At 70.8% G+C, this 55,632-nt stretch carries 49 protein-coding genes, 2 tRNA genes and 1 riboswitch; of the genes, 28 read left to right on the top strand and 23 right to left on the bottom strand.

From position 1 onward, the window contains the following. Positions 1-61: 61 nt before the first annotated feature. Entirely contained in the window at positions 62-604 is a 543-nt protein-coding gene (locus tag IPZ69_RS25370; protein ID WP_235456749.1) for a PPA1309 family protein, read from the bottom strand. A 164-nt stretch (positions 605-768) separates the two neighbouring features. On the opposite strand from IPZ69_RS25370, the gene IPZ69_RS25365 reads away from it, so the two are divergent. The 4 genes from IPZ69_RS25365 to IPZ69_RS25350 all read left to right on the top strand — a co-directional run bounded on the left by IPZ69_RS25365 (position 769) and on the right by IPZ69_RS25350 (position 6,276). Then, positions 769-3,768 (top strand): UPF0182 family membrane protein, encoded by a 3,000-nt coding sequence (locus tag IPZ69_RS25365; protein WP_235456765.1) that lies wholly within the window; start codon positions 769-771, stop codon positions 3,766-3,768. A 69-nt stretch (positions 3,769-3,837) separates the two neighbouring features. Next, positions 3,838-3,911 (top strand) — tRNA-Met (locus IPZ69_RS25360). 204 nt (positions 3,912-4,115) lie between these two features. Further along, on the top strand, positions 4,116-6,113 hold the full coding sequence (locus IPZ69_RS25355; RefSeq protein WP_235456746.1) for a tetratricopeptide repeat protein: 1,998 nt from the start codon (positions 4,116-4,118) through the stop codon (positions 6,111-6,113). A gap of 89 nt (positions 6,114-6,202) precedes the next feature. Further along, positions 6,203-6,276 (top strand) — tRNA-Met (locus IPZ69_RS25350). Between the two features lie 143 nt (positions 6,277-6,419). Here IPZ69_RS25350 and IPZ69_RS25345 read toward each other — a convergent pair. Then, on the bottom strand, positions 6,420-6,836 hold the full coding sequence (locus IPZ69_RS25345) for a Fur family transcriptional regulator (protein WP_235456744.1): 417 nt from the start codon (positions 6,834-6,836) through the stop codon (positions 6,420-6,422). 126 nt (positions 6,837-6,962) lie between these two features. Here IPZ69_RS25345 and IPZ69_RS25340 point away from each other — a divergent pair, with 126 nt between their 5' ends. Further along, positions 6,963-8,432, top strand: a complete 1,470-nt coding sequence (locus IPZ69_RS25340; RefSeq protein ID WP_235456743.1) for a catalase — start codon at positions 6,963-6,965, stop codon at positions 8,430-8,432. A 69-nt stretch (positions 8,433-8,501) separates the two neighbouring features. On the opposite strand, the gene IPZ69_RS25335 is transcribed toward IPZ69_RS25340, so the two are convergent. After that, on the bottom strand, positions 8,502-8,894 hold the full coding sequence (locus IPZ69_RS25335) for a CBS domain-containing protein (RefSeq protein WP_235456742.1): 393 nt from the start codon (positions 8,892-8,894) through the stop codon (positions 8,502-8,504). A 322-nt stretch (positions 8,895-9,216) separates the two neighbouring features. Between IPZ69_RS25335 and IPZ69_RS25330 the strand changes: the two genes are divergently transcribed. Continuing rightward, positions 9,217-9,756, top strand: a complete 540-nt coding sequence (locus IPZ69_RS25330) for a hypothetical protein (RefSeq protein ID WP_235456740.1) — start codon at positions 9,217-9,219, stop codon at positions 9,754-9,756. 506 nt (positions 9,757-10,262) lie between these two features. Continuing rightward, positions 10,263-11,153 (top strand): snapalysin, encoded by an 891-nt coding sequence (gene snpA / locus IPZ69_RS25325; protein WP_308407543.1) that lies wholly within the window; start codon positions 10,263-10,265, stop codon positions 11,151-11,153. A gap of 60 nt (positions 11,154-11,213) precedes the next feature. Here the strand turns inward: snpA and hisN are convergent, their stop codons facing one another. Then, positions 11,214-12,014: a histidinol-phosphatase gene (hisN, locus tag IPZ69_RS25320; protein WP_235456739.1), complete on the bottom strand. Its 801-nt coding sequence runs from the start codon at positions 12,012-12,014 to the stop codon at positions 11,214-11,216. A 209-nt stretch (positions 12,015-12,223) separates the two neighbouring features. Between hisN and IPZ69_RS25315 the strand changes: the two genes are divergently transcribed. Beyond that, positions 12,224-12,832: a TetR/AcrR family transcriptional regulator gene (locus IPZ69_RS25315; protein ID WP_235456738.1), complete on the top strand. Its 609-nt coding sequence runs from the start codon at positions 12,224-12,226 to the stop codon at positions 12,830-12,832. 95 nt (positions 12,833-12,927) lie between these two features. Here the strand turns inward: IPZ69_RS25315 and IPZ69_RS25310 are convergent, their stop codons facing one another. The 4 genes from IPZ69_RS25310 to IPZ69_RS25295 form a co-directional block, all read right to left on the bottom strand. Beyond that, entirely contained in the window at positions 12,928-13,251 is a 324-nt protein-coding gene (locus IPZ69_RS25310) for a DMT family transporter (RefSeq protein WP_235456735.1), read from the bottom strand. A 102-nt stretch (positions 13,252-13,353) separates the two neighbouring features. Then, positions 13,354-14,370 (bottom strand): ribosome small subunit-dependent GTPase A, encoded by a 1,017-nt coding sequence (gene rsgA, locus IPZ69_RS25305; RefSeq protein WP_235456733.1) that lies wholly within the window; start codon positions 14,368-14,370, stop codon positions 13,354-13,356. Between the two features lie 11 nt (positions 14,371-14,381). After that, the gene (gene aroA / locus IPZ69_RS25300; protein WP_235456731.1) at positions 14,382-15,722 is read right to left on the bottom strand and encodes a 3-phosphoshikimate 1-carboxyvinyltransferase; all 1,341 of its coding nucleotides are present in this window, start codon (positions 15,720-15,722) and stop codon (positions 14,382-14,384) included. Between the two features lie 95 nt (positions 15,723-15,817). After that, a complete protein-coding gene (locus tag IPZ69_RS25295) occupies positions 15,818-16,540 on the bottom strand; it encodes a M50 family metallopeptidase (RefSeq protein ID WP_235456729.1) in 723 nt (240 codons plus the stop codon). 103 nt (positions 16,541-16,643) lie between these two features. Here IPZ69_RS25295 and IPZ69_RS25290 point away from each other — a divergent pair, with 103 nt between their 5' ends. The 10 genes from IPZ69_RS25290 to IPZ69_RS25245 all read left to right on the top strand — a co-directional run bounded on the left by IPZ69_RS25290 (position 16,644) and on the right by IPZ69_RS25245 (position 26,919). Continuing rightward, positions 16,644-17,459, top strand: coding sequence for an SOS response-associated peptidase (locus IPZ69_RS25290; protein WP_235456727.1), 816 nt, complete (start codon positions 16,644-16,646; stop codon positions 17,457-17,459). Between the two features lie 16 nt (positions 17,460-17,475). Beyond that, positions 17,476-18,117 (top strand): alpha/beta hydrolase family protein, encoded by a 642-nt coding sequence (locus IPZ69_RS25285; RefSeq protein WP_235456762.1) that lies wholly within the window; start codon positions 17,476-17,478, stop codon positions 18,115-18,117. A 256-nt stretch (positions 18,118-18,373) separates the two neighbouring features. Next, complete coding sequence (sigR, locus tag IPZ69_RS25280) at positions 18,374-19,057, top strand: RNA polymerase sigma factor SigR (RefSeq protein WP_235456725.1); 684 nt, start codon at positions 18,374-18,376, stop codon at positions 19,055-19,057. Beyond that, complete coding sequence (rsrA, locus tag IPZ69_RS25275; RefSeq protein ID WP_235456723.1) at positions 19,054-19,368, top strand: mycothiol system anti-sigma-R factor; 315 nt, start codon at positions 19,054-19,056, stop codon at positions 19,366-19,368. Before sigR ends, rsrA begins: the two co-directional genes overlap by 4 nt. 112 nt (positions 19,369-19,480) lie before the next feature. Next, on the top strand, positions 19,481-20,878 hold the full coding sequence (locus IPZ69_RS25270) for an HD-GYP domain-containing protein (protein WP_235456720.1): 1,398 nt from the start codon (positions 19,481-19,483) through the stop codon (positions 20,876-20,878). 32 nt (positions 20,879-20,910) lie between these two features. Continuing rightward, complete coding sequence (locus IPZ69_RS25265; protein ID WP_235456719.1) at positions 20,911-22,257, top strand: HD-GYP domain-containing protein; 1,347 nt, start codon at positions 20,911-20,913, stop codon at positions 22,255-22,257. Positions 22,258-22,388: 131 nt separating this feature from the next. Next, positions 22,389-23,369: a hypothetical protein gene (locus IPZ69_RS25260; protein ID WP_235456718.1), complete on the top strand. Its 981-nt coding sequence runs from the start codon at positions 22,389-22,391 to the stop codon at positions 23,367-23,369. 124 nt (positions 23,370-23,493) lie between these two features. Further along, positions 23,494-24,144, top strand: coding sequence for a peptide deformylase (gene def / locus IPZ69_RS25255; RefSeq protein WP_235456717.1), 651 nt, complete (start codon positions 23,494-23,496; stop codon positions 24,142-24,144). A 322-nt stretch (positions 24,145-24,466) separates the two neighbouring features. Next, positions 24,467-25,552 carry an epi-isozizaene synthase gene (gene cyc1 / locus IPZ69_RS25250; RefSeq protein WP_235456716.1) on the top strand — a complete coding sequence of 362 codons (1,086 nt, stop codon included), beginning with the start codon at positions 24,467-24,469 and terminating at the stop codon, positions 25,550-25,552. Further along, a complete protein-coding gene (locus IPZ69_RS25245) occupies positions 25,549-26,919 on the top strand; it encodes a bifunctional albaflavenone monooxygenase/terpene synthase (RefSeq protein ID WP_235456715.1) in 1,371 nt (456 codons plus the stop codon). Before cyc1 ends, IPZ69_RS25245 begins: the two co-directional genes overlap by 4 nt. Positions 26,920-26,952: 33 nt before the next feature. On the opposite strand, the gene IPZ69_RS25240 is transcribed toward IPZ69_RS25245, so the two are convergent. The 7 genes from IPZ69_RS25240 to IPZ69_RS25205 all read right to left on the bottom strand — a co-directional run bounded on the left by IPZ69_RS25240 (position 26,953) and on the right by IPZ69_RS25205 (position 35,305). Beyond that, entirely contained in the window at positions 26,953-27,918 is a 966-nt protein-coding gene (locus tag IPZ69_RS25240; protein WP_235456714.1) for a helix-turn-helix domain-containing protein, read from the bottom strand. Positions 27,919-28,165: 247 nt separating this feature from the next. After that, complete coding sequence (locus IPZ69_RS25230; RefSeq protein WP_235456711.1) at positions 28,166-29,179, bottom strand: ribonucleotide-diphosphate reductase subunit beta; 1,014 nt, start codon at positions 29,177-29,179, stop codon at positions 28,166-28,168. Beyond that, positions 29,179-31,560 carry a ribonucleoside-diphosphate reductase subunit alpha gene (locus tag IPZ69_RS25225; protein WP_235456708.1) on the bottom strand — a complete coding sequence of 794 codons (2,382 nt, stop codon included), beginning with the start codon at positions 31,558-31,560 and terminating at the stop codon, positions 29,179-29,181. Before IPZ69_RS25225 ends, IPZ69_RS25230 begins: the two co-directional genes overlap by 1 nt. Before the next feature lie 125 nt (positions 31,561-31,685). Continuing rightward, positions 31,686-31,809: riboswitch (cobalamin riboswitch) on the bottom strand. A 62-nt stretch (positions 31,810-31,871) separates the two neighbouring features. After that, a complete protein-coding gene (locus IPZ69_RS25220; protein ID WP_235456706.1) occupies positions 31,872-32,378 on the bottom strand; it encodes a GNAT family N-acetyltransferase in 507 nt (168 codons plus the stop codon). A 78-nt stretch (positions 32,379-32,456) separates the two neighbouring features. Then, positions 32,457-34,085, bottom strand: a complete 1,629-nt coding sequence (mctP, locus tag IPZ69_RS25215; protein WP_235456704.1) for a monocarboxylate uptake permease MctP — start codon at positions 34,083-34,085, stop codon at positions 32,457-32,459. After that, on the bottom strand, positions 34,082-34,351 hold the full coding sequence (locus IPZ69_RS25210) for a DUF3311 domain-containing protein (protein ID WP_235456702.1): 270 nt from the start codon (positions 34,349-34,351) through the stop codon (positions 34,082-34,084). Before IPZ69_RS25210 ends, mctP begins: the two co-directional genes overlap by 4 nt. A gap of 189 nt (positions 34,352-34,540) precedes the next feature. Beyond that, positions 34,541-35,305 carry a GntR family transcriptional regulator gene (locus IPZ69_RS25205; protein ID WP_235456701.1) on the bottom strand — a complete coding sequence of 255 codons (765 nt, stop codon included), beginning with the start codon at positions 35,303-35,305 and terminating at the stop codon, positions 34,541-34,543. Between the two features lie 410 nt (positions 35,306-35,715). On the opposite strand from IPZ69_RS25205, the gene IPZ69_RS25200 reads away from it, so the two are divergent. The 4 genes from IPZ69_RS25200 to IPZ69_RS25185 all read left to right on the top strand — a co-directional run bounded on the left by IPZ69_RS25200 (position 35,716) and on the right by IPZ69_RS25185 (position 40,465). After that, positions 35,716-37,002 carry an extracellular solute-binding protein gene (locus IPZ69_RS25200; protein ID WP_235456700.1) on the top strand — a complete coding sequence of 429 codons (1,287 nt, stop codon included), beginning with the start codon at positions 35,716-35,718 and terminating at the stop codon, positions 37,000-37,002. A 74-nt stretch (positions 37,003-37,076) separates the two neighbouring features. Then, on the top strand, positions 37,077-38,063 hold the full coding sequence (locus IPZ69_RS25195; RefSeq protein ID WP_235456699.1) for a carbohydrate ABC transporter permease: 987 nt from the start codon (positions 37,077-37,079) through the stop codon (positions 38,061-38,063). Then, the gene (locus IPZ69_RS25190; RefSeq protein WP_235456697.1) at positions 38,060-38,902 is read left to right on the top strand and encodes a carbohydrate ABC transporter permease; all 843 of its coding nucleotides are present in this window, start codon (positions 38,060-38,062) and stop codon (positions 38,900-38,902) included. Before IPZ69_RS25195 ends, IPZ69_RS25190 begins: the two co-directional genes overlap by 4 nt. 9 nt (positions 38,903-38,911) lie before the next feature. Further along, positions 38,912-40,465 carry a glycoside hydrolase family 3 protein gene (locus IPZ69_RS25185; protein ID WP_235456696.1) on the top strand — a complete coding sequence of 518 codons (1,554 nt, stop codon included), beginning with the start codon at positions 38,912-38,914 and terminating at the stop codon, positions 40,463-40,465. A gap of 69 nt (positions 40,466-40,534) precedes the next feature. Here the strand turns inward: IPZ69_RS25185 and nagB are convergent, their stop codons facing one another. Next, on the bottom strand, positions 40,535-41,320 hold the full coding sequence (gene nagB, locus IPZ69_RS25180) for a glucosamine-6-phosphate deaminase (RefSeq protein WP_235456694.1): 786 nt from the start codon (positions 41,318-41,320) through the stop codon (positions 40,535-40,537). A gap of 236 nt (positions 41,321-41,556) precedes the next feature. On the opposite strand from nagB, the gene IPZ69_RS25175 reads away from it, so the two are divergent. Continuing rightward, positions 41,557-42,627, top strand: a complete 1,071-nt coding sequence (locus tag IPZ69_RS25175) for an SIS domain-containing protein (protein ID WP_235456692.1) — start codon at positions 41,557-41,559, stop codon at positions 42,625-42,627. A 388-nt stretch (positions 42,628-43,015) separates the two neighbouring features. Continuing rightward, on the top strand, positions 43,016-44,482 hold the full coding sequence (locus IPZ69_RS25170) for a sensor histidine kinase (RefSeq protein WP_235456760.1): 1,467 nt from the start codon (positions 43,016-43,018) through the stop codon (positions 44,480-44,482). A gap of 222 nt (positions 44,483-44,704) precedes the next feature. Here the strand turns inward: IPZ69_RS25170 and IPZ69_RS25165 are convergent, their stop codons facing one another. Both IPZ69_RS25165 and IPZ69_RS25160 read right to left on the bottom strand, forming a co-directional pair. After that, entirely contained in the window at positions 44,705-44,962 is a 258-nt protein-coding gene (locus IPZ69_RS25165; protein WP_016639615.1) for a WhiB family transcriptional regulator, read from the bottom strand. A gap of 318 nt (positions 44,963-45,280) precedes the next feature. Continuing rightward, a complete protein-coding gene (locus tag IPZ69_RS25160) occupies positions 45,281-46,249 on the bottom strand; it encodes a diacylglycerol/lipid kinase family protein (RefSeq protein WP_235456690.1) in 969 nt (322 codons plus the stop codon). Between the two features lie 116 nt (positions 46,250-46,365). Between IPZ69_RS25160 and IPZ69_RS25155 the strand changes: the two genes are divergently transcribed. Beyond that, positions 46,366-46,827: a hypothetical protein gene (locus IPZ69_RS25155; protein WP_235456687.1), complete on the top strand. Its 462-nt coding sequence runs from the start codon at positions 46,366-46,368 to the stop codon at positions 46,825-46,827. A gap of 48 nt (positions 46,828-46,875) precedes the next feature. Here IPZ69_RS25155 and IPZ69_RS25150 read toward each other — a convergent pair whose 3' ends face one another. The 3 genes from IPZ69_RS25150 to IPZ69_RS25140 form a co-directional block, all read right to left on the bottom strand. Next, positions 46,876-48,012: an RNA polymerase sigma factor SigF gene (locus IPZ69_RS25150; RefSeq protein ID WP_235456685.1), complete on the bottom strand. Its 1,137-nt coding sequence runs from the start codon at positions 48,010-48,012 to the stop codon at positions 46,876-46,878. A gap of 17 nt (positions 48,013-48,029) precedes the next feature. Next, positions 48,030-48,443 (bottom strand): anti-sigma regulatory factor, encoded by a 414-nt coding sequence (locus tag IPZ69_RS25145; protein WP_161069408.1) that lies wholly within the window; start codon positions 48,441-48,443, stop codon positions 48,030-48,032. Between the two features lie 261 nt (positions 48,444-48,704). Then, a complete protein-coding gene (locus IPZ69_RS25140; protein WP_235456682.1) occupies positions 48,705-48,965 on the bottom strand; it encodes a UBP-type zinc finger domain-containing protein in 261 nt (86 codons plus the stop codon). A 65-nt stretch (positions 48,966-49,030) separates the two neighbouring features. Between IPZ69_RS25140 and IPZ69_RS25135 the strand changes: the two genes are divergently transcribed. Further along, positions 49,031-50,626 (top strand): Na+/H+ antiporter, encoded by a 1,596-nt coding sequence (locus tag IPZ69_RS25135; protein WP_235456681.1) that lies wholly within the window; start codon positions 49,031-49,033, stop codon positions 50,624-50,626. Between the two features lie 18 nt (positions 50,627-50,644). Here the strand turns inward: IPZ69_RS25135 and IPZ69_RS25130 are convergent, their stop codons facing one another. After that, on the bottom strand, positions 50,645-51,544 hold the full coding sequence (locus IPZ69_RS25130; protein WP_235456680.1) for a 1-aminocyclopropane-1-carboxylate deaminase/D-cysteine desulfhydrase: 900 nt from the start codon (positions 51,542-51,544) through the stop codon (positions 50,645-50,647). A gap of 13 nt (positions 51,545-51,557) precedes the next feature. Next, the gene (locus IPZ69_RS25125) at positions 51,558-52,148 is read right to left on the bottom strand and encodes an N-acetylmuramoyl-L-alanine amidase (protein ID WP_235456679.1); all 591 of its coding nucleotides are present in this window, start codon (positions 52,146-52,148) and stop codon (positions 51,558-51,560) included. Positions 52,149-52,453: 305 nt separating this feature from the next. Between IPZ69_RS25125 and IPZ69_RS25120 the strand changes: the two genes are divergently transcribed. Further along, on the top strand, positions 52,454-53,860 hold the full coding sequence (locus tag IPZ69_RS25120; protein ID WP_235456678.1) for a family 2B encapsulin nanocompartment shell protein: 1,407 nt from the start codon (positions 52,454-52,456) through the stop codon (positions 53,858-53,860). Positions 53,861-54,227: 367 nt separating this feature from the next. Next, positions 54,228-55,424 carry a family 2 encapsulin nanocompartment cargo protein polyprenyl transferase gene (locus tag IPZ69_RS25115; protein WP_374293867.1) on the top strand — a complete coding sequence of 399 codons (1,197 nt, stop codon included), beginning with the start codon at positions 54,228-54,230 and terminating at the stop codon, positions 55,422-55,424. Positions 55,425-55,632 lie beyond the last annotated feature (208 nt).

Genomic DNA, 55,632 nt, shown 5'->3' with positions numbered 1-55,632 from the left:
GTAAACGGCTGGGGGCGCCCCCCGATGCAGGGGGGCGCCCCCAGTGCCGTACCGGAAAGGGTCAGTCCTCGAAGGTCGCCTTCAGCGCCTCCGCCAGGCCCGGCACCAGGTCGGGGCCCGTGAGGACCTCCGTCGGGGTGTCCTTCTCGCGCAGGCGCAGGGCCGAGTCCCGGGTGCCGTCGCGCAGGACCGCGACCGTCATACGGACCTCCTGGCGCTCGGGGTGGTTCGCCACCCACTTCGCCAGCTCCGCCTCGCCGAGACCCTGCGGGACCTGGGCCTCGGCGGACGGGGGAAGCATCAGGCGCTCCACGGTGAGCGCGCATCCGGCCACCGCGTCGGGCCAGGCGATGGTGCCGAGGAACTCGTCGAGCGGCCTGTCCGTTGGAACCTCGTCCTGCTCGATCGGGGTGAGACCGGTGGTCTCGGGCTCGTCCTGCAGGCCGAGCTGGGCCGCGAGGGCAGGTTCCTGGGCCCGCAGCCGCGCGGTGTCTACAAGGGCGAAGAGGCGAGCGGGCTGGTCCCAGCCGAGGCCGGAGGCGTACTCGTCGATTTCGAGTACGGCCCGGGTGAGCGGGTTCGCTGCCATGGGAGTGTTGGACATGGTCACAATCCTGCCTCGTTCCCCACCTGAATCGGGAACCGAGTAAACCGTGAGTAAGTTGCATAGGTGTGGGCCCACGATCACGGGGGGCCACGGACGGTCCACGAAAACGAGGGCCTGACGGAACAACAGCGAACTTCGAGGGGCGCACCTTGGCTTTCCAGATGCCGGACCGCGGCGGAGGCCCGACGGGGCCGCGTATCAGAGCGGGCCGCCCGTCCCGACGTGTCCGGACCCTGCTCATGACACTGGGCGTCCTTGCCGTCCTCGGCATGGTGTTCACCATGTTCGCGGGGTTCTGGACGGACTGGCTGTGGTACCGGTCGGTGCACTACTCGTCCGTGTTCACCACCACGCTGTGGACCAAGATCGGGCTGTTCTTCGTCTTCGGTCTGCTGATGGCGGCCGCGGTCGGCTTCAACATCTGGCTCGCCCATCGGATGCGGCCCCCGCTGAGCGCCATGTCCGTGGAGCAGCAGAGCCTCGACCGCTACCGCATGGGCATCGCGCCGTACAAGAAGTGGCTGCTGCTCGGTGTCACCGCCCTGGTGGGCCTGATCGCCGGCGCGTCCGCGGCGGGCCAGTGGCGGACCTGGCTGATGTGGGTCAACGGCGTGCCCTTCCACCAGAAGGACCCGCAGTTCCACCTCGACGTCTCCTTCTACGCCTTCGACCTGCCCTGGTACCGGTTCCTGCTCGGCTTCGGCTTCGCCACCGCGATCCTGTCCCTGATCGCCGCCGCGCTCACCCACTACCTGTACGGCGGGCTGCGCGTCACCAGCCCCGGCGCGCGCGCCACCGCCGCGGCCACCGGGCACCTGTCCGTGCTGCTCGGCGTCTTCGTCGCCCTGAAGGCGGTGGCCTACTGGCTCGACCGGTACGGACTCGCCGTCAAGTCCAGCGACTTCAAGGCGACGGGCAACTGGACCGGCCTCAGGTACGTCGACGCCAACGCCTATCTGCCGGCCAAGACGATCCTGTTCTGCATCGCCGTGATCTGCGCGCTGCTGTTCTTCGCCACCCTGTGGCGGCGCACCTGGCAGCTGCCCGTCATCGGCTTCGGCCTGATGGTCCTGTCCGCCATCCTGATCGGCGGTCTGTACCCGGCCATCGTGCAGAAGTTCCAGGTCCAGCCGAACGAGCAGGCCAAGGAAGCGCCGTACGTCGCGAAGAACATCAAGGCGACGCGTGAGGCCTACGGCATCGACGACGCCAACGTCAGCGAGTACGCGGGCAAGAGCAGCACCAAGGACAGGACCAAGCTCCGCGACACCGTCGACGACGCCGCGAGCATCCGCATCCTGGACCCGAACATCGTCTCGCCGACGTTCCAGCAGCTCCAGCAGATGCGCAACTACTACGCCTTCCCGAACAACCTTGACGTCGACCGGTACGGCAAGGGCGGCAAGGAGCAGGACACGGTCGTCGGCCTGCGCGAGCTGAACCTCAACGGCATCCCGAAGAACAACTGGATCAACGACCACTTCCGCTACACCCACGGTTACGGCGTGGTCGCCGCCAAGGGCACCGAGGCCGACGACGAGGGCCGCCCGGTCTTCTCCGAGTACGACCTGCCGTCCTCCGGTGACCTCGGGACGTACCAGCAGCGGATCTACTACGGCGAGAAGACGTCCACGTACTCGATCGTCGGCGGTCCCCAGAAGGAGATCGACTACTCCGACGACACGGGTGAGAAGACCACCAGCTACAAGGCGAAGAGCGGCGTCAACCTCTCCAACCCGATCAACCGGGCCGCGTACGCGGTGGCGTTCAACGAGCCGCAGATCCTGTACTCCGGCGCGATCGGCGAGGGCTCGCGGATCCTGTACAACCGCACGCCCAAGGAGCGCGTCGAGGCGGTCGCGCCCTGGCTGACCATCGACGGCGACGCCTACCCGGCGGTCGTGGACGGCCACATCCAGTGGATCATCGACGCCTACACGACGACGAACGGGTACCCGTACGCCTCCCGTACGACCCTCGGCGACACGACGGCCGACTCGCTGACCGCGGCGAACAACTCCCGCGCGGTGGTGGCCCAGCAGAACCAGGTCAACTACATCCGCAACTCGGTGAAGGCGACGGTCGACGCGTACACCGGTGAGGTCAAGCTGTACCAGTGGGACACGCAGGACCCGGTCCTGAAGACCTGGATGAAGGCGTTCCCGGGCACGGTGGAGCCGAGGGCGGACATCTCGCCCGCGCTGCTGGCCCATCTGCGGTATCCGCAGGACCTGTTCAAGGTTCAGCGCGAGCTGCTCACCCGCTACCACGTGACGGACGCGCAGACCTTCCTCAGCGGCAGCGAGGTGTGGCAGGTGCCGGACGACCCGACCAACAAGTCGGGCAACGCGGTGCCGCCGTACTACCTGAGCATGAAGATGCCCGACCAGCAGGGGCAGGCGTTCTCCCTCACCTCGACGTTCACGCCGAACGGCAGGGACAACCTCAGCGCCTTCATGGCGGTCGACTCCGAGGCCGGCACGAGCGACTACGGCAAGATCAGAGTCCTGAAACTGCCGACGAGCACGACGGTCGACGGGCCCAAGCAGGTGCAGAGCCAGTTCAACTCCAACTCCCAGCAGAACATCGCCGAGTTCGTCCGGCTCAACAGCGGTGGCGACTCGGAGATCGAGTACGGCAACCTGCTGACCGTGCCGCTCGACGGCGGACTGCTCTACGTGGAGCCGGTGTACGTGCGCGGTGGCGGGCTCAAGTACCCGCTGCTGCGGAAGGTGTTGGTGACCTACGGCGGCACCACCGCCTTCGAGAACACCCTCGGCCAGGCGCTCGACAAGATCTTCGGAACGTCGACCACCGCGCCACCGGACACCGGTACGAGCAACCCGCCGACGTCCGGCAACGCCACGGTCCGTGACGCGCTGAGCGACGCCCAGAAGGCCTTCGAGGACGGGCAGAAGGCCCTGAAGGAGAGCGACTGGGGGGCGTACGGCCAGGCGCAGAAGGACCTGCAGAGCGCGCTGAAGCGGGCCGAGGAGGCGCAGGCGAAGGCCGACAAGGCCGGCGGCAGCGGCCAGAACGCCGGCCGGAACACGGGCGGCGACTCGGCCACGGGCAGAGGCGGGAAGACGAGCAGCAGTCCCAGCCCGAGCGGCAGTCCGAGTGGCGGCCCGAGTCCGAGCGGAAGTCCCGGCAGTGGTTGATCGACAGCGCTGAGCAACAGGGGCTGATCAAGAGCCACTCCGTGCCGTGATACGGTTGCACAACAACGGCGCGGGGTGGAGCAGCTCGGTAGCTCGCTGGGCTCATAACCCAGAGGTCGCAGGTTCAAATCCTGTCCCCGCTACTGCAATCGAAGGCCCGGATCCTCAGGGATCCGGGCCTTCGTGGTGTGCGAACGCATGTGCCGGTGTGCGGTCCCGCCGTGCCGCCGTGGGGAGTTGGGGGATGTGTGTTTGACTTGTCTCTCTGTGGGCATGTCGACAAAACGCTGAAGTGACCTCCCGGGCTGCGGTATACCGGGTGTACCGAGGTTGCAGGTGGTGCGACGATGGACGTTATGGGGGACAAGGCAACTCTGTTGGAGACAGGGCGTTTTGCGCAGCATGCCGACTTTGTGCAGTCGGCCGAACTCGTGCAGGCCGCTGAGCTCGTGCAGTCCGCGGACCTTGTACAGACCGCCGGACTCGTGCGGTCCACAGACCTTGAGCAGACAGGGGACTTCGGGCCGGGCGTCGACCTCGCGCGGACCGGGGACTTCGAGCGGGGCACCGACCTCGCGCAGTCCGCGGACCTGGTGCCGGCCTCCGGCCGGGACGAGGCCGGCGAGGCGGCCGAGGAGGCGCGTCAGCGGCTCGCCGCGGAAACCGGCGACGTCGAGGCGATGAGCGTCCTCGGGGCCATGCTGCTGCGCCGCGGCGACCTCGACGGAGCCGAGCCCCCGCTGCGCGGAGCCACGGCCGCCGGTGACCGTGCGGCCGCCAACAACCTCGGCGTCCTCCTGCACCAGCGCGGCTACCCGGAGGAGGCCGCCGGATGGTGGCGGATCGCCGCGGTCGCCGGTTCCGCGGCCGCCGCGCACGCGCTGGGCCGCCACCACCGCGAGCGTGGGGACGAGCCCGCCGCCGAGTACTGGCTGCGCCAGTCCGCCGAACAGGGACACGTGCTGGGTGCCTACGCGCTCGCCGACCTGCTGGAGCACCGCGGGGAGGTCGGCGCCGGCCAGTGGATGCGGGCCGCCGCCGAGCGGGGGCACCGGGAGGCGGCGTACCGGCTGGCGCGCGCGCTCGACCGCAAGGCCGCGTGCGAGGACGAGGCCGGGTCTGACAACGCTGTCGAAGAGGCCGAGCAGTGGTACCGGCAGGCCGCCGCGCGCGGACACCGGCGGGCCGCGCTGCACCTCGGGGCGATCCTGGAGAAGCGCGGTGAGCTCAAGGAGGCCGGGCGCTGGTACCTGACCTCCGCCAAGGACGGGGAGGCCCGGGCCGCCTGCGCGCTCGGCTTCCTGCTGCGCGACGCCGGGGACACCGAGAGCGCCGCCGTGTGGTGGCTGCGGGCCGCCCAGGACGGCGACGGCAACGCGGCCAACGCGCTCGGCGCGCTGCACGCCGAGCGCGGGGAGACGCAGACCGCCGAGCGGTGGTACCGGGCGGCGATGGACGCCGGGGACGACAACGGCGCGTACAACCTCGGGCTGCTCTGCGCCGAGCAGGGGCGGACCGGGCCGGCCGAGCAGTGGTACCGGCGCGCGGCCTACGCCGGGCACCGCGAGGCCGCGAACGCGCTCGCGATCCTGCTGCTGCAGGGCGGCGACACGACCGGGGCCGAGCCGTGGTTCTCCAAGGCGGCGGAGGCGGGCAGCGTGGACGCGGCCTTCAACCTGGGGATCCTGTACGCCGGACGGGACACCGACGAGGACGCCACGGCCGCGCTGCGGTGGTACGAGCGGGCGGCCTCCGCCGGTCACACGGAGGCGGCGCTGCAGGTCGGCATCGCGCGGCTGCGCGAGGGCGACGAGCAGGAGGCCGAACGGCATCTGCGGTGTGCAGCGGGCGGCGGCAGCGCCGAGGCCGCGTACCGGCTGGCCGCCGTGCTGGACGCGCGGCGCCCCGCCGTCTCCGAGCACGAGCTGGGCGAGTCGGCGCACGAGAAGACCGAGTGCGAGGAGTGGTACGAGCGGGCCGCGTCCCAGGGGCATCGCCGGGCGCAGGTCCGGGTCGGGATGCTGGCCGCCGCGCGCGGCGACGTGGTGGAGGCGGCGCGGTGGTACCGGGCTGCCGCCGAGGCCGGGTCGCGCAACGGCGCGTTCAACCTCGGACTGCTGCTGGCCCGGGAGGGGAGCGAGCCGGAGGCGGCCGTGTGGTGGACGCGGGCGGCCGACGCGGGGCATGGACGGGCGGCGCTCCGGCTGGCTCTCGTCTACGCGCGTCGTGGCGAGCTGGCGGAGGGCAAGCGCTGGGCCGACCGCGCGGTGTCCCTGGGGCCGGCGGAGGTCTCGGAGCGGGCGGCGCGGCTGCGGGACGCGCTGCGGGAGGAGCTGTCCGCCTAGGCGGACCCCCGGCCGGGAGGCCTGCCGGGGGCGCTCCCACAAGCGATTTGCTTCCCCGCGCGTCCTTCACGTAATGTTGCGTTCACCGACGCGGGGTGGAGCAGCTCGGTAGCTCGCTGGGCTCATAACCCAGAGGTCGCAGGTTCAAATCCTGTCCCCGCTACTGAAGACCAGGGCCGGAATCCAGAAATGGGTTCCGGCCCTGGTCGTTGTGCGCCCCGTGCGTCGTGCGTTCTGCGCGGATGGCCGTACGCAGCACAAAGCCCCGGCGCCGTGTCCGGCGGCCGGGGCTGAGCAGGCTTTCCGCTACGCGCTCGCGCAGTCCGGGCAGAGCCCGCGGTACGTCATCTCCACGTCCGAGACCGTGAAGCCGAAGCGCTCCGAGTCGGGCAGGTCGGCGAGCGGGTTGCCGATCGGGCGGACGTCGCGGATCGCGCCGCACCGGGCGCACACCAGGTGGTGGTGCGGGCGGTGGGCGTTCGGGTCGTACCGCTTGGCGCGTTTGTCCGTGCTGACTTCGAGCACCTCGCCGAGGGAGACCAGCTCACCGAGCGTGTTGTAGACGGTCGCCCGGGAGATCTCGGGCAGCTTGGCGACGGCCCGCGCGTGGACCTCGTCGGCCGTCAGGTGGACGTGCTCGCCGTCGAGGACCTCGGCCACGACGCGCCGCTGCGCGGTCATCCGCCATCCACGTCCGCGCAGCCGTTCCAGAAGGTCACTCATGCGGTCAAGCCTAACAGCAAGGAGACCATTTTCCGAATGGGTGTGACTTTAGATCTCTGCTTGACTTGGACTAAGTCCAATATAGGATCGAGGCTGACTTTGGCGTAGCGACAGGAGTGCTCGGAAATGCCCCAGGAGGCGCACGTGACGCAGGGACCGCTCACCACGGAGGCCGGTGCTCCGGTGGCCGACAACCAGAACAGCGAGACCGCGGGCGTCGGCGGGCCGGTGCTCGTCCAGGACCAGCTGCTGCTGGAGAAGCTCGCCCACTTCAACCGCGAGCGCATCCCGGAGCGCGTGGTGCACGCGCGCGGCGCCGGCGCCTACGGCACCTTCACGGTCACCGCGGACGTCACTCCGTACACCCGCGCGGCGTTCCTCTCCGAGGTCGGCAAGCAGACGGAGACGTTTCTGCGCTTCTCGACCGTGGCCGGCAACCTGGGTGCCGCGGACGCCGTCCGCGACCCGCGCGGCTTCGCGCTGAAGTTCTACACCGAGGAGGGCAATTACGACCTCGTCGGCAACAACACCCCGGTGTTCTTCATCAAGGACGCCATCAAGTTCCCGGACTTCATCCACACCCAGAAGCGCGACCCGTACACGGGCTCGCAGGAGGCGGACAACGTCTGGGACTTCTGGGGGCTGTCGCCCGAGGCCACGCACCAGGTGACCTGGCTGTTCGGCGACCGCGGCATCCCGGCGTCGTACCGCCACATGAACGGCTACGGCTCGCACACCTACCAGTGGAGCAACGAGGTCGGCGAGCTCTTCTGGGTGAAGTACCACTTCAAGACCGACCAGAGCATCAAGAACCTCACCCAGGAGGAGGCCGGCAGGCTCGCCGGTGAGGACCCCGACTCGCACCAGCGTGACCTGCGCGAGGCGATCGAGCGCGGTGAGTTCCCGACCTGGACCGTGCAGGTGCAGATCATGCCGGCGGCGGACGCGGCGACGTACCGCTTCAACCCGTTCGACCTCACCAAGGTGTGGCCGCACGAGGACTACCCGCCGATCGAGATCGGCAGGCTGGAGCTCAACCGCAACCCGCGGAACATCTTCGCCGAGGTCGAGCAGTCGATCTTCTCCCCGGCGCACTTCGTGCCCGGCATCGGCCCCTCGCCCGACAAGATGCTCCAGGGCCGCTTGTTCGCCTACGGCGACGCCCACCGCTACCGGGTCGGCATCAACGCCGACCACCTGCCGGTGAACCGGCCGCACGCCACCGAGGCGCGCACCAACTCGCGGGACGGCTTCCTGTACGACGGCCGCCACGAGGGCGCGAAGAACTACGAACCGAACAGCTTCGGCGGCCCGTTCCAGACGGACCGTCCGCTGTGGCAGTCGACCGCGGTGACCGGTGACACGGGCAACCACCCGGCGCCGGTGCACGCCGAGGACGACGACTTCGTGCAGGCTGGCAACCTCTACCGGCTGATGTCCGAGGACGAGAAGGAGCGGCTGATCGCCAACCTGGCGGGCTTCATCGCCAAGGTCTCGCGCGACGACATCGCCGAGCGCGCGATCGCCAACTTCCGTCAGGCGGACGGTGACTTCGGCAAGCGGCTGGAGGCCTCGGTCCAGGCCCTGCGCGGCTGACAGGCTGGCAGTGGACCGCTTGCCGCGGTCGGGGGGCCGGTCCCTTCGGGGGCCGGCCCGTCGGCATGCTCAGGCGGGTACCTGCTGCCGGGCCGGTGCCCAGCAGCGGATGATGTCGCGCACCGAGACGATCCCTACGGGCTCGCCGCGGTCGAGAACGATCAGATGCCGGAAGCCGCCGTGCGCCATGGCGCGGGCCGCCTCCTCCAGGGTCCAGGTCGGGGCGGCGAACACGACGTCGTTGGTGGTGTGGGCGTGGGTGCGTTCCGTGTCCGGACTCTGGCCGAGCCCAACGGAGTTGAGGATGTCGCGTTCGGTGAGGATGCCGATGCCGCCGGCGTCCGGGTCGAGAACGACCGCGGCGCCGACACGGCGGGCGGACATCAGGGCGGCGGCTTGGCGGAGGGTGTGTGCGGGGCCGATGGTGAGGACCACCGTGCTCATGGCGTCGCGGACGAGCATGGGACGGGCCACCTCCTCTTGAATCCGTGGGGCTAGTTCACGGATTCACAAATTCACAAGTGGGGGTCCTTTTAGAGTGGCAGGTAAAGCACAGGTCAACAAGAGGGCGCGCGTGGCCGACTGAGGGCGTACGCGATCACCCCGTGCTGCTCAGTGGCGCTGGTATGGAACCGGCGCACCAGGGGGTGCGGTGTTGTTCCGCGTCCCACTGGGCTCGCCCGGCTTCCAGGAGCAGGTGGATGGACAGCATCTCCCTGCTCCGCCATGCTGCCTTGGCGGTGACGGGCCGGCGCCGGCCGCGTCGTGGGAGGGGCGGGGATCGATGGAGCAGTCGCGGGTCGAGGCCGGGCCGCCGGAGAGCGTCCGTTACCGGTTGACGCGCCGCCAAGGCCTGCTGTCCGTGTTGCCCGCCGCCGTCGTCATGCCCTTCCAGGTCTTGCTCTGGCTGGACGGCGGACCGATCGGTCCCCTGTGCGTCTCGCTGCTCACGTGGGGTGTGCTGGTGCCCATGGGGCTGATCGTCTCGCGGCCCTTCGGGGTCACTCTCACGCCGTCGGCGGCCGTCGTGCACAACCTCCGCCGCAGGACCATCCCGTGGTCGAACGTCCAGGGCATCCGGATCGAGTCTCTCTTCGGAAGCCGGACTGTCGCGATCTACGAGGCGGGCGGCCGCCGTACCCGCCTGCGGGCGCCGATCACCGGGTTCCTCACCTGGGACCGCGGCTTTGAGGAGAAGTTCCACACCATCGGCAGGTGGTGGCTGGATCACCGGGGCCCGGACTGGGCTCCTGTGCCGCCGCCGGGGGCGTGGTGGGGCGGCCCACTGGCGCCCGACGGGAACCCTTACGCCCCTCCCGCGTAGTCGGCAGCTGATCTACGCACCCACCGGGCGGCGGAGTTCCGATGACCGGGGCGGCCGCGGGGGTTCTGGACGCTGGGCGCGAAAGGGGCGGAAGCTCACGTTCTATGACGTCGGTCACAGCACTTCACCAAATAACCGGCGCACTTAGTAGACGCGGCATGGCAGACATCTAAGGATATGTCCGTCTTGGCCCGGATGTGGATCCCGGCGTGCGTCCCGGGATTCCGCCCGGCCGGCCCGCACGCCCTTTGCCCCGTGGGGCAAGGCTTCTGACGCCGCGACAGATTTCCCTCCTGTCGCCACGTGCGGACCGGAGACCCGTGTACCGCCCCGGCGAGGTCCCGGGACCTACGAGGCGACGTAGTGGCGGGACCCCTTTGCGCTCCCTGTCGAGCCGTTCTAAGAATGTCGACCCACAGGACGTCGCCGCAGTTCGGAACCGGTGTTCAAGCGGATTCGACCCCACACCGGGCCTGGCGTCACCGAGTGAGTAGGAGCCCCCCCACATGAAGTCGTCCCGAACGTCCGCGAGACTCCTCGCCCTCGCCCTCGGTCTGACCTCCGGCGCGCTGGGCGCGGCGGTGCCGGCGAGCGCCCAGCCGGCCGCCCAGGCGGCCGCCACCCCGTCCGCTGCCGCCGGTACCTCCGTGGCACGGTACGGCGGGTCGGCCGAGGAGGCCGCGAACAACAAGGCGTTCTTCGAGGCCGTGCTCAAGTCGGTCGCCGCGAAGCGCGCCGCCCAGCCGAACGCGCAGGCGGTGACCATCCACTACAACGCCTCCCGGGCGCCGAGCTTCCGTTCGCAGATAGCGAGCGCGGCCTCGATCTGGAACAGCTCCGAGACCAACGTCAAGCTCCAGGAGGCGTCGAGCGGTGCCGACTTCTCCTACGTCGAGGGCAATGACTCGCGCGGGTCCTACGCCTCCACCAACGGCCACGGAAGCGGCTACGTCTTCATCGACTACAGCCAGAGCCGGCAGTACGACTCGATCCGCGTCGTCACCCACGAGACCGGGCACGTGCTGGGCCTGTCGGACGACTACAGCGGGCCGTGCAGTGAGCTGATGTCGGGCGGCGGCGCCGGCCCGTCCTGCACCAACCGCTACCCGAACGCCGCCGAGCGCTCGCGTGTCGACCAGCTGTGGGCCGGCGGATCCGCGCAGGCCCCGGGCACGGCGAACCAGCCCGCCGGCCGGCCGAGCTCCACACCGTCGATACCGACCGGGGGTCCGGGCACGGTGAATCAGCCCGCCGGCGACCCGAACGCCGCACCGCGGGTACGGATCGTGGTGCCGGGCCAGGGTCCGTGGAATCCGCTCCACAGCACGCCCTGGAGCAGACTGCGTTCCCAGGCGGGAAGCGGCTTGCTGTCGGGGATGGCCTCAGCCACAGGCTGATGACGGTCGTCCGAGCACTCTCGCGGGCGGGCCGACCCGTGGGTCGGCCCGCCTGTTGCGTCAGTAGCGCTGGTTGAGATACCCCAGCAGCTCGTCGTGCAGCAGGCCGTTCGAGGCTGCCGCGTTGCCGCTGTGCGGGCCCGGGCGGCCGTCGAGGCCGGTGAAGGTGCCGCCGGCCTCCGTGACGATGATGGCGGTCGCGGCCATGTCCCACAGGGACAGCTCGGGTTCGGCGCAGAGATCCACCGAGCCCTCGGCGACCATCATGTACGGCCAGAAGTCGCCGTACGCGCGCGTGCGCCACACCTCGCGGGTCAGGTCGAGGAAGCCGTTCAGGCGGCCCTGCTCCTCCCAGCCGGACAGCGAGGAGTACGCGAACGAGGCGTCCGACAGCCGGGAGACGCGGGAGGCGTGGATACGGGTCGCGGAGGTCAGGCTGCGGCCCGTGAACGCGCCGTGTCCCTTCGCGGCCCACCAACGGCGGCTCAGCGCCGGGGCCGAGACCACGCCCACGACGGGCTGGTAGCCGCCCTCGCCCGCCTCCATCAGGGAGATGAGGGTCGCCCACACGGGGACGCCGCGTACGTAGTTCTTGGTGCCGTCGATCGGGTCGATCACCCAGCGGCGCGGGCCCGTGCCCTGGATGCCGAACTCCTCGCCCAGGACCGCGTCCCGGGGCCGGGCGCGCTGGAGCTGGCCGCGGATGAGTTCCTCGGCGGCCTTGTCCGCTTCGCTCACCGGGGTCATGTCCGGCTTCGTCTCGACCTTCAGGTCGAGCGCCTTGAAGCGGGCCGTCGTGGCGGCGTCGGCCGCGTCCGCGAGGACGTGGGCGAGGCGGAGGTCGTCGAGGTAGTCGGCCATGCAACGAACGGTATCCGGCGAGGTCGGTACGGGGCTACAGGGGGCCGAGGGGTGGAAACACCGGCGGCGCCCCGTGTCGTGGGGGCGTGGCCCCCCGGGGTCGTCGGCTCGTGGCGGCCGAAAGGCGCCCCCGCGTGCCTTCGCGAACCCTTGACAGTGCATTCATGCGCGTCAAATCTGGGCGCAGAGCCGCTCGCCCGAGGGAGGCGATGATGCCTGCAGCGCGGGAATCCCTATTGGACGCCGCCTTTACGGCGCTCGCGCGTCGGCCGTGGTCCACCGTGCGGATGGTGGACGTGGCCGCGGCGGCCGGGGTGTCCCGGCAGACGTTGTACAACGAGTTCGGCAGCAAGGAGGGCCTGGCCAGGGCGCTGGTCAGGAGGGAGGCCGACAGGTATCTCGCCGGCGTGGAGAGGGCGCTGACCGCCCATGCCGAGCCGCGCGACCGGCTCACGGCCACCGCCGAGTGGACCACTTCGGCCGCCCGCGAGAACGACCTGGTCCGCGCCATGCTCACCGGCTGCTGGAGCGAGCGCCTGCCCTCGCCGACGCTCGCCGCCGTGCCCTCCTCCTCCGCCGTACCGGCACAGCGCCGGGCGGACGGCCCGCTGCCGTCGCCCGGCGACTTCGTGCAGATCGTGCGGGACCGGGCGGTGATCGCCCTCGGCGGGCCCGGCGTCTCCCACGCCGACGGCACTGAGCTCGCCCGGTCCTGCGAACTCGCCGTACGGCTGGCCCTGTCCTGCGTGGCCGCCCCGCCGGCGGAGGGCGGGGTCGCCGAGCTGGTGCGCTGCGCCCTGTACCGGCAGCTGGTCTGAACGGGCTTCAGGTCGCGCGCGATGCTCGAAGTGGCCGATCCGGGCGCCGACTTCGGACGGCGGCGGGCGTCGACGGATGCCGGCGGCAAGGCGCGCTACTGCGACGACCCCGACAACTGCAGCCCGATGATCCCCACGATCACCAAGCTGATCGAGACGATCTTCAGCGTGGACACCACGTCGCCGAGGAAGGCCATGCCGTAGATCGCGGTGCCCGTCGCGCCGATGCCGGTCCACACCGCGTAGGCGGGGCCGACGTCGAGCTTGCGCAGGGAGAGGGTCAGCAGACCGAAGCTGCCCAGGGCGAACGCGCAGAAGGCGACGGTCGGCCAGAGCCGGGTGAAGCCGTGCGACAGTTTCAGGGAGACGGCGAAGCCGGTTTCGAGCAACCCGGCCACGATCACCAGCAGCCACGCCATGTGCTGTCCTCCCGTAAGTCTGGCTGGGTGCGATTATGCACTTACCGGACTCACGTGAACACAAACAACGCGGTGGTCACAGGCGTACGAACAGTGCGGTGCTCAGTCGCCGTCCTTGCGTTCCCGCGTCGCCAGCAGCCGGCGCAGCGAGTGCAGCCGCGCCGGGTCCGCGTGCCCCTCGGCCACCCATGCGTCCAGCGCGCAGTCCGGCTCGTCGTGGCTGCACGCGCGCGGGCAGCCCTCCGTGCCGGGCTCCAGGTCGGGGAAGGCGTGGATGACCCGGGACGGGTCGACGTGCGCGAGGCCGAAGGACCGTACACCCGGGGTGTCGACGACCCAGCCGTCCCCGTCCCCGTCGCCGAGCGGCAGCGCGAGCGCGGACGTGGTCGTGTGGCGGCCGCGGCCCGTCACCGCGTTGACGTGTCCCGTCGTACGCCGCCGGTCCTTCGGGACCAGCGCGTTGACCAGCGTCGTCTTGCCCACGCCCGAGTGGCCCACGAAGGCGGTGACCCGGCCGTCGAGGTGGTCGCGCACCCGGTCGGCCGCGCCGCCGTTCTCCAGCTCCTCACGGCTGGTGACGACGTACGGGATGTCGAGGTCGCCGTACAGCTCCAGCAGCTTGTCCGGCGGGGCCAGGTCCGACTTGGTCATGACCAGGAGCGGGTCCAGGCCGCCGTCGTACGCCGCGACCAGACAGCGGTCGATCAGCCGGGGGCGGGGCTCCGGGTCGGCCAGGGCGGTGACGATGGCCAGCTGGTCGGCGTTGGCGACGACCACGCGCTCGAACGGATCGTCGTCGTCGGCGGTCCGGCGCAGCACCGAGGTGCGCTGCTCGATGCGCACGATGCGGGCGAGGGTGTCCTTCTTGCCGGACAGATCGCCGACGAGGGCGACCCGGTCGCCGACCACCGCCGCCTTGCGGCCCAGCTCGCGGGCCTTCATCGCCAGGATCGTGCGGTCCTCGACGAGGCAGGTCAGACGGCCCCGGTCGACGGTGAGGACCATGCCCTCGGCGGCGTCCTCGTGCTTGGGCCGGATGTTCGTCCGCGGCCGGTTGCCCTTGCGGTTGGGACGGGTGCGGATGTCGTCCTCGTCGGTGTGCTTGCCGTAGCGGCGCATGGCGGAAGTCCCTACGCCCCGAGCATCCCGGTCCACAGCTCGGGGAAGTCCGGCAGGGTCTTCGCCGTCGTCGCCACGTTCTCGATCAGTACTCCCTCGACCGCCAGGCCGATGATCGCTCCGGCCGTCGCCATGCGGTGGTCCTCGTAGGTGTGGAAGGTCCCGCCGTGCAGCGGGCGCGGGCGGATGTGCAGGCCGTCGGCGGTCTCGGTGACGTCGCCGCCCAGCTCGTTGATCTCCTTGGTGAGCGCGGCCAGCCGGTCCGTCTCGTGCAGCCGCAGATGGGCCACGCCCCGCAGGGTCGAGGGGGAGTCCGCGAGGGCGGCGACCGCCGCGATGCCCGGGGTCAGCTCGCCGACGTCACCGAGGTCCACGTCGATGCCGTGCACGGCGCCGGAGCCGGTGAACACCAGGCCGTAATCGGTCAGTTCGCAGGAACCGCCCATCTCGGTGAAGATCTCGCGCAGCCGGTCACCCGGCTGGGTGGTCCTGGCCGGCCAGTCCGGGATCAGCACCTTGCCGCCGGTCACCAGGGCCGCCGCCAGGAACGGCTGGGCGTTCGACAGGTCCGGCTCGACGGTCAGGTCGCGGCCGAGCAGGGCGCCCGGCGTGACCCGCCAGACGTTCGGCTCGCCGCCCGACTCCGGGGTGTCGACCTGGGCGCCGACCGCGCGCAGCATGTCCACCGTCATCCGGATGTGCGGCATCGAGGGCAGCGAGGCGCCGATGTGACGGACCTCGACGCCCTGGTTGAAGCGCGGGCCGGACAGCAGCAGCGCCGACACGAACTGGGACGAGGACGAGGCGTCGATCGACACCGGGCCGCCGTCCAGCGCACCGCCGCCGTGCACGGTCAGCGGCAGCGCGCCCCGGCCGTCGTCGTCGATCCGGGCGCCGAGCACGCGCAGCGCGTCGATCACGCCGTTCAGGGGACGCTCGTACGACCTGGGGTCGCCGTCGAAGCGGACCGGGCCGTCGGCCAGCGCGGCGACCGGCGGCAGGAAGCGCATGACCGTGCCGGCGTTGCCGACGTCGACCGTGGCCGGGCCCTGCAGGCCCGCGGGGAGGATGCGCCAGGCCTCGCCCGAGCCGTTCGGGGCGCTCGCGGCGGAAGAGCTGGAGGACACGGTCTCCTCGATGCCGACACCCATGGCACGCAGGGCGCCCGCCATCAGCAGCGTGTCGCGGGAGCGCAGCGGGCGGCGCAGCCAGCCGGGCTCGGAGGCGAGGGCGGCGAGCACCAGCGCGCGGTTGGTGACCGACTTGGACCCGGGCACGTGGACCGTCGCGTCGACGGCTCCGCTCGCGTGCGGGGCGGGCCAAAGGGCGGTGTGTGCATCGTTCGGGGCCATGGCCCCACTTTAGTGGGCGGCCGTCCCCCGGGTGCTGCTGCGTCGTGGCTGGTCGCGCCCGCACGGCGGAGCCGCGGAGAGCGACTGCCGCGTCCTCACACGCCCAGCAGCCAGCTGCCCCCGCCCATCAGGGCGCACAGCGACACCGTGTGGAACAGGAACAGCCACAGGCCCGCCGGGACATGGGTGAGGCGGGACAGCTGGTCCGCGTCCGAGTCGCCGGCGCCGCCGCGGGCCCGCTTCGCCTGGAGTTCGAAGGCCGGGCGCACGCCGCCGAGCAGCAGGAACCACACCACCGCGTAGGCGAAGGCGGCCTGCACCTGGGATCCGGCCAGCCAGGACACCAGCAGGAAGGTGCCGCCGGAGACGATCACGGTCAGCGCCCCGTAGGCGTTGCGGATCATGACGAGCATCGCGACCAGCAGCGCCGTCGCCGCCCACAGGAGCAGGGTGATGTGCCCGGCGGCCAGCAGCGCGGCACCGCCCAGGCCCAGCAGCGGGGGAGCGGTGTAGCCGGCGGCCGCCGTGAGGATCATGCCCAGGCCGGTCGGCTTGCCCCGGCTGACCGTGAGGCCGCTGGTGTCGGAGTGCAGGCGTATGCCCGTCAGCTGCCGGCCGGTGAGCAGCGCCACCAGTCCGTGGCCGCCCTCGTGGGCGATGGTGATGGCGTTGCGGGAGACGCGCCACGCGCTGTAGGGGACGACCACGGCGAGCGCGGCGGCGAAGGTGGCGATCACGACCCACAGGTCGGGGTCGGACTGGGTGCCGACGAGCCGGTCCCAGAGGTCGGGCAGCGCGGTGGCGGCGGTGCTGTCCATGTGTGCTGTGGCTCCCTCTGGTGGGTTTGAACGGGGCCGGCGCGGAGGGCCGTCGTTGAGGGGTGGTGGTCGGGCGACGGGTGAGCCTGGCAGTGTGGCACGTATGTGCGGACGGTATGCATCGAGTCGTAGGCCCGAGGATCTCGCAGGAGTCTTCGAGATCGAGAAGTGGGAACCCGAAGAGACCTTGGAGCCCGACTACAACGTGGCTCCGACCAAGGAGGTCTACGCGGTCCTCGACCGTGCTGTGAAGGACGCCGACGATCCCCGGCCGGTTCGTCAGCTGCGCAGGCTCAAGTGGGGGCTGGTCCCCTCCTGGGCCAAGACCCCCGAGGGCGGCGCCCGGATGATCAACGCGCGCGCGGAGACCGTGCACGAGAAGCCGTCCTACCGCCGCGCCTTCGCCGCTCGGCGCTGCATCGTCCCCGCCGACGGCTACTACGAGTGGGTCACCGGCACCCAGGAGCGGGAGCTGGAGGTCGAGGGCAAGAAGAAGCGGCCGCGCAAGCAGCCGTACTTCGTGCTGCCGGCGGACGGCTCGGTCTTCGCGATGGCCGGTCTGTACGAGTTCTGGCGGGACCGGACCCTGCCCGACGAGCACCCGCAGGCCTGGTGGGTGACCTGCTCGGTGATCACCACGGAGGCGGAGCAGACCCCGCTGGCCGTGTCGCCCGCCGAGGGCCCGCACACCCTCGCCGAGATCCACCCCCGCATGCCCCTGATGCTCACCCCGGACCGCTGGGACGCCTGGCTGGACCCGGCCCGCACGGACGTCGAGGACCTGCGGTCGCTGCTGGCACCGCCGCCGCCCGGTCTCCTGCGCGCCTACCCGGTCTCCACGTCCGTCAGCAACGTCCGCAACAACGGCCCGGAGCTGCTGAAGGAGCTGGAGGCACCGGAAGCGGGCACACTCTTCTGACGTGACGAACGAGATCATGGGCTCCGACGGGACCACCGAGACCATCGCGACGGACGCGGGGGAGGCCCGCGTCACCTGGCACCCGGCGGAGCGGGCGCGGCTCGTGCTGGCCGTGAGCCACGGCGCCGGGGGCGGCATCGAGGCGCGGGACCTCCAGGCGCTCGCCCGGGTCCTTCCGGGCCGGGGAGTGACCGTCGCCCTCGTGGAGCAGCCCTGGCGGGTGGCCGGGAAGAAGGTCGCGCCTGCCCCGAAGACCCTAGACGTCGGCTGGCGCGGGATCTGGCCGGCGCTCGCCGGGCCCGGGCTGCCGGTGATCTCCGGGGGGCGCAGTGCCGGCGCCCGGGTCGCCTGTCGTACGGCGACCGGGCTCCGCGCGCACGCCGTACTCGCCCTGAGCTTCCCCCTGCACCCGCCGGGCCGGCCCGAGAAGTCCCGCGCCGAGGAACTGCTCGGCGCCGGGGTGCCCACGCTCGTCGTCCAGGGCGCGAACGATCCGTTCGGCAAGCCGGAGGAGTTCCCCGTGGGCGCGTACGAGCTGGTCGAGGTGCCGTACGGCGATCACGGCCTCGCGGTGCCCAAGCGCGCGGAGATCACCCAGGAGCAGGCGCTGGAGGTCGTGACCGACGCGGTCGTGAAGTGGTGCGCGTCACTCGGGTGACCCTCGGGAATGAGACGACCCGCACCACTGTTGTGGCGGACAGAAGTGCTGAACCACCAGCACCGACGTCGTAGGAGAGGGAGTCCGCCGCATGGGTTCGACCATCTGCCCGAGCCACGGCAGCCGCACCGACCTGGACTGGACGGTGCTGCACGCGGCCAAGACCGCTCCTATTCGAGCGGCGGCAGGCACGGGTCGTGTTCTATCCTCCGAAACGAGTGGGACCGGTTTCGGTCCTGCCCGGGATCTTGAGGAGGTGGGTCCGGTCACTGGGACCGACGCAGGGACCGACAACGGCCAGGCGGAGCAGCCCGAGGGCCAGGGCGTGAGTGCGGAGTCGTCGTCGGAGCGCAGTGCGCGCTTCGAGCGGGACGCGCTCGAATTCCTCGACCAGATGTACTCGGCCGCGCTGCGCATGACGCGCAATCCGGCCGATGCCGAGGATCTGGTGCAGGAGACGTACGCCAAGGCGTACGCGTCCTTCCACCAGTTCCGCGAGGGCACGAATCTCAAGGCGTGGCTGTACCGGATCCTCACGAACACGTTCATCAACTCGTACCGCAAGAAGCAGCGCGAACCCCAGCGCAGCGCGGCCGAGGAGATCGAGGACTGGCAGCTCGCCCGTGCCGAGTCGCACATGTCGACTGGTCTGCGCTCCGCCGAGTCGCAGGCGCTCGACCACCTGCCCGACTCGGACGTGAAGGAAGCGCTGCAGGCGATCCCCGAGGAATTCCGCATCGCCGTCTATCTCGCCGACGTAGAGGGCTTTGCGTACAAGGAGATCGCGGACATCATGGGGACACCCATCGGTACGGTGATGTCCCGGCTGCACCGGGGCCGCCGTCAACTGCGCGGCATGCTGGAGGACTACGCGCGTGAGCGCGGCCTGGTCCCGGCGGGCGCCGGAGAGTCGAACGAAGCGAAAGGCTCGGGCTCATGAGCTGCGGAGAGCCGCACGAGACGGACTGCAGTGAGGTCCTCGATCATCTCTACGAGTTCCTCGACAGTGAGATGCCGGACGTCGATCGCGACAAGTTCAAGCAGCACTTCCAGGAGTGCTCGCCGTGCCTGGAGAAGTACGGCCTGGAAGAGGCCGTGAAGAAGCTGGTCAAGCGGTGCTGCGGTCATGACGACGTACCGACCGACCTGCGTGCCAAGGTCCTGGGGCGGCTCGACCTGATCCGCTCCGGGCAGGCCGTGCCCGACCACGACGTGACGGCCGCGGCGCCGGTCACGCCGCAGGAGTCCTGACTCCCGGGTCATCACCCGAACGTGCTAATCCGCGGGTCATAAGCCCGCGGACCCCCCGATTCCCGCCCTAGGCTCCGGAGGCCTGGACAGGCATGGTCGGGGGAGGGGCGTCATGGAGGCGGTACCGACACGGGCACGCGTCTACGTGGCTTGTGTCGCCCTCCTCGCGCTGCTCTGTCTGCTGCCGCTGCCCCGCACCCACGTGCCCTGGTGGGCCGTCGCGCTGCTCGCCGTGCTGTACGCGGCCTGCGAGTACGTCGCCCGGCGCCGTTTCGCGGGCACCTTCTACCCCGTCCTGCTCGCCGGGGCGTTTCTGCTGCCCCCGCCCGCCGCCGCGCTCGTCCCGCTGTCGGCCGCCCTGCTGCCCGGCGGCGCCGGATCCGCGCCCACCCCGCTGCGCCGGGTGTGGCGGGCCGCCCAGCCGGCGCTCGCGGTGTGGGCCGCCTCCCGGGTGCACTGGATGCTGGGCGGCCGGGACGCGGTCGTCGGCGCCGACTTCCCGTACGCGCTCGTGCCCGCCGGGGCGGCCGTCCTCGCCTTCTGCCTGGTACTGGCCGTGCTCGACGGCGGGATCCTCGCCCTGGCCGAGCGGGTGCCCGCGCGGCGGGCCTGGCGTGGGCTGCTCGCCCGGTCGCTGGCGCCGATCGCGGTGCACGGCCTCGCCGGGCTGATGATGGCCGTGCTGTGGCGCAGTCCGTACGGGCCCGTCGCCGCGCTGCTGGTGCTGCTGCCGATGTGCGTGTCCTGGTGGGTGTTCGCCCAGTACCACCGGGAGCGGGCCGCCCACCAGGCGACCATCCGCGCCCTGGTGCAGGCCGTCGACATCAAGGACGGGTACACGCGCGGGCACAGTGAGCGCGTCGGGCAGGCGTCCGTGATGATCGCCCGCGAGCTCGACATGGACGACGAGCGCGTCGAGGTGCTGCGGTTCGCCGGGATCCTGCATGACGTGGGCAAGCTGGGCGTGCCGACCCGGCTGCTCAGGAAGGACGGTCCGCTCACCCCCGAGGAGCGGCGGGTCATCGAGCTGCACCCCGAGTACGGCCACGAGATGGTGCGCGGGATCTCCTTCCTCGGCGAGGCCCGGGCGGCGATCCTGCACCACCACGAACGGCTGGACGGCAGCGGGTACCCCTACGGGCTCATGGGCGGCCAGATCCCGGAGTGCGCGCGGGTGGTGGCCGTCGCCGACGCCTTCGACGCGATGACGTCCACGCGCTCCTACCGCCGGGCCCGGCCGGTCCAGGCCGCGCTGGAGGAGCTGGAGCGGTGCGCGGGCGCCCAGTTCGACCCGCGGATGGTCACCGCGCTGGCCCAGGCGCTCGGGCGGTACGGCTGGCACCCCACCGTCACCGCCGACGAGACCCCGCTGCCCACCTCGCCGCCGGCCCCGCCGCCGTCCCGGGACGCCGTCGACCGCGCCGAAGAGAACCGCACCGAAGGGAACCGCGCCGAGGCGGATCGCGCCGAAGGGGACCGCGACCGCGTGGGACGGGGCGCCGCCTCATGACCTCCATGGCCTCGCCGACCCCCATGGCTCCCATGGCCCCCACGACCTCGGGCGCCGCCACGACCTCGTGCGCTCCCCTGCTGCTCCTGCGGCTCATACGCGGCTGCGCCGCGCTCCTCGCCGTCGTCTCCCTGGCCCTCACCCTCTGGTACGGCATACAGGAGCGCGGCGTCGCCCTGGCCTTCGGCACGCTCATAGCCGTCGGTGAGCTGAGCCGGTGGACCGGCGCCCCCGCCCGGCAGGCCGCGCCCCTGGGCGCCGCCGGAGCGCTGTCGTACGCCCTGCTCGGCGAGGTCGCCGGCCGGCCGGCCGTCCCCCGGGCCGTCGACTCCGCCGTCGTCGGGGGCACCGCCGTCGCCACCGCGCAGGTCGTCACCGTCGTCCTCGTCGCCTCCCTGCTGGGCAGCGTGCCCCACATCTGGCGCGGCCGGACCCCGACCCTCGACCACCTCGCCCGCCGCGTCCTGACCGTCGGCTTCGCGGCCGTCTGCTTCCAACCCCTCGACCACCGGGGCGTGTTCCAGACCTGGACCGGCCCTTCCCACGCCCTGCTGGTGCTCGCGCTCCTCGTCCTCACCTCACTGTGCGATGCCGTCCTGGCCGCCGCGCTGGCCCACTCCCGCACCCGGTGGCCCTTCGCTCCACTGCTGCGGGACGAGCTGCGGGGGCTGCGCGGGATCGGGTCCGCGGTGTGCGCGACCGGCGCGGTGATGGCGCTGGCGGTCGCCGTCGCCGGGCTGTGGGCGCTGCCCGTGTTCTGTCTGCCGCTGCTGCTCACCCAGCTGTCCATCCGCCGGTATGCCGCCGTGCGCGCCACCTACCGGCAGACCATCGCCTCCCTCGCCCGCGCCACCGAGATAGCCGGGTACACCCCGGCCGGGCACGCCCGGCGGGTCGCCGCGCTCAGCCGGGCCGTCGGCCGGGACCTGGGGCTGTCCGGGCCCGAGCTGACCGTCCTGGAGTACGCGGCGCTCATGCACGACATCGGCCAGCTCAGCCTCGTCGACCCGGTGCCGGCCGGGGCCACCGCCGCGCTGCCCGCCGAGGAGCAGCGGCGCATAGCGCTGCTCGGCGGCGCCGTAGTACGGCAGACCGGGGTGGACGCGGCGGTCGCCGTGGTGGTGGAGCGGCAGGCCGACCCCTACCGCGAACAGCCGGTGGCCGCGCGGATCGTCCGGGCGGTGAACGCGTACGAGGAGAAGGTGCGCGACGCCGGGCCCGGCGGCCCGCTCAAGGCCCTTGAGGAGCTGCGGCTGGGCACCGCCGGGGACTACGCGCCCGAGGTCGTCGAGTCGCTCGCCCGCGTGCTGTGGAATCAAAGGTGTGGCGCGGAGCGTCTCGGGCAGGGGTGGTGGCGGGTTACGGGCGGGACTGTCTGACCCTGCCCCTCGCTGGGTAACCCATGGGTAATGAGCGCCCCTCCATCCGTACGTGGTTGGATGCGAGGGAGAGGGTGTCCGGGGGCACAAGCCAGCCCACTGAGCGGAACTGGAACTGGCAGGCGGGAATCGTGAGGATCTTCGGCAAGGGACGGCACCGGCCCTCCGCCTCCTGGCGGCAGGCCACCGACCGTGCGTTCACGCTTATCGGCGACGGCCGGTACGAGGACGCGGGCGAGCTGTTGACACGTGCCGCCGACCTGGAGCCGTGGCTGTCGGAGTCCTGGTTCAACCTCGCCCTGCTGCACAAGTTCCGGCACGACTGGGAGCAGGCACGGGCGGCCGGGCTGCGCGCCGTGGCGCTGCTCGACCGGGAGACCGGCGCGCCGGACTGGTGGAACGTCGGCATCGCCGCCACCGCTTTGCAGGACTGGCCGCTGGCCCGGCGGGCCTGGCAGGCCTACGGGCTGCGGGTGCCGGGCGGGGCCGCCGTCGCCGGTGAGCCGGCCGGTATGGAGCTGGGCAGCGCGGCTGTGCGGCTGTCGCCGGAGGGCGAGGCCGAGGTCGTGTGGGGACGCAGGCTCGATCCGGCGCGGATCGAGGTGCTGTCCATTCCGCTTCCCTCGTCCGGGCGACGCTGGGGCGAGGTCGTGCTGCACGACGGCGTGCCCCACGGCGAGCGCACCACGGCCTCCGGGCACGCCTATCCGGTCTTCGACGAGATCGAGCTGTGGGCCCCGTCCCCGGTGCCGACCTGGGTGGTCCTGCTGGAGGCCGCCACCGAGGCCGACCGGGACGCCCTGGAGCAGCTGGCCGCGGACGCGGGGTTCGCGGCGGAGGACTGGTCGTCGTCCGTGCGGCTGCTGTGCCGCATGTGCTCGGAGTCGCGCATGCCCTCCGACGAGGGCGACGGGGTCCATCTCGACCCGCACGACCACAGCGAGCCGGGTCATCCCGGGCCCCTGGGACACCGGACCGACGGGCAGCTGTGGGTACCGGAGCGCGAGTGCGGGGTGGCCGCGCCGGCTTCCCTGGTGCGGGGGCTGCTGGACGGCTGGGTCGCGGACAGCCCGGACTCAAGAGACTGGCGGGACCTGGAAGAGGTCTGCTGAGACCGCGGTCGAGCACGGTCCGGGATGGCCGGTCGCACGGTTCCCCGCGCCCCCACGGGGGCGCTGCACGTACCCTGTACCAGCAACTTCACCCCTTGTTTTCCGAGGAAGGCGTACGTCGGTCATGGCTCAGCAGGACACCGATCAGCAGCACGCGGGCGTGCTCCCCGTCGACGACGAGGGTTATGTCGTCGACACGGAGGACTCCGAGGAGCGCGAGAACGCCTGGCGTGAGCGCGGTACCTCGCGGCCGATCACGGTCGTCGGCAACCCGGTGCTGCACAAGGAGTGCGAGGACGTCACCGAGTTCGGCGCGGAGCTCGACCAGCTGGTCGCGGACATGTTCGCCTCGCAGCGCACCGCCGAGGGCGTCGGCCTCGCCGCCAACCAGATCGGCGTGGACCTGAAGGTCTTCGTGTACGACTGCATGGACGACGAGGGCCTGCGGCACGTCGGCGTGGTCTGCAACCCGAAGCTGGTCGACCTGCCCGCGGACGAGCGCCGCCTGGACGACAGCAACGAGGGCTGCCTCTCCGTGCCGACCGCGTACGCGCCCCTCGCGCGCCCCGACTACGCCGAGGTGACCGGGCAGGACGAGAAGGGCAACCCGATCAAGGTCCGCGGCACCGGATACTTCGCACGGTGTTTGCAGCACGAGACCGATCACCTGTACGGCTACCTCTACATCGACCGGCTCTCCAAGCGTGAGCGCAAGGACGCGCTGCGGCAGATGGCCGAGAACGAGCCGCGCTACCCGGTCGTCGCCAACGACTGAGACGGCGGTGGCCGCCCGTGGCAACTGGGGTGCGGGCACGCCGATGTGACGCCCGGTCAGGAGGTCTCCTGGCCGGGCGTCCCGCGTTGCCGCCGGAGTCGCTCGTGCGTCCATCGCACATTCGATCCTTTGTGCGCCTCTAGTGATCCCTAATCAGTCACACAAGGGGAGATTCTCGGCGTCGGGGGGTAGTGAGTGAAGCAAATCCGTTCCCAGGGCGGTCAGTTGTGGTGCTGAATGGGAAGTGCGGGGATACACAACGGCGCACGCCCGGCACATCGGGTGGGGCGTGACGCACCTGGCGGCTGAGAGGGGTTTGTACGTGCATGCTTTCCCACACGGCACCACATCGACGCCTACGGTGATCCCGGTACCACCATCACTCGCCCTCCCGGCGATCGAGGCCGAGTTTCCCCGGCAACTACATCCGTATTGGCCGCAGTTGCAGGAGAAGACGCGCCTCTGGCTGCTGGAAAAACGGCTGATGCCGGCCGACAAGGTGGAGGAATATGCCGACGGACTTTGCTACACCGACCTCATGGCGGGCTACTACATGGGCGCCCCCGACGACGTCCTGCAGGCCATAGCCGACTACAGCGCGTGGTTCTTCGTCTGGGACGACCGCCACGACCGTGACATCGTGCACGGCCGCACCGCCGACTGGCGGCGGCTCAGGTTCCGGTTGCACGCGGCTCTCGACGCACCCAAGCACCACCTGCACCATCCGGACCCCCTGGTCGCGGGTTTCGCGGACAGCATGGTGCGGCTCTACTCGTTCCTGCCCCCGACCTGGAACGCGCGGTTCGCCCGGCACTTCCACGCGGTGATCGAGGCGTACGACCGGGAATTCGGCAACCGCGTCCGGGCCTACGTGCCCACGGTCGAGGAGTACCTCGCCCTGCGGCGCCTCACCTTCGCGCACTGGATATGGACGGACCTGCTGGAGCCGAGCGCCGGGCGTGAACTCCCGGACGCCGTACGAAAACATCCGGCATTTCGCCGTCCGGCGCTGTTGAGTCAGGAGTTCGCCGCCTGGTACAACGACCTCTGTTCACTCCCGAAGGAAATCGCGGGCGACGAGGTGCACAATCTCGGAATCAGTCTCATTGTCCATGAAGGACTGACACTCGAAGAAACGGTCACGGAAGTGAGGCGGCGCGTCGAGGAATGCGTCACGGAATTCCTCGACGCGGAACGCGAGGCCCTGCGCTTCGCCGCCCGCCTCGACGACGGCACACGGCGCGGAAAGGAACTCGGCGCCACCGTGCGCGCCTGCGTCGGCAATATGCGGAACTGGTTCAGTTCCGTCTACTGGTTCCACCACGAGTCCGGCCGGTACATGGTCGACAGCTGGGACGACCGGTCCACGCCCCCGTACGTCAACAACGAAGCGGCAGGTGAGAAATGACCGTCGAGTCTGTGCGGCCCGCGGCGCCCGACGCGCCCGAGCTCAGCGAGCCACCCCTGGCGGGGGGCGCCGTCCCGGTCCTGGGCCACGGCTGGAAGCTGGTCCGCGACCCGCTGGCCTTCATGTCCCAGCTGCGCGACCACGGCGACGTCGTACGCCTGAGGCTCGGACCGAAGACGGTGTACGCCGTCACCACGCCGGAGCTCACCGGCGCCCTGGCGCTCAGCCCCGACTACAAGATCGACGGGCCGCTGTGGGAGTCCCTGGAGGGCCTGCTCGGCAAGGAGGGCGTGGCCACCGCCAACGGCCCCCGGCACCGGCGCCAACGGCGCACCATCCAGCCCGCGTTCAGGCTCGACGCCATCCCCGCGTACGGGCCGGTCATGGAGGAGGAGGCGCACGGGCTGACCGAGCGCTGGCGGCCTGGCGAGACCGTGGACTGCACCTCCGAGTCATTCCGGGTCGCCGTGCGCATCGCGGCGCGCTGCCTGCTGCGCGGCGACTACATGGACGAGCGGGCCGAGCGGCTGTGCGTCGCGCTCGCCACCGTCTTCCGCGGTATGTACCGCCGGATGGTGGTGCCGCTCGGACCGCTCTACCGGCTGCCGCTGCCACCCAACCGGAAATTCAACCGGGCGCTGGCCGATCTGCATCTCCTGGTCGACGAGATCGTCGCCGAGCGCCGGGCCTCTGGTCAAAAGCCGGACGATTTGCTGACGGCATTGCTGGAGGCGAAGAACGAGAATGGCGACCCCATCGGGGAACAGGAGATCCACGACCAGGTCGTCGCGATACTCACCCCCGGAAGCGAAACAGTCGCCTCCACGATCATGTGGCTGCTCCAGGTGCTCGCCGAACACCCGGAACAAGCGGAGAAGGTACGTACCGAGGTCGATTCCGTGACCGGCGGTCGACCGGTCGGATTCGTCGACGTCCGTCGGCTCACGCACGCCAACAATGTCGTAGTCGAAGCCATGCGTTTGCGTCCGGCCGTATGGATATTGACGCGGCGCGCGGTCACGGACACCGCGCTCGGCGGCTATCGCATTCCGGCGGGCGCGGACATCGTCCACAGCCCGTACGCCGTCCAGCGCGACGGGCGGTCGTACGCCGGGCATCTCGACTTCGACCCGGACCGCTGGCTGCCGGAGCGGGCCCAGGACGTGCCGAAGTACGCCATGAACCCGTTCAGCGTCGGCAACCGCAAGTGCCCCAGCGACCACTTCTCCATGGCCCAGCTGACGCTGATCACCGCGGCGCTCTGCGCGAAGTACCGCTTCGAGCAGGTCAGCGGGTCGAACGACGCGACCCGGGTGGGCATCACGCTGCGGCCCCACCGGCTGTTGCTGACGCCCGTGCCGTGGTGAGCACCGCGTGAAGGACCTGGTACCGGCGCGTGTTCAGGCGGCCTCGGGGCCCCGGAACGCGCGCCGGTAGGCGTTCGGGGTGGTGTCCAGCGCCCGGACGAACTGGTGACGCAGCGCGGCCGCCGTGCCGAAGCCGGTCCGCGCGGCGATCGCGTCCATCGTCTCGTCCGTGCCTTCCAGCAACTCCTGGGCCAGCAGCACGCGTTGGCGCAGGATCCAGCGGTAGGGCGTGGTGCCGGTCTCCTGCTGGAAGCGGCGGGCGAAGGTGCGGGGCGCCATGAACGCGCGGGCGGCGAGCTGTTCGACGGTGACCTCCTCGTCGAGGTGCCGCTCCATCCACACCAGTACCTCGCCGACCGTGTCGCACGAGTCCCGGGGCAGGGGGCGTTCGATGTACTGCGCCTGTCCGCCGTCCCGATGCGGCGGCACCACCATGCGCCGGGCGATCTTGTTGGCGACCTCCGGCCCCTGTTCCTTGCGCACGATGTGCAGACAGGCGTCGATCCCGGCCGCGGTGCCGGCGGAGGTGATCACCGGGTCCTCGTCGACGTACAGGACGTCCGGTTCGACGCGGGTGCGCGGGAAGCGCCGGGCGAGCGCCTCCGCGTGCCGCCAGTGCGCGGCGCAGCGCCGCCCGTCGAGCAGGCCGGCGGCGCCCAGCACGAAGACGCCGGAGCAGACGCTCAGCACCCGGGCGCCCCGGTCCACGGCCCGGCGCAGGGCGGCGAGCAGCTCGGGGGGATAGTCACGGCCGACGTTCGCGTCCGAGGCCGGTACGGCGATCAGATCGGCCTCCTCCAGCCGGTCGAGGCCGTACGGCGTGGAGACGGTGAGCCCGCCGACATGGGTACCCAGGGCCGGACCCTCCGCCGAGACCACGGCGAAGTCGTACACCGGCAGCCCCTCGTCGCTGCGGTCGAGGCCGAACACCTCGCAGACGACGCCGAGCTCGAAGGGATGCACACCGTCGAGCAGGACGGTGGCCACGTTCCTCAGCATGCGTCCAGTGTGCCTCGGAAGTGGCAGTAATTCGAGGGTGTGCGGCAGTCCTGCCACTGTCGGTAAGGAGTGTTCGGGGCGACAGTGGTGTCATGAATACGGCGCAGACAGAAGCCCTGATCGGAATGGCCGTCACCCTGGGGATCCTGGTCCTCCTGGTCCTCCCCTCACTGATCGGCATCGTGCGCGAGCGGCACATCGACCGACAGCTCAGGGAGGCCCAGGAGGCCACGACAGCGGGACGGGATCAGAAGTCCTCGTCCAGGTCGACGGTGCCCTCCACCGCCACCTGGTACGCCGACGGACGCCGCTCGAAGAAGTTGGTCAGCTCCTGAACACCCTGGAGCTCCATGAAGGAGAAGGGGTTCTCGGAGCCGTACACCGGGGCGAAGCCGAGGCGCGTGAGGCGCTGATCGGCGACGCACTCCAGGTACTGCCGCATCGAGTCGGTGTTCATGCCCGGGAGGCCGTCACCGCACAGGTCGCGCGCGAACTGCAGCTCGGCCTCGACGGCCTCCCGCAGCATGTCGGTGACCTGCTGCTGGAGCTTGTCGTCGAAGAGCTCCGGCTCCTCCTTGCGGACGGTGTCGACCACCTCGAACGCGAAGGACATGTGCATCGTCTCGTCGCGGAACACCCAGTTGGTGCCGGTGGCGAGACCGTGCAGCAGACCCCGGCTGCGGAACCAGTAGACGTACGCGAAGGCGCCGTAGAAGAACAGGCCCTCGATGCACGCGGCGAAGCAGATGAGGTTGAGCAGGAAGCGCCGGCGGTCGGCCTGGGACTCCAGGCGGTCCAGCTTCTCGACCTCGTTGATCCACTTGAAGCAGAACCCGGCCTTCTCGCGGATGGACGGGATGTTCTCCACGGCCGCGAAGGCGGCGGCGCGGTCGTCCGGGTCGGGCAGGTAGGTGTCCAGCAGCGTCAGATAGAACTGGACGTGCACGGCCTCCTCGAAGAGCTGGCGGCTCAGGTACAGCCGCGCCTCCGGGGAGTTGATGTGCTTGTACAGCGTCAGTACCAGGTTGTTCGCGACGATCGAGTCGCCGGTCGCGAAGAACGCGACCAGCCGGCCGATCAGGTGCTGCTCGGCGGGCGTGAGCCTGGCGAGGTCGGCGACGTCCGAGTGGAGGTCGACCTCCTCGACGGTCCAGGTGTTCTTGATGGCGTCCCGGTAGCGCTCGTAGAAGTCGGGGTAGCGCATCGGACGCAGGGTCAGCTCGAAGCCCGGGTCGAGCAGGTTCTGGTTACGGGTGGTCATTACTGGCAGGCCTCGCAGGACTCGGGGTTTTCGAGGGAGCAGGCGACGGCGTCGGGGTCGGCGGCCTGCTGGACGGGGATGGACGCCTGCGTCTGCGCCTGGGCGGCGCGGGCGATGCGGGTCGCCGGGCGCGAGCGCAGGTAGTACGTCGTCTTCAGGCCCTGCTTCCAGGCGTACGCGTACATCGAGGAGAGCTTGCCGATCGTCGGTGTCTCCAGGAACAGGTTCAGCGACTGCGACTGGTCCAGGAACGGGGTGCGGGCCGCGGCCATGTCGATCAGGCCGCGCTGCGGGATCTCCCAGGCCGTGCGGTACAGCGCGCGCACGTCCGCCGGGATCCACCCGAAGTCCTGCACCGAGCCGTTGGAGTCGCGCAGCGCCTCACGGGTGCGCGCGTCCCAGACGCCGAGCTGCTTGAGGTCGTTCACCAGGTACGAGTTGACCTGGAGGAACTCACCGGACAGCGTCTCGCGCTTGAACAGGTTGGAGACCTGCGGCTCGATGCACTCGTAGACGCCCGCGATCGAGGCGATGGTGGCGGTCGGCGCGATGGCCAGGAGCAGCGAGTTGCGCAGGCCCACCGAGGCGATCCGCTCGCGCAGCGCCGCCCAGCGTTCCGGCCAGCTCGACTCGACGTCGTAGTGGTCGGGGTGCAGGACACCCCGGGCCGTACGGGTCTTCTCCCAGGCCGGCAGCGGGCCGTTGCGCTCGGCCAGGTCCGTGGAGGCCTCGTACGCGGCGAGCATGATGCGCTCGGCGATCCGGGTGGACAGGGCGCGCGCCTCGGGCGAGTCGAAGGGCAGGCGCAGCTTGAAGAAGACGTCCTGCAGACCCATCGCACCCAGGCCCACCGGACGCCACTTGGCGTTGGACCGGCCAGCCTGCTCGGTCGGGTAGAAGTTGATGTCGACGACCCGGTCGAGGAACGTGACGGCCGTACGGACGGTCTCGTCGAGGCGCTCCCAGTCGATGTCCCCGTTGCTCACGAAGGCGCCGAGGTTGACCGAGCCCAGGTTGCAGACCGCCGTCTCCCCGTCGTCCGTGACCTCCAGGATCTCCGTGCAGAGGTTGGAGGAGTGGACGACGTGGCCCGGCTCGGCCGTCTGGTTGGCGGTGCGGTTGGCGGCGTCCTTGAACGTCATCCAGCCGTTGCCGGTCTGCGCGAGCGTCCGCATCATGCGGCCGTACAGATCACGCGCCGCGATGGTCTTGCGCGCGAGCCCGGCGGCCTCGGCCGCGCGGTAGGCGGCGTCGAACTCCTCGCCCCACAGGTCGACCAGCTGCGGCACGTCCGCGGGCGAGAACAGCGACCACTGGCCGTCGGCGTTCACGCGGCGCATGAACTCGTCCGGGATCCAGTGCGCCAGGTTGAGGTTGTGCGTACGGCGGGCGTCCTCGCCGGTGTTGTCGCGCAGCTCCAGGAACTCCTCGATGTCGGAGTGCCAGGTCTCCAGGTAGACCGCGGCCGCGCCCTTGCGCCGGCCGCCCTGGTTCACGGCGGCGACGGAGGCGTCCAGGGTCTTCAGGAACGGGACGATGCCGTTGGAGTGCCCGTTGGTGCCGCGGATCAGCGAACCGCGGGAGCGGATACGGCTGTACGACAGACCGATGCCGCCGGCGTGCTTCGAGAGCCGGGCGACCTGGTGGTAGCGGTCGTAGATGGAGTCCAGCTCGTCCTTGGGGGAGTCGAGGAGGTAGCAGGACGACATCTGGGGGTGTCGCGTACCGGAGTTGAAGAGCGTGGGGGAGGAGGGCAGGTAGTCGAGGCGGCTCATGAGTCGGTAGAGCGCGGTGACTTCGTCGACGGACCGGGCGCCCGCTTTTGAATCAAGCGCAGTGTCCTCGGCGAGACCGGCGGCGACGCGCAGCATGAAGTGCTGCGGCGTCTCGACGACGCTGCGGGTGATCGGGTGCCGGAGCAGGTAACGGCTGTGCAGGGTGCGCAGGCCGAAGTAGCCGAAGCGGTCGTCGGCGTCCGGGTCGATCAGCGCGTCCAGCCGCTGGGCGTGCAGGCGCACGAACTCGGCGGTGCGGTCGGCGATCAGGCCCTCGCGGTGCCCCACGGCGACGGACTCGGTGAACGACGTCACGCCCTGCGACGCGGCCTCCGCGCGGATCGACACGGTCAGCAGCCGCGCGGCCAGCCGGGAGTAGGCCGGGTCCTCGGAGATGAGACCGGCGGCCGCCTCGGTGGCCAGCTCGCGCAGCTCCGTCTCGTCCGCCTGCGCGGACCGGCCGCGCAGCGCGGCGGCGGCGACCCGGCCGGGGTCGGCGTCGGGGAGGTCGGCGGTCAGCTCGGTCAGGATCCGCAGCAGCGCGGCACCGGGACCGTCGGTCTCCAGGCCTGTCGCTGAAGCCGGTTCGGCTGGCGCGATGGTCACGTGGGGCTCTCCCTCGCTCGGCACGGGGGCCTGGCGGAGGGCAGGGGGCAGCACACGAGCGCACGGGGCGTCGCGTCCACCGGCCCACTCCACGAGGCCCGGACGTCAGGGCAACCCGGACCGGACGGCCGGGCGCGCTGTCGGCAGGTCCTCGGACTGAACAGGCGTGTGGATGCACGCAAGTACACCGTTGCGGGACAGTTCCGGATTCGCACCGGATTCCCCTGTGGCGACAGCGAGCATGAGCATACATCTAGTGCCGGGTGGAGACAGCACCCCCATATGTTGTGTCGTGGCGACTCCGGAGCGTGTCAGAGCGTCAACTCATAGGTGAGCAGCATGAGGTCGTCGACGTCCGGAATGGGGTTCCAGTCGCGCTCGGGGGCGCGGACGAAACCGAGCCGTTCGTAGATCCGGTGGGCGGCGTGCATCGACTCCTGGGTCGACAGCACGATCCCCGCGCACCCCCGCGTGGCCCGCGCGCGGTCGACGCAGGCCCGGACCAGCGCCTCGCCGGCACCCCGGCCGCGGGCCGCGTGGGAGACCGCGAGCATGCGGATCTCGGCCTCCCCGGGACCCGCTATGTCGGCCATGGGGCCGCCCGACGGCACGAAGGTGACCCCGCCGAGCACCTCGCCGTCGGTGACGGCGACGAGCACGTCGGCGGCGGCGGCCCGCTTGGCCACGTTGCGCAGTTCGCCGAGGTACCAGTCGCTCTCGCCGAAGGTCAGCAGGCCGTCCTGGAGATAGGCCTGGGCGGTGATCTCGCCGAGGGTGGCGTGTTCGTCGGGGGATACGGGTCGGATCACGATGTCCATGCACCGAGTGTGCCCGGTGGGTACGACAACGGGCCGCCGACTTCTCGCTGTCGGCGGCCCGCTCGTAGGATGTACGGCTCAGTGGGCGCTGCCCGCCGTGGCCGGCGGCAGTTCCACCTCGACGCCCGGGTCTCCGGCGTCCGCCGTGTAGTCCTCGGGCCTGGTCTGGTCGACGCCCTCGGGAGCCTTCACGGCCTTCAGGACGAAGGTCAGGACCACCGTGACGGCCAGGTTCAGCACGAACGCCGTGAGGCCGATGTAGCCGATCTCGCCGATGCCGGGGATCTCCTTCGCCGAGCCGCCGAAGTGCTTCTGCGTCGGGGAGGCGACGCCGTAGGCGGCGACGGTGCCGTACACCATGCCGACCGCCCAGCCGGCGAGCAGGGCCCAGCGGTGGAACCAGCGGGTGAACAGGCCGCCGACCAGGGCCGGGAAGGTCTGCAGGATCCAGATGCCGCCCAGCAGCTGGAAGTTGATGGCGACCGTCTTGTCCATGGTGAGCACGAAGACCAGGGCGCCCACCTTGACGAGCAGCGAGACCAGTTTGGAGACCTTCGTCTCCTGCGCGGGTGTCGCGTCCGGCTTGATGAAGTCCTTGTAGATGTTGCGGGTGAAGAGGTTCGCGGCCGCGATGGACATGATGGCGGCCGGGACCAGCGCCCCGATGCCGATCGCCGCGAAGGCCACGCCCGCGAACCAGTCCGGGAACATGTTCTCGAACAGCTGCGGGATCGCCAGCTGGCCGTTGGTGACCTTGACGCCGGCCGCGATCGCCATGAAGCCCAGCAGGGCCAGCAGGCCGAGCATGAGGGAGTACAGCGGCAGGATCGTGGTGTTGCGGCGGATCACCTCACGGCTGCGCGAGGAGAGCGTCGCGGTGATCGAGTGCGGGTACATGAACAGCGCGAGCGCGGAGCCCAGTGCCAGCGTGGCGTACGTCCACTGGCCCGCCTCCGCCGGGACCAGCGCGCCGCGCGGCTTGCCCGTCGCCGGGTTGGTCTGCGCGTACGCCTCGCTCGCCTTGGCGAAGATGTCGTCGAAGCCGCCCAGCTTGATCGGGATGTAGATGATCGCCACCGCGATGACGATGTAGATCAGCGTGTCCTTCACGAACGCGATCAGGGCGGGGGCGCGCAGGCCCGAGGAGTAGGTGTAGGCCGCCAGCACGCCGAAGGCGATCAGCAGCGGGAGGTCCTTCACGAACCAGTTCGTGTTGTCGCCGCCGCCCACGCCCATCACGTCCAGTACGGCCTGGATGCCGACGAGTTGGAGGGCGATGTAGGGCATCGTGGCGAGGATGCCGGTGACGGCGACCGCCAGCGACAGGCCCTTCGAGCCGAAGCGGCCGCGCACGAAGTCCGAGGTCGTCACGTAGCCGTGCCGGTGGGACACCGACCACAGGCGCGGCAGGAACGTGAAGATCAGCGGGTAGACCAGGATCGTGTACGGCACGGCGAAGAAGCCGGCCGCGCCCGCCGCGTAGATGGCGGCCGGGACGGCGACGAAGGTGTACGCCGTGTAGAGGTCGCCGCCGAGCAGGAACCAGGTGACCCAGGTACCGAACGACCGTCCGCCCAGGCCCCATTCGTCGAGCGAGTGCTCGTCGTCGGCCTTGCGCCAGCGCGCGGCCAGGAAGCCCATGACCGTGACGGCCAGGAAGAAGAAGATGAAGACGCCGAGCGCGACGCCGTTCACACCGTCCTTCATCGCGACGCACCCCCGTCCCGGGCGGCCCGGCGGGCGCGCTGGTCACGCCGCCACAGCTGGTACGCGATCACCGTGAGCACGGTGGAGGCCGGCACCCACAGCATCTGGTACCAGTAGAAGAACGGGATCCCGATGAACGCGGGGTCCGTCTTGGAGTACGAGCCGACCCACAGCATCGCCACGAAGGGCGCGATCAGGCACACGGCGATGACGACGCGCAGGGGCGTCACCACCGCCGCTCCGGTCACATCGGACGCATCTGACATCAGGCGGCTCCGTCCCCTCGCTGATCACCACTGATCACCTGTAATGCGCAGGCAATCTAGGCGACTGTCTCGGGCGAGTGGAAGACCTCGTCTGCCTATCGGTATGTCGATTCGGTGCAGATTGGGGTCCCGCCATGAAGTTGACGCAAAAGCGACGGCCGGAGCGGGGGCGCGGGGGCCGAACCGGCCTTAGTCCTGGGGGCGCTTGAGGCGGGCCACGAACTTGTAGCGGTCGCCGCGGTAGACGGAGCGGACCCACTCCACCGGCTTGCCCTCGCGGTCCAGGGAGTGCCGGGAGAGCATCAGCATCGGCAGGCCGACGTCGGTGCCGAGCAGGCCCGCCTCGCGCGGGGTGGCCAGCGAGGTCTCGATGGTCTCCTCGGCCTCCGCGAGGTGGACGTCGTACACCTCGGCGAGGGCGGTGTAGAGGGACGTGTACTTGACGAGCGATCTGCGCAGCGCGGGGAAGCGCTTCGCCGACAGGTGCGTGGTCTCGATGGCCATCGGCTCGCCGTTGGCCATGCGCAGCCGCTCGATGCGCAGCACGCGGCCGCCGGCCGTGATGTCGAGCAGCACGGCGAGCCGGTCGTCGGCGGTGATGTAGCCGATGTCCAGCAGCTGCGAGGTGGGCTCCAGGCCCTGGGCGCGCATGTCCTCGGTGTAGGAGGTGAGTTGCAGCGCCTGGGAGACCTTGGGCTTGGCGACGAAGGTGCCCTTGCCCTGGATGCGCTCCAGGCGGCCCTCGACGACCAGCTCCTGGAGGGCCTGGCGCACGGTCGTGCGCGAGGTGTCGAACTCGGCGGCGAGCGTGCGCTCGGGCGGGACGGGCGTGCCGGGAGCCTGCGTCTCCGTCATGTCCAGCAGGTGCTTCTTCAAGCGGTAGTACTTGGGCACGCGCGCGGTACGGACGGTAGCCCCATTCTCGTTCTCCGCACTGCTGACGTCGGTGCTCATGTTCTGCCTTCCCGGCTCCTGGTGCCGAAGCGACCGACGTCCCGCCGGTCACGGCTCACATCGTGGCACGGCTTCGTCCGACAGGAGTCCACCGCACGCTCCGTGATCCCCTCTGGTATACCTTCGCGCCCCTCGTTGGTCTAGTCCATCCCCGTCGCCGATGGCAGTGGTCCAGCGGAACTGGTCCGTCCGATCTGTCGCTTGCGCAATGAAAGGTCCCTGCATATCTCGGTCCCATCACGGACGCCCGGAGCCTGCTTGAACACCCTTGACAGGCCTATTGGTCTGGGCCAAGCTCCCCGTACTGGTCTACACCATTGGTCCAGGTCCCGGCCCCATGGGCGGTACGAAGCGTTGGGCGCTTGCCGCGGGGAGGCAGGGGGGTTTGTGGCATCCCTGAGGAGGGTGGCGTGAAGCGCAAGCTGATAGCCGCGATCGGTATCGCGGGCATGGTCGTCTCCATCGCGGCGTGTGGCAGTGACAAGAAGGACGACGGCGGTTCGGGCAAGGGGGCGGACGCCAAGGAGCTGACCGTCTGGCTCACCGTGGACGCCCAGAACAACTGGCCCAACCTGGTGAAGGCCGCCGACGCCGCCGTGCAGAAGAAGCACCCCGGCATCAAGATCAAGCACGAGTACTACGGCTGGCCGGACAAGAACACCAAGCTGGACGCCGTCCTCGCCACCGACAAGGCCCCCGACGTGGTCGAGATGGGCAACACCGAGATGCTGGGCTACATGGTCAAGGGCGCCTTCGCGCCCGTCGACGCCGCGCAGTTCGGCAACTCCTCCGCCTGGCTGGACGGCCTCAAGGCCTCCGTGACCTACGACGGCAAGACCTACGGCGTGCCGTACTACGCCGGTGGCCGGGTCGGCACCTGGCGCAAGGACATCGCGGCCGCGTCCGGCATCAAGGCGCCCCCGAAGACCTACACGGAGCTGACCTCCGACCTGGACAAGATCCAGAAGAAGCAGGGCGCCAAGTTCAACGCCTGGTACCAGCCCACCCGTGACTGGTACGCGGCCATGTCCTTCGTCTACGACGCCGGCGGCTCCATCGCCGTCGAGTCCGGCGGTCAGTGGAAGGCGAACCTGTCCTCGCCCGAGTCCCTCAAGGGTCTCAACGAGTTCAAGACCATCCTCGACAAGTACATGCACGGCGACAAGACGAAGGACGAGTCCGACCGCTACATCGTCTACGGCCAGGGCAAGTCGGACCTGATCTTCGGCGCCGCCTGGGAGGGCGCGACCGCGGCCGACCCGAAGAACGACAAGACCGGCAAGCTCAAGGACGACCTCGAGAACTTCGTGATGCCCGGCCCGTCCGGCAAGAACCTGCCGGTCTTCCTCGGCGGTTCCGACCTCGCCATCCCGGTGAAGTCCAAGGCCCAGGGCGTCGCCGCCGAGTGGATCAACGCCTTCACCGGTCCCGAGGGCCAGAAGGGTCTGATGGCCAAGGGCAACCTGCCCAACAACAAGACGGACCTCGCCACCCTGAAGAACGACCCGGCGACCGTCGTGCCGGCCACCGCGGCCGAGTCCAACTGGTTCGTCCCGATGGCCCCCGGCTGGGGCCAGGTCGAGAAGGCCCAGGTCCTGCAGACCATGCTGCAGAACATCGGCACCGGCAAGAAGTCGGTCGAGGCCGCCGCGAAGGACGCGGACGCCGCGATCGACAAGGTCATCAACACCAAGTGATCTGAGATCGGGGCCCTGTCCGCCGACAGGGCCCCGCCTCTCGTACGACCCGAGGGACCGCTGAGGAGCGCGCGATGAGTGCCGCAGACACGACCACCCCTGCCAAGGTGCCGCCACCGCGGCAGGCGCCGCCACCGGACGTCCCGCAACGGCCACGCGGAAAGCGGACGTCGAGCGGGGCGGCCACCCCCTGGTTGCTGCTCGCGCCGTGTCTGCTGGTCCTCGCCCTGGTCATGGGCTATCCGTTGGTCCGCCTGGTCACCCTGTCCTTCCAGGAGTTCGGGCAGTCCCAGCTGTGGGGCTTCAAACCGGCCGAGTCCGTCGGCTTCGCCAACTTCTCCAAGGTGCTGGGGGACGACGAGTTCTGGCAGGTCGTCCTGCGCACGGTGATCTTCGCGGTCGGCTCGGTCGTCCTCACCATGGTCCTCGGCATGCTGATCGCCCTGCTGCTGCAGCGCGTCTCCGGCTGGGTCAAGACCCTCGTCAACATCGCGCTGGTGGCCAGCTGGGGCATGCCCGTCATCGTCGCCACCACCGTCTTCAAGTGGCTCTTCGACGCCGACTACGGCGTCCTCAACGCAGTGCTGAGCAAGCTGCCGGGCGTCGAGCTGATCGGCCACAACTGGTTCGCGAGCGGCCCCGAGGGACTGGCCGTGATCATGCTCCTGGTGGTCTGGGGCGCGGTCCCCTTCGTGGTCATCACGCTCAGCGCCGGCCTCACTCAGGTCCCGGCGGAACTGGAGGAGGCGGCCCGCCTCGACGGCGCGGGCTCCTGGGGCGTCTTCCGGTACGTCACCCTGCCCATCCTCAAGCCGATCATCGTGATGCTCACGACCCTGTCGGTCATCTGGGACATGGGCGTCTTCCCGCAGGTCTTCGTGATGCGGGGCGGGCACCCGGAGGCCGAGTTCCAGCTCCTGACCACCTACTCGTACGACCGCGCCTTCGTGGTCAACGACTATGCGCAGGGCTCGGCGATCGCCCTGATCACCGTGGTGCTGCTGCTCGGCGTGGTCGCCGTGTACATGCGCCAGATGCTGAAGATCGGAGAGGTCGAATGAGCACGCTCGCCCCCGCCGCCCGCCGGAGGTCGAGGTTCGGCTGGAACCTCCTCGGCCTGCTGGTCTTCGTCACCGCCGGCTTCCCCGTCTACTGGATGCTGAACACGGCGTTCAAGCCGGCCAAGGACGCCATCGACCCGGACCCCAGCCTGCTGCCCACCGGCCTGACCCTGTCCAACTTCCGCCGCGCGCTGGACATCGCCGACTTCTGGGGTCCGGTCGGCCGCAGCCTGGTGGTGTCCCTGTCCGTGGTGGTGATCGGCATCGTCGTGGGCATGCTCGCCGCGCTCGCCATCTCCCGGTTCGCCTTCCGCGGCCGCAAGATAGTGATCGTGGGCATCCTCGCGGTGCAGATGGTCCCGCTGGTCGCCATGATCATCCCGGTCTTCCTGCTGCTGAACGACCTGCATCAGTACGACAAGCTCACCGGCCTGATCATCACCTACCTGACCTTCATCCTCCCCTTCACGGTGTGGACGCTGCGCGGCTTCATCGTCAACATCCCGCGGGAGCTGGAGGAGGCCGCGATGGTCGACGGCTGCTCCCGCACCGGCGCCTTCGTCCGCGTCGTCTTCCCGCTCCTCGCCCCCGGCATGGTCGCCACCTCGGTCTACGCCTTCATCCAGGCCTGGAACGAATACCTGTACGCCCTCATGCTGCTCAGCCAGGAGCACCAGACGGCGACCGTGTGGCTCGGCAACTTCACGACCAAGCACGGCACCGAGTACGCCCCGATGATGGCCGGCGCCACGATGATGGCCGTGCCGATCGTCGTCCTCTTCCTCCTCGTCCAGCGCAAGATGGCCGCGGGCCTGACCGCGGGCGCCGTGAAGGGATAACGCCACCCGATGACGACACTCGCCAGCGGCACCGACACCCTGACGCGCGACGCCCTCACCGTCCTCCAGCCCGGCTTCACCGGCACCACGGCCCCCGACTGGCTGCTGCGCCGGCTCGGCGAGGGCCTCGCCTCCGTGGGCCTGTTCGGCCGCAACATCGCCTCCCCGGAACAACTGGCCGCCCTGACCGCACAGTTGCGCACCGAGCGGGACGACGTCCTGGTCGCGATCGACGAGGAGGGAGGAGACGTCACGCGCCTGGAGGTGCGCACGGGCTCCAGCTTCCCCGGCAACCACGCCCTCGGCGCGGTCGACGACACCGCGCTGACCAGGGACGTGGCCCGCGAACTCGGCCGTCGCCTCGCGGCCTGCGGCGTGAACCTCAACTGGGCCCCGTCGGCGGACGTGAACTCCAACCCCGCCAACCCGGTCATCGGCGTACGGTCCTTCGGCGCCGACACCGACCTGGTCGCCCGGCACACCGCCGCCTACGTCACCGGCCTCCAGTCGGCCGGCGTGGCGGCCTGCACCAAGCACTTCCCCGGGCACGGGGACACCGCCGTCGACTCGCACCACGCGCTGCCCCGCATCGACGCGGCGGCCGCGCTGCTGGACGCCCGCGAACTCGTGCCCTTCCGCGCGGCGATCGCCGCCGGCACCCGGGCCGTGATGAGCGCCCACATCCTGGTCCCGGCGCTGGACCCGGACCGCCCCGCGACCCTCTCCCGCCGGATCCTCACCGACCTGCTGCGCGGCGAGCTCGGCTACGCCGGGCTGATCGTCACCGACGGCATGGAGATGCAGGCCATCGCCGCCACCTACGGCATCGAACGCGGCAGCGTCCTCGCCATCGCGGCCGGCGCCGACGCCATCTGCGTGGGCGGCGGCCTCGCGGACGACGAGACGGTGCGCCGGCTGCGCGACGCCCTGGTCCTGGCCGTACGCGCGGGCGAACTCCCCGAGGAGCGCCTGGCGGACGCGGCGCAGCGCGTCCGGGAGCTGGCGCGCTGGACGGCACAGGCGGCGAAGACCGCGAAGGACGACACGGTTCGCCCGGGTGCGTCGGCGGTCGTGGGCGAGGGCCAGGGCGAGGCCGGCCGGAACGGAAGTGCCGTACGGGCCGGCGTCGGGCTGATCGCCGCGCGGCGGGCGCTGCGGGTGACGTACGCAGAGTCGTACGAGCCGTCGGCCGCGGCGCCGTACGTCGCCGCCTTCACCCCCCTCGCGAACATCGCCGTCGGGGACGAGACCCCGTGGGGTGTCGCCGCCGAGCTGGCCCGTCTGCTGCCCGGCACGGAGACCGGCAGCTTCGCGGGGGAGACGGCGGGGGCACAGGCGCTGGCCGCGGCCGGGGACCGCCGGGTGGTGGCCGTCGTCCGCGACGAGCACCGGCACCCCTGGATGGCGGCGGCCCTGGACACCCTCCTCGCGGCCCGCCCGGACACGATCGTGGTCGAGATGGGCGTGCCCCGGTCCACGCCCCGAGGCGCCCTGCACATCGCCACCCACGGCGCGGCCCGGGTCTGCGGCCGTGCGGCGGCGGAGGTCATCGCGGGTCGCTGACCCCGAGCCCGTACGACGAGGGCGCCGGACTCCCTGGGGGAGCCGGCGCCCTCGGACGTGCCGGGACCGTCAGATCCCCTGCCACTGCGGCTTGTTGACGTACGCGTGCCGGAAGTAGTCCGCCAGCTTCAGCTTGGAGGCGGCCGCCTCGTCGACGACCACGGTGGCGTGCGGGTGGAGCTGCAGCGCCGAGGCGGGGCACACCGCGGCGACCGGCCCCTCGACGGTCGCGGCGACCGCGTCCGCCTTGCCCTCCCCGGTGGCCAGCAGCACCAGGTGCCGTGCCTCCAGGATCGTGCCTATGCCCTGAGTGATGACGTGGTGCGGCACCTGCTCGATGTCCCCGTCGAAGAAGCGCGCGTTGTCGACGCGGGTCTGCTCGGTCAGCGTCTTGATCCGCGTGCGCGAGGCCAGCGAGGAGCAGGGCTCGTTGAACCCGATGTGCCCGTCGGTGCCGATCCCGAGCAGCTGCAGGTCCACGCCGCCGGCCTCGGTCAGCGCCCGGTCGTACGCCTCGCACGCCGCCCGCACGTCCTCGGCCGCGCCGTCCGGACCCAGGAACGCGTCCATCGTGATCCCGAGCGGCTCCAGCACCTCCCGCGCGAGCACCGAACGGTACGACTCCGGATGGTCGGCGGGCAGTCCCACGTACTCGTCGAGCTGTGCGATCCGGGCCCGCGAGGTGTCCACGTCGCCGGCGCGCACCTTCGCCGTCAGCGCCCGGTAGATGGGCAGCGGCGTGGAGCCGGTGGCCACGCCGAGCAGGGCGTCGGGCTTGCGCCGGAGCAACTCCGCCATGGCCTCGGCGATCAGCTCGCCGCCCGCGGTGGCATCCGGAACGATGACAACTTCCACGCTGGGCCTGCCGTTCTGAAGAGGGCTGGAACGTCTATGTGGTTTAGACCAATCTAACATCCACCCCGCACGCACGCCGCCCTTGTTCGGGGAGTGGAATGGGATCCGTCAGCGCCCCGTCCCCGACCCGTCGCCACCTCGTCGTCGACCCGTCACCGGCCTGCCGGCGACCGTCAGTGACCACCGGCGACGATCGGCGAGCCGCCAGTGACCCGCCTGCCCCGGGAGGAACCACGATGACCGCCACCACCTCGGATTCCGCCGACGAGCGTCCGGGCCGGATCATGGCCCGCGAGATGGCCGAACAGCCCGCCGTGCTCCGCCGGATCCTGGACGAGGGGGCCCCGGCCGTCCGGCAGGTGGCCCAGGAGATCGCCGCCCGCCGCCCCCGCTTCGTGCTGCTCACCGCCCGCGGCACCTCCGACAACGCGGCCCTGTACGCCAAGTACCTGCTGGAAATCCGCCTCGGCCTGCCCTGCGGCCTCACGTCCATGTCGACCACCACGGCCTACGGCGCCCGCCCCGACCTGACCGACGTGCTCGTCATCACCGTCAGCCAGTCCGGCGGCTCCCCGGACCTGGTCGCCTCCACCCGGGCCGCCCGCGAGGCCGGCGCGATCACCCTCGCCGTGACCAACAACGCCGACTCCCCGCTGGCCGGCGTCTCCGAGTACCACATCGACATCCTGGCCGGTCCCGAGCGGGCCCTGCCCGCCACCAAGACCTACACGGCCTCGCTCCTCGCGCTCTACCTCTTCGTCGAGGGCCTGCGCGGCGGTGACGGCGCCGCCGCGAAGGTGCTGCCCGACCTCGCCGGGCAGCTGCTCGCCCGGCACGCCGAGGTGCGCGCCCTGGCCGCCCGCTACCGCTTCGCCGAGCGCATGGTCATCACCTCGCGCGGCTACGGCTACCCCACCGCCAAGGAGGCCGCCCTCAAACTGATGGAGACCAGCTACATCCCCGCCCTGTCCTACTCCGGCGCCGACCTCCTGCACGGCCCCCTCGCCATGGTCGACAACGTCTCCCCGGTCATCGCGGTCGTCACGGACGGCAAGGGCGGCGAGGCCCTCCGGCCCGTCCTCGACCGGCTGCGCGGCCGGGGCGCCGACCTGGTCGTCGTCGGACCCGCTCATCAGGTCGAGCAGGCCTCGGCCGGCTTCGTCCTGCCCACCGACGGGGTCGCCGAGGAGCTCCAGCCGGTCCTGGAGATCATCCCCCTCCAGCTGCTCGCCTACGAGGTCACCATCGCCCGCGGCCAGGACCCGGACGCCCCCCGCGCCCTGGCCAAGGTGACGGAGACCCGCTGAGCGGACACCCCGCCAGCCGAAAAGAATCGGTGGCGGTGGCGGAAATTGCCATCATGATCCGACCCCGTTCGTAACCCGGGCGGGCTAGGCTGCGGATCGCCAAGTGTGAACATCCTCCAACACGTGGACACACCCCATGGTCTAGTCCACAATGCGAGAGGACGACTTCCGTCTTCCCCGCACAGGAAGGCGGACCGAGGACCCGGTGCTCTCTGCCCTGACTGCCCCGGTTCCTCACCATTCGGCCGGTCGGGACCGCACACCCCGCGGCCGAAACTGCTCCGGGCTGCGGTGCCGGGAGGGCTGAGGGTCCCTCCCAGGCGCCGCGGCCCGCGGGTGTTTTTCGGCCATCCACATCTGCCCGGGTACGCTCGCACACGTGCCCTCCATGAACGAACTCGTACGCCAGCACACCGCTCTGGGCGACTCCGACCTGGAGTGGCTGCATCTGCTGGTCTCGGAGTGGCAGCTGCTCTCCGACCTCTCCTTCGCCGACCTGGTCCTGTGGGTCCCCACCCGCGACGGCACGCGGTACGTCTCGGTCGCCCAGATGCGGCCCAACACCGGCCCCACCTCCTACCAGGACGACATGGTCGGCCACCTGGTCCCGCGTGGCCGGCGCCCCATGCTGGACGCGGCGCTCGACGAGGGCCGGATCGTGCGCGAGGGCGACCCGGAGTGGCGCGAGGAGGTCCCCGTACGGGTCGAGTCGATCCCCGTACGACGTGAGGGGCGCGTCCTCGGCGTCATCGCCCGCAACACCAACCTGCTCACCGTCCGGACCCCGAGCCGCCTGGAGCTGACCTACCTCCAGAGCGCCTCCGACCTGGCGCAGATGATCGCGGCCGGCTCCTTCCCGTTCCCCGACCAGCAGGTCGACATGGACGCCTCGCCGCGCGTCGGCGACGGCCTGATCCGGCTCGACGCGGACGGCACCGTCCAGTACGCCTCGCCGAACGCCCTGTCCGCCTACCACCGCCTCGGCCTCGCCTCCGACCTGGTCGGCCACCACTTGGGCGCGACCACCGCCGAACTCGCCCCGACCCGGGGGCCGGTGGACGAGGCGCTGGCCAAGGTCGCCAGCGGCTGGGCGCCCCGTGAGTTCGAGATCGAGGGGAACGACGGGGTCATCCAGTTCCGGGCCATCCCGCTCAAGCCCAAGGGGACCCGGATCGGCTCGCTGGTGCTGCTCCGGGACGTCACCGAACTGCGGCGCCGCGAACGCGAGTTGATCACCAAGGACGCGACCATCCGGGAGATCCACCACCGGGTGAAGAACAACCTCCAGACGGTCGCGGCCCTGCTCCGCCTCCAGGCGCGGCGCATCGAGTCCGACCGGGGCCGGGAGGCCCTGGAGGAGGCCGTCCGGCGTGTCGGCTCGATCGCCATCGTGCACGAGACGCTGTCGCAGAACCTGGACGAGCGCGTGGAGTTCGACGAGATCGCCGACCGTGTGCTCGCGATGGTCGCCGAGATCTCGCCGGGCAAGGTCACCGGCCGACGCACCGGCCGCTTCGGGATACTCGACGCCGAGGTCGCGACCCCGCTGTCGATGGTCCTGACCGAAATCCTGCAGAACGCCCTCGAACACGGCTTCCGGGAGGGCGACACCGGCACGGTCGAGGTCGCGGCGGTCCGCGGCGGCACCACCAAGGAGGCCCGCCTCCTCGTCACCGTCCAGGACGACGGCGTCGGTCTGCCCGAGGGATTCGACCCGCAGACCGCCGGCAACCTCGGCCTGCAGATCGTACGAACCCTGGTCGAGGGCGAGTTGGGCGGAACGTTCGACATGGTCCCGGCGCCCGGGCGCGGGACACGGGTGATCCTGGACATTCCGGTCCGGTCGCACAAGTAGGGACATCTCCCGGCGAACACCGAGCGGACATCGACGAGTTCGCGAGCGGAACTCGTCCGAACAGCAAAGAGCCTCGGACCTTGATCAGGTCCGAGGCCAGTGCTCGTTGCTGCTCTTCTACTACTAAGCGCATCGGGGTACTGCGCGCTGCGGCTCGGGGGCGGGAGATGCGTACTCGCTGTACGCGCCGCCAAGCTCAGGCTGTCAGCAGGGGTGGGAGTGTCAGGCGGAAGCCTGACGAGCCCGGTTGCGGGCGGCGCGGCGCTTCATGGCGCGGCGCTCGTCCTCGCTGAGACCACCCCAGACGCCCGAGTCCTGACCGGACTCGAGCGCCCACTGCAGGCACTGCTCCATGACGGGGCAGCGACGGCAGACGGCCTTGGCTTCCTCGATCTGCAGCAGCGCAGGACCGGTGTTGCCGATGGGGAAGAAGAGCTCGGGGTCTTCCTCGCGGCAAACGGCGTTGTGACGCCAGTCCATGGCTGCTACCTCTCCTTGGTATTACGTGCGGGTTGCTTGTGAATGTGAACGCTTTCACGAATCCCTCAACAAGTGAAGGGTCCATTGCCAGGTTCGCCGGCGATGGCCTGGGTTTGAAGAGGGGTTCTGGTGATCAGTGGAGGCCGGTGTTGCGGGCCGTCCCGATCGCCACGTAGAGACTCGCAAACCTCAGCGGCGGATACAACCCCTTCCGGAAAGTTTTTTTTGATTCCTCGGTGTCGACTGGGTCACAGCCGTACTTCCATGGGGTGGATCCTGGCCTAAACGTTCGAGTGAAAGGACTTTTGCCTGTTCCACTCACACAATCACACGCAGTGCGCGGCGTACGCCTGTGAACGTCACGCTCGTACGCAGCCCGAGGTGGTCTCCGTCCATCTGGAGAGGCAGTGGCACCTTCGAATGCAAGGTGAAGCGGTCCAGGTCGTGCAGGGAGGTGGCATGCCTGCCGTGAGGTCCACGCTCGGGGGACGAAGTGAGCAACTGGGTGCCATACCGGGCAACCGCGGCCGTGGACAGGCGGCTGAGACCGAGTACGTCGAGTCCCTTATCGAACGAGGCCTTAGGTGACGTGTACATCGGGCGATTGCCGAGATACGTCCAGGGCGAGGTGTTCGAGACTATGGCGACCACAAGATCGGCGATCGGGTCCTCGCCGGGTTGTTCGAGCGTGATCGAGCCGTGCCGGCGGTGCTGCTCGCCAAGGAACTGCCGGACAACCTGACGTACGTACAAGGCGTGCGTGGATTTCTTGCCGTGCTCGCGCTGCTGCTCGACCCGGCCGACGACACCGGCGTCGAAGCCGAGACCGGCGTTGAAGGTGAACCAGCGAGCCGGAACCGCCTCGTCCTCGGTGCCGGGCGTACCGGAGGTGAGCCCGAGGCCGACGACGCGCTCGCGCTGCTCGCGCAGGGCGTCCAGCAGGGCGCCGGTCGCCTCCACGGGATCGTTGGGCAGGCCCAGTGCGCGGGCGAAGACATTGGTGGAGCCGCCGGGGACCACGGCGAGGCCGGGGAGGCGCTCGGGGTCGGGGCCGTTGTGCAGCAGTCCGTTGACGACCTCGTTGACCGTGCCGTCACCGCCGAGGGCGACCACCAGATCTATGTCGTCACTCTCCGCCGCCTGTCGGCCCAGGTCGCGCGCGTGGCCGCGGTACTCGGTGGTGACCGCCTCCAGCTTCATCTCGCTCGCCAGGGCGTGGATCAGGACGTCGCGCCTACGTGCGCTTGTGGTGGTTGCCGCCGGATTGACCACGAGAAGTGCACGCATGGATTGCAGCGTACCTACTGGGGGGTACCCGGCCCATACCGAGGTAGGGATCCGGTAAGAGATGGGGGCGTGAGCCTGGACACTCGGGCGCCCGGGGCGAGGGCTACGCTTCTGGGGTGAGCAGCGAGCAGACCCCCGTATCCGACTCCGCGCGAGCCGATGGCCCCCGTCCGCGCCGCCTGACGTACGCGGCCGCGCTGGCCGCGCTGGAGGGGCTCGCGCTGCTGGTCGGCGGCGGATGGGTGCTCGTCCTCGGTCTCACCGGTGACCCCGACGACCGGCAGCAGGCCGTCACTCTGGGCATCACGCTGATCGTCCTGGCCCTGCTTCCCCTGCTCGCCGCGCGCGGGTTGCTGCGGCGCCGCAGCTGGAGCCGGGGCCCGGCCGTGATCACCCAGATCATGGCCCTTCCCGTCGCCTACAGCCTCCTGCAGGCCGACAGCCTCGCGATCCCGGCCGGCATCGCCCTCGCCGTGGTCGCGGTCACGTCCCTGGTCCTCCTGGTGAACCCGGCCACGACCGCGGCCCTCGGCATCCGGGGCCCGGGACGCACGGAGGCGGAGGAACCGAAGCGCTAGCCCGCGGCGCTTCGGAGCGCCGGTCCGTGACGTCTGTCGGCCGTGGGCCTACTCCTCCACCAGCAGCTTCTCCCGGAGCTGGGCCAGGGTGCGGGCCAGCAGGCGGGAGACGTGCATCTGGGAGATGCCGACCTCCTGCGCGATCTGGGACTGGGTCATGTTGCCGAAGAAGCGCAGGAGCAGGATGCGCTTCTCGCGCGGCGGGAGGTCCTCGAGGAGCGGCTTGAGGGACTCGCGGTACTCCACGCCCTCCAGCGCCTCGTCCTCGGCGCCGAGGGTGTCGGCGACCGCCGGGGACTCGTCGTCGGTGTCCGGGACGTCCAGGGACAGGGTGGAGTAGGCGTTCGCCGACTCCAGGCCCTCCAGGACCTCCTCCTCCGAGATGGCGAGCTTCTCGGCGAGTTCGTGGACGGTGGGGGAGCGCCCGTGCTGCTGGGAGAGCTCGGCCGTCGCCGTGGTCAGGGCGAGGCGCAGCTCCTGCAGACGGCGCGGGACGCGGACGGCCCAGCCCTTGTCACGGAAGTGGCGCTTGATCTCGCCGACGACCGTCGGGGTGGCGTACGTGGAGAACTCCACGCCGCGGTCGGGGTCGAACCGGTCCACCGACTTGATCAGGCCGATGGTGGCGACCTGGGTCAGGTCGTCGAGGGGCTCGCCGCGGTTGCGGAAGCGGCGCGCGAGGTGCTCGACGAGCGGCAGATGCATGCGGACCAGCTGGTTGCGCAGCTCCGCGTACTCGGGGCTGCCGTCCTTCAGGCTGCGCAGCTCGACGAACATCGCGCGCGCTCCGCTGCGGTCCTGAGGATCGTGGTGCGTGCCCTGCGCGGCCTCCGCGCCCGGCGCGTCGTCCTCGGAGTTTCGCTCGTGCTCGCTCATCGTCCCGCCCGTCGCCCTTCGCCGAGCCGCCGCCTCCGCTCGGCCGGGGGACACGGCCCCGCCCCGTCGTGCCGGAGGCCCGCTCTGCACGCCACCTTTCCGATCCCGCTGCCCGTCGTCCGGGAAGCCGGCCTGCGCGGAGTCGTCCTCCGGGTGCGGCCGGGCCTGCTCGGGGATGGCGTCGATGCCGTCCGTCATGCGTCGGGAACCGCCCGTGGGGTTGTTCGCCAAGCTCTCGCCTCCGCTCGGGCAGGGGACGCCCCCGTCCTCGACCGGCAGCTCCCGTGTGCCGCGCTCTTCGTCCCGCACCGGTCCGTCCCCGTTCCTCACGCCGGCCCGGGTCCCGCGCCGCGCTGTTTGTAGAGGCTGATCGACACGGTCTTGTCCTCGTCGACGGCCGACGAGACCTTGCCCGCCAGGGCCGACAGCACGGTCCAGGCGAAGGTGTCGCGCGAGGGCGCGTGGCCGTCGGTCGTCGGGGCCGACACCGTGACTTCCAGCGAGTCGTCGACGAGGCGGAAGACGCAGCTCAGCACCGAGCCGGACACGGCCTGCTGGAGCAGGATCGCGCAGGCCTCGTCCACCGCGATGCGCAGATCCTCGATCTCGTCCAGGGTGAAGTCCAAGCGGGCGGCGAGACCGGCCGTGGCCGTCCGCAGCACCGACAGGTAGGCACCCGCAGCCGGCAGCCGGACTTCCACGAAGTCCTGGGTCGCGGGCTCGCCTGCGATCTGGGACACCCTCACCTCCATGGTGGTACAAGCTTTACGGGGCCGAGGGTTGCCCCCCGGGGTAACGCGATACGTGGTACAGCGGTGACGCTATCGCGCTCCGAACTTTTCTGTCCCCGGGACCCCAACCCCCTGGCGTCACTCACAGTAAACCTGTGGATACGCTCCGTGTCTAGGGGTCTGCGGGCCCAATTGGGAAGAGCGCGCGCCGGTTTGACGTACCCAGACGTCAGACCGTCGAATCGTCGCAACCGGCCGCCGCATGCAGTGTCACACGAGTACGTGGTCGACGAAGCACCACCGCCAGCTCTCACCGGGTTCGAAGGTTCGCATCACGGGATGACCGGACTGCGTGTGATGCTCCGTCGCGTGCCGTCCCGGCGAGGAGTCGCAGCAGCCGACGTGGCCGCAGGACAGACACAGCCGCAGCTGCACCGGGTGCGTGCCGTTCACGAGACATTCCGGGCAGGTCTCGTGCAGCGGCTCGGGTTCGGGGTGCGGCAGCGCGTCGGCGTGCGTGCACTGTTTCATGATTGCCAGGTTACGACGGGCGCGCGGGTGGTCGCGCGAAAGCGGAGAACGAGGGCGGGCGAGACATGGACGTGATGCCGCTGCTGTTGCTGGTGGCGGGCAGTGCGGTGGTCGCCGCGGCGGCCCGGCGCACACCGGTGCCGGCGCCGCTGCTGCTGGTCGCGGCGGGACTGGTGGTCTCGTACGTCCCCGGGATCCCGGACTACACCCTCGACCCGGACGTCGTCCTGCCGCTCCTGCTGCCCCCGCTGCTGTACACCTCCGCCACCGACAGCTCGTACCTCGACCTGCGGGCGCAGCTGCGGCCCGTGGCGCTGCTGTCGGTCGGGTACGTGCTCTTCGCGACCTTCGTCGTCGGCTGGGCCGTCTACCGGCTCGTGCCGGGGATGCCGCTGACCGCCGCGCTGGTGCTGGGCGCGGTGGTGGCGCCGCCGGACGCGGTGGCGGCGACGGCGGTCGCCCGCCGGGTGGGGCTGCCGTCCCGCATCACGACCATCCTCCAGGGCGAGTCCCTGCTGAACGACGCCACCGCGATCACCGCCTACAAGGTGGCCCTCCTCGCCGCCCTCGGCGAGAGCGCCACCTGGGCCGGCGGCATCACCGAGTTCCTGCTCGCGGCCGTCGGTGGCGTGGGCATCGGCCTGGTCCTGATGGCCCCCATCCACTGGCTGCGCACGCACCTGAAGGAGCCGCTGCTCCAGAACACGCTCTCGCTGCTCATCCCGTTCGTGGCGTACGGCGTCGCCGAGCAGGTGCACGCCTCCGGCGTCCTCGCGGTCGTGGTCGTGGCCCTCTACCTCGGCCACCGCGCGTGGGAGGTCGACTTCGCCACCCGCCTGCAGGAGGAGGCGGTGTGGCGGATGGTCGCCTTCGTCCTGGAGTCGGCGGTGTTCGCGCTCATCGGGCTGCAGCTGCCGTTCGTCCTCAAGGGCCTCGGGGAGTACCGGGGCGCCGACGCCGCCTGGTACGCGGTGGTCCTCTTCCTGGTGGTGGTCGCGGCCCGGTTCGTCTGGGTCTATCCGGCGGCCTTCCTCCCCCGCCTGCTGTCGGCGCGGGTCAGGAAACGCGAGGAGAACCCGACCTGGAAGGGCGCGATGGTCACCGCGTGGGCCGGGATGCGCGGTGTGGTCTCGCTGGCCATCGCCTTCTCGATCCCGGTCACGATGCACGGCGGCGCCCCCTTCCCGCAGCGCAACCTGATCCTCTTCCTGACGTTCACGACGGTGATCGGGACGCTGGTCGTGCAGGGACTGACCCTGCCCCCGCTGATCCGGCTGCTGAAGTTTCCCGGACGCGACCAGCAGGCCGAGACGCTCGCGGAGGCCAACGCCCAGGCGCAGGCCTCCCGGGCCGCCGAGCAGCGCCTCGACGAGCTCCTCGCCGACGAGCGCAACGCCCTGCCCCCGCCCCTCGCCGACCGCCTCCGCAGCGTCCTGGAGCGCCGCCGCAACGCCGTCTGGGAGCGGCTCGGCCAGGTCAACCCGGTCACCGGGGAGACGGTCGACGACACCTACCGCCGGCTGTCCCGCGACATGATCAGCGCCGAACGCGAGGTGTTCGTCAGACTCCGCGACCACCGCTACATCGACGACGAGATGCTGAGGACGCTGCTGCGCCGACTGGACCTGGAGGAGGCGGCCGCGTACCGGGAGGCCACCTAGCCAGGACCGGTCCGGGGGCTACACCTCCGGGAACGGTCGGCCGGTGACCACCGCCGCGAGCGTCGTGCCGCGCGGGAAGGCGCCCTCGTCCGCGAGAGCCACAAGTCCGTACAGCAACTTGGCGACATAGAGACGTTCGACGGGTACGCCGTGCCGGTGTTCGAAGTCCGCGGCGAAGGCGTCGAGTTCGGGGGTGGTGCGGGCGTAGCCGCCGAAGTGGAAGCGGTCGTCGAGGGACCAGGCGCCGCGGCGGGCGCCGAAGGCGCGCTCCTGCAGCGCCTCGACCTCGGCGGTCAGGAAGCCGCCCTTGAGGACCGGTATGCCCAGGGCGCGCTGCTCGGGGGCGAGCCCGGCGGCCAGCCCGGCGAGCGTGCCGCCGGTGCCGCAGGCGACGGCGACGACATCGGCCCGGCCGCGCAGTTCCGCGCCCAGTGCCCGGCAGCCGCGGACCGCCTCGGCGTTGCTGCCGCCCTCCGGGACGACGTACGCGTCCTCGGCCCCGGCCGCCCGCAGGACGGCGCGCAGGGTCTCCGGTTCGGCCTTGCGGCGATACGTCGCCCTGTCGATGAAGCGCAGCCGCATGCCGTCGGCCGCGCACCGGGCCAGGGAGGGGTTCAGGGGGCGGTCGGCCAGTTCCTGGCCGCGGACCACGCCCACCGTGGGCAGGCCCAGGAGCCGGCCCGCGGCGGCCGTGGCCCGCAGGTGGTTGGAGTACGCCCCGCCGAAGGTGACCAGCCCGCGCCCCGCCGCCGCCTCGATGTTCGGCACCAGCTTGCGCCACTTGTTGCCGATCAGCTCCGGGTGGATCAGGTCGTCCCGCTTGAGCAGGAGCCGGACGCCGTGCCGCGCGAAACGGTCGTCGGCCGCCTCCCGCAGCGGGGAGGGCAGCCGGGGGCGGAGGTCGTCCGTACTGGTCACGCCCCCATTGTCGTCACTTCAGGTGGTCGCGGACCCGCTCCCGGAGCCAGGCCATCGTGAACCCGCGCGGATCCACCTTCCCGGGCTGCCACTCCAGGTGCCCGATGACCGAGCGTTCCGTCCACCCGTGGTGCCGGCAGACGGCCGCGGCCGCCTTCGCGACGGCCTCCAGCTGGGCCTCGGGCCAGGGGTCCTCGCCGTCGCCGAGGTTCTCGCACTCGAAGCCGTAGAAGTGCCGGTTGCCGTCGGTGTTCGCCTCGTTGTCGTGCGGCAGCGCCTTCTCGGCGATCACCGCGCGCAGCACGTCGTCGTCGCCCAGTCCGGCGTGGTTGGCACGGCCGTAGCCCACGAGGTGGACCGTGCCGTCCTTGGTGACCACGCCGTGGCACAGCGGCCCCGGCAGGTCTTCGAAGCCGTCGCGGCAGATCTCCACGGTCCGTTCGCTTCCCCGGGTCACGGTGTGGTGGATCATCACGCCGTGCACGGGACCCCACGGGCCCTTGTGGTTGCGGTTGTGGTGCCGCCAGTCGCCGACCTCGACGACGCAGACGTCCTCCGCTCTCAGAGCGTCCAGAAATCCGCTCGCGGACATGGGTGAGGCCATGGATGCCTCCTTCGCGCTGTGCTCTACGGCCACCGGTCGCGGCCGCCTCGTACCGGTGCTTCTACCGAAACCGGACGTCCTGGAATACATCGTTCGCACGGTGTGCGAGCCGATCCGGACACGTTGGGGCGCGCCCCGCCCCTCGTCGGCCGGTGGACAGAGTCCCTCTGTCTGCCCAGTCGTACGATGATCCATTCCCGCTCTTTTGGGTAATGGCACGAGCACTTTCCGTGATGGAAGCTGGCTCGTGAGACCGATGCGCTGCGTATACGGGCGTCGGCGTATGACCGGGAGGGCGTTTCTCTATGTCGGTAGGCGAAGAGGTCCACGCGGAGCAGGCCAAGCCCCAGCAGAGTCTGGACACGGCGGCCGCGCGGAACCTGGCCACCACCACCAAGTCCGCACCCCAGATGCAGGAGATCAGCTCCCGCTGGCTGCTGCGGACGCTGCCCTGGGTGAACGTGCAGGGCGGCACGTACCGGGTGAACCGGCGACTGACGTACGCGGTCGGCGACGGCCGCATCACCTTCGTGAAGACCGGCGACCGCGTCGAGGTGATTCCCGCCGAGCTGGGCGAGATGCCGGCCCTGCGGTCGTACGAGGACGGGGAGGTGCTCAAGGAGCTGGCCCAGCGCTGCCGCAAGCGGGAGTTCGGGCCGGGCCAGCTGCTCGCCTCCTTCGGCAGCCAGGCCGACGAGGTGTTCCTGCTGGCCCACGGCAGGGTCGAGAAGATCGGCACGGGTCCGTACGGCGACGACGCCGTCCTCGGTGTCCTCGCCGACGGGGCGTACTTCGGCGAGCAGGCGCTCCTCGACCCGGACGCCATCTGGGAGTACACGGCCCGCGCGGACACGGCCTGCACCGTGCTGATCCTGTCCCGCCAGGACTTCGAGCAGATCGCCGAGCGCTCGGAATCGCTCCGCGAGCATCTGCGCCGGCTCCGCGCGATCCCGGAGCAGCGCACCAACAAGTACGGGGAGAAGGCGGTCGACCTCGCGGCCGGCCACAGCGGCGAGCCGGAGATCCCGCACACCTTCGTGGACTACGAGGCCCAGCCCCGCGAGTACGAGCTGAGCATCGCCCAGACCGTACTGCGCATCCACACGCGCGTGGCCGACCTCTACAACCAGCCGATGAACCAGACCGAGCAGCAGCTCAGGCTCACGGTCGAGGCGTTGAAGGAACGCCAGGAGCACGAGCTCATCAACAACGCCGACTTCGGACTGCTGAACAGCTGCGAGTACGACCAGCGGCTGCAGCCGCACGACGGCGTGCCCAGCCCGGACGACATGGACGAGCTGCTCAGCCGTCGGCGCAGCACCAAGCTGTTCCTCGCCCACCCGCGCGCGATCTCCGCGTTCGGCCGCGAGCTCAACAAGCGCGGACTCGTGCCGGAGAGCGTCGACATGGGCGGCAACCGCATCCCGACCTGGCGCGGCGTGCCGATCTACCCGTGCAACAAGATCCCGGTCACCCCGGAGCGCACGACGTCGATCATTGCGCTGCGCACGGGCGAGGAGGACCAGGGCGTCATCGGGCTGCGGCAGGCGGGCATCCCGGACGAGATCGAGCCGAGCCTGTCCGTCCGCTTCATGGGCATCAACGAACAGGCCATCATCAACTACCTGGTGACCGCCTACTACTCGGCGGCGGTGCTGGTGCCCGACGCGCTCGGCGTCCTGGAGAACGTCGAGATCGGCCGCTGGAGGTGACGTTTCCGCACTTCGCGGCCGTGTCCCCGCCCCTCGGGGCGGGTAGGTCCCCGTGGTACGCGCCGAGCCGGAGCGCAAGCGCCACCGTCCGCGGACACCGCGAGGGGGACCCATGGCCGAGCACCTGACGAAAACGAAGCAGCGCCCAGCGGAGCCGCCGGAGACGTCCCGGCATGCCGGACCCACCGGGCCCGCGGGGGAGGGCGCCCCCGGCTCGCCGGACGGGCAGGGGGAGCTGATCGCTCCGATCGACGGGCGGGGGGTCTCGGCTGGTCTGGTTGATGGGCGGGAGGCACCGGCCGGTTCTTTCGACGGGCGGGCGTCCTCGGCCGGTCCGTTCGACGGACGGGCGGCCACGGTCGGCCCCTTGGACGGGACGGAGGCCACGGTCGGCTCCGTCGGCGGGCGGGAGGTCGCGGCAGGCCCATTCGACGGGCGGGGGGTCTCGGGCGGTCCTTCCGGGGGGTCAGGACCGTTCGGTGCGCGGGAGGTTTCGGGCGGCGGTCCCTTTGGCGGGTGGGAGGCCGGCGGCGGGGCGTTCGAGGGGCATGAGGCGGGGGTGATTCTGGAGCGGGCCCGGGTGGCCGTTGATCCCGAACTACGCGCGGCGATCGAGTCGTTGCCCGGCTCGATGCGGCGGGTCGCTCTCTACCACTTCGGGTGGCAGCACGCGGACGGCAGCCCGGCGGCGGGTAACGCCGGCAAGGCGATCCGGCCCGCGCTCGTTCTCTCCGCGGCCGCCGCGCTGGGCGGCCCGGGAGCGTCGGCGTCGGCCGTACGGGCGGCCGCGGCCGTGGAGTTGGTGCACAACTTCACGCTGCTGCACGACGACGTGATGGACCGGGACACCTCGCGCCGGCATCGCCCCACGGCGTGGACCGTGTTCGGCGACGCCGATGCGATCCTCGGCGGGGACGCCCTCCAGGCGCTGGCCCTCAGGCTGCTGGCCGAGGACCCGCACCCGGCGTCCGGGGCGGCCGCCGCGCGGCTCGCGGACTGTGTCGTCGAGCTGTGCGCCGGCCAGCACGCCGACACGGCCATGGAGAAGCGGGCCCCCGCCGAGGTCACCCTCGACGAGGTGCTGGCCATGGCCGAGGCCAAGACCGGCGCGCTCCTCGGCTGCGCCTGCGCGCTCGGCGGCCTGTACGCGGGCGCGAGCGAGGACGAGGTGGCGGCACTGGACGGCTTCGGCCGCCAGGCCGGACTCGCCTTCCAGTTGATCGACGACGTCATCGGTATATGGGGCGACCCCAGCCGCACCGGCAAACCGGCCGGCGCGGACCTCGCCGCCCGCAAGAAGTCGCTGCCGGTGGTCGCGGCCCTCGTCTCCGGCAGTCCGGCGGCCGTCGAACTGGCCGAGCTGTACGGCCGGCCCTACGAGGAGAAGGACCTGGAACGCACGGCACTGGCCGTCGAACGGGCGGGCGGCCGGGACTGGGCGCAGGCCCAGGCGGCCGACCGGATGGCCCGGGCCATGCAGGAACTGGCCCGGGCGGTTCCGGACCCGGAGTCGGCGGGCGGGTTGCTCGCCCTGGCCGAGTTCGTCACGCGGCGCAGCAGCTGAAACGGCGCTCCGCGTCCGTACCAGACCCACGGAGCGCGGCGGTGACCGCGCCCGCGAAAGCCCCGGAGCCTCCGGGGCCGTGCGGCTCCTGACCCCGCACGGTCGTCCGGGGGCTCCGGCCCGGCGGGCCCCGCACATCCCCACGGCGTGCGGGACCCGCCGCATCGACGTGATCCGCGGGGCGGGCCCTCGTAGGGCCTGTCGTCAA

The sequence above is a fragment of the Streptomyces olivochromogenes genome (genome assembly GCF_021538895.1).
Lineage (GTDB): Bacteria > Actinomycetota > Actinomycetes > Streptomycetales > Streptomycetaceae > Streptomyces > Streptomyces olivochromogenes_A.
This window is presented reverse-complemented; position numbering and strand designations above follow the sequence as displayed.

Bases quoted from the DNA above. Each gene is read 5' to 3' on its own strand.
- IPZ69_RS25370 (WP_235456749.1), bottom strand. From the start codon at position 604: ATGTCCAACACTCCCATGGCAGCGAACCCGCTCACCCGGGCCGTACTC.
- IPZ69_RS25365 (WP_235456765.1), top strand. From the start codon at position 769: ATGCCGGACCGCGGCGGAGGCCCGACGGGGCCGCGTATCAGAGCGGGC.
- IPZ69_RS25355 (WP_235456746.1), top strand. From the start codon at position 4,116: ATGGACGTTATGGGGGACAAGGCAACTCTGTTGGAGACAGGGCGTTTT.
- IPZ69_RS25345 (WP_235456744.1), bottom strand. From the start codon at position 6,836: ATGAGTGACCTTCTGGAACGGCTGCGCGGACGTGGATGGCGGATGACC.
- IPZ69_RS25340 (WP_235456743.1), top strand. From the start codon at position 6,963: ATGCCCCAGGAGGCGCACGTGACGCAGGGACCGCTCACCACGGAGGCC.
- IPZ69_RS25335 (WP_235456742.1), bottom strand. From the start codon at position 8,894: ATGCTCGTCCGCGACGCCATGAGCACGGTGGTCCTCACCATCGGCCCC.
- IPZ69_RS25330 (WP_235456740.1), top strand. From the start codon at position 9,217: ATGGAGCAGTCGCGGGTCGAGGCCGGGCCGCCGGAGAGCGTCCGTTAC.
- snpA (WP_308407543.1), top strand. From the start codon at position 10,263: ATGAAGTCGTCCCGAACGTCCGCGAGACTCCTCGCCCTCGCCCTCGGT.
- hisN (WP_235456739.1), bottom strand. From the start codon at position 12,014: ATGGCCGACTACCTCGACGACCTCCGCCTCGCCCACGTCCTCGCGGAC.
- IPZ69_RS25315 (WP_235456738.1), top strand. From the start codon at position 12,224: ATGATGCCTGCAGCGCGGGAATCCCTATTGGACGCCGCCTTTACGGCG.
- IPZ69_RS25310 (WP_235456735.1), bottom strand. From the start codon at position 13,251: ATGGCGTGGCTGCTGGTGATCGTGGCCGGGTTGCTCGAAACCGGCTTC.
- rsgA (WP_235456733.1), bottom strand. From the start codon at position 14,370: ATGCGCCGCTACGGCAAGCACACCGACGAGGACGACATCCGCACCCGT.
- aroA (WP_235456731.1), bottom strand. From the start codon at position 15,722: ATGGCCCCGAACGATGCACACACCGCCCTTTGGCCCGCCCCGCACGCG.
- IPZ69_RS25295 (WP_235456729.1), bottom strand. From the start codon at position 16,540: ATGGACAGCACCGCCGCCACCGCGCTGCCCGACCTCTGGGACCGGCTC.
- IPZ69_RS25290 (WP_235456727.1), top strand. From the start codon at position 16,644: ATGTGCGGACGGTATGCATCGAGTCGTAGGCCCGAGGATCTCGCAGGA.
- IPZ69_RS25285 (WP_235456762.1), top strand. From the start codon at position 17,476: ATGGGCTCCGACGGGACCACCGAGACCATCGCGACGGACGCGGGGGAG.
- rsrA (WP_235456723.1), top strand. From the start codon at position 19,054: ATGAGCTGCGGAGAGCCGCACGAGACGGACTGCAGTGAGGTCCTCGAT.
- IPZ69_RS25270 (WP_235456720.1), top strand. From the start codon at position 19,481: ATGGAGGCGGTACCGACACGGGCACGCGTCTACGTGGCTTGTGTCGCC.
- IPZ69_RS25265 (WP_235456719.1), top strand. From the start codon at position 20,911: ATGGCCCCCACGACCTCGGGCGCCGCCACGACCTCGTGCGCTCCCCTG.
- def (WP_235456717.1), top strand. From the start codon at position 23,494: ATGGCTCAGCAGGACACCGATCAGCAGCACGCGGGCGTGCTCCCCGTC.
- IPZ69_RS25245 (WP_235456715.1), top strand. From the start codon at position 25,549: ATGACCGTCGAGTCTGTGCGGCCCGCGGCGCCCGACGCGCCCGAGCTC.
- IPZ69_RS25240 (WP_235456714.1), bottom strand. From the start codon at position 27,918: ATGCTGAGGAACGTGGCCACCGTCCTGCTCGACGGTGTGCATCCCTTC.
- IPZ69_RS25230 (WP_235456711.1), bottom strand. From the start codon at position 29,179: ATGACCACCCGTAACCAGAACCTGCTCGACCCGGGCTTCGAGCTGACC.
- IPZ69_RS25220 (WP_235456706.1), bottom strand. From the start codon at position 32,378: ATGGACATCGTGATCCGACCCGTATCCCCCGACGAACACGCCACCCTC.
- mctP (WP_235456704.1), bottom strand. From the start codon at position 34,085: ATGAAGGACGGTGTGAACGGCGTCGCGCTCGGCGTCTTCATCTTCTTC.
- IPZ69_RS25210 (WP_235456702.1), bottom strand. From the start codon at position 34,351: ATGTCAGATGCGTCCGATGTGACCGGAGCGGCGGTGGTGACGCCCCTG.
- IPZ69_RS25205 (WP_235456701.1), bottom strand. From the start codon at position 35,305: ATGAGCACCGACGTCAGCAGTGCGGAGAACGAGAATGGGGCTACCGTC.
- IPZ69_RS25195 (WP_235456699.1), top strand. From the start codon at position 37,077: ATGAGTGCCGCAGACACGACCACCCCTGCCAAGGTGCCGCCACCGCGG.
- IPZ69_RS25190 (WP_235456697.1), top strand. From the start codon at position 38,060: ATGAGCACGCTCGCCCCCGCCGCCCGCCGGAGGTCGAGGTTCGGCTGG.
- IPZ69_RS25185 (WP_235456696.1), top strand. From the start codon at position 38,912: ATGACGACACTCGCCAGCGGCACCGACACCCTGACGCGCGACGCCCTC.
- IPZ69_RS25175 (WP_235456692.1), top strand. From the start codon at position 41,557: ATGACCGCCACCACCTCGGATTCCGCCGACGAGCGTCCGGGCCGGATC.
- IPZ69_RS25170 (WP_235456760.1), top strand. From the start codon at position 43,016: ATGAACGAACTCGTACGCCAGCACACCGCTCTGGGCGACTCCGACCTG.
- IPZ69_RS25165 (WP_016639615.1), bottom strand. From the start codon at position 44,962: ATGGACTGGCGTCACAACGCCGTTTGCCGCGAGGAAGACCCCGAGCTC.
- IPZ69_RS25160 (WP_235456690.1), bottom strand. From the start codon at position 46,249: ATGCGTGCACTTCTCGTGGTCAATCCGGCGGCAACCACCACAAGCGCA.
- IPZ69_RS25140 (WP_235456682.1), bottom strand. From the start codon at position 48,965: ATGAAACAGTGCACGCACGCCGACGCGCTGCCGCACCCCGAACCCGAG.
- IPZ69_RS25135 (WP_235456681.1), top strand. From the start codon at position 49,031: ATGGACGTGATGCCGCTGCTGTTGCTGGTGGCGGGCAGTGCGGTGGTC.
- IPZ69_RS25125 (WP_235456679.1), bottom strand. From the start codon at position 52,148: ATGGCCTCACCCATGTCCGCGAGCGGATTTCTGGACGCTCTGAGAGCG.
- IPZ69_RS25120 (WP_235456678.1), top strand. From the start codon at position 52,454: ATGTCGGTAGGCGAAGAGGTCCACGCGGAGCAGGCCAAGCCCCAGCAG.